This window comes from Halobellus sp. Atlit-38R (assembly GCF_003665925.1).
Taxonomy (GTDB): domain Archaea; phylum Halobacteriota; class Halobacteria; order Halobacteriales; family Haloferacaceae; genus Haloquadratum; species Haloquadratum inordinatus.
Window position 1 is genome coordinate 277,751 of record NZ_QXIJ01000004.1, and the last position, 56,118, is coordinate 333,868.

General features: G+C 67.2%; 52 protein-coding genes and 3 tRNA genes (1 of these 55 running past the window's edge). 29 read left to right on the forward strand and 26 right to left on the reverse strand.

Features of this window, described 5'->3' with window-relative positions:
• Together ptsP and D3D02_RS08110 are read left to right on the forward strand one after the other, a co-directional pair.
• A protein-coding gene (gene ptsP / locus D3D02_RS08105) for a phosphoenolpyruvate--protein phosphotransferase (protein WP_121569464.1) crosses the window boundary here: on the forward strand, positions 1-1,060 show its 3' portion. 641 nt of this gene lie to the left of the window's left edge; 1,060 of the gene's 1,701 nt are visible here — the last part of the coding sequence; its start codon lies beyond the left edge, outside the window; its stop codon occupies positions 1,058-1,060.
• Positions 1,057-1,539 carry a PTS fructose transporter subunit IIB gene (locus D3D02_RS08110; RefSeq protein WP_121569465.1) on the forward strand — a complete coding sequence of 161 codons (483 nt, stop codon included), beginning with the start codon at positions 1,057-1,059 and terminating at the stop codon, positions 1,537-1,539. Before ptsP ends, D3D02_RS08110 begins: the two co-directional genes overlap by 4 nt.
• A gap of 126 nt (positions 1,540-1,665) precedes the next feature.
• On the opposite strand, the gene D3D02_RS08115 is transcribed toward D3D02_RS08110, so the two are convergent.
• Positions 1,666-2,148 (reverse strand): hypothetical protein, encoded by a 483-nt coding sequence (locus D3D02_RS08115; RefSeq protein WP_121569466.1) that lies wholly within the window; start codon positions 2,146-2,148, stop codon positions 1,666-1,668.
• An 80-nt stretch (positions 2,149-2,228) separates the two neighbouring features.
• Here D3D02_RS08115 and D3D02_RS08120 point away from each other — a divergent pair, with 80 nt between their 5' ends.
• From D3D02_RS08120 to D3D02_RS20885, 6 genes are all read left to right on the forward strand, one after another.
• Positions 2,229-4,958, forward strand: coding sequence for an ABC transporter ATP-binding protein (locus D3D02_RS08120; RefSeq protein ID WP_121569467.1), 2,730 nt, complete (start codon positions 2,229-2,231; stop codon positions 4,956-4,958).
• A gap of 51 nt (positions 4,959-5,009) precedes the next feature.
• Positions 5,010-6,734 (forward strand): ABC transporter substrate-binding protein, encoded by a 1,725-nt coding sequence (locus tag D3D02_RS08125; protein ID WP_121569468.1) that lies wholly within the window; start codon positions 5,010-5,012, stop codon positions 6,732-6,734.
• 42 nt (positions 6,735-6,776) lie between these two features.
• The gene (locus D3D02_RS08130; RefSeq protein WP_121569469.1) at positions 6,777-7,790 is read left to right on the forward strand and encodes an ABC transporter permease; all 1,014 of its coding nucleotides are present in this window, start codon (positions 6,777-6,779) and stop codon (positions 7,788-7,790) included.
• A complete protein-coding gene (locus tag D3D02_RS08135) occupies positions 7,787-8,704 on the forward strand; it encodes an ABC transporter permease (RefSeq protein ID WP_121569470.1) in 918 nt (305 codons plus the stop codon). The genes D3D02_RS08130 and D3D02_RS08135 overlap by 4 nt, the downstream gene beginning before the upstream one ends.
• Positions 8,697-9,044: a hypothetical protein gene (locus D3D02_RS08140; RefSeq protein ID WP_121569471.1), complete on the forward strand. Its 348-nt coding sequence runs from the start codon at positions 8,697-8,699 to the stop codon at positions 9,042-9,044. Before D3D02_RS08135 ends, D3D02_RS08140 begins: the two co-directional genes overlap by 8 nt.
• A gap of 91 nt (positions 9,045-9,135) precedes the next feature.
• Positions 9,136-9,285 (forward strand): hypothetical protein, encoded by a 150-nt coding sequence (locus tag D3D02_RS20885; protein ID WP_199723034.1) that lies wholly within the window; start codon positions 9,136-9,138, stop codon positions 9,283-9,285.
• A 122-nt stretch (positions 9,286-9,407) separates the two neighbouring features.
• Here the strand turns inward: D3D02_RS20885 and D3D02_RS08145 are convergent, their stop codons facing one another.
• The 7 genes from D3D02_RS08145 to D3D02_RS08175 form a co-directional block, all read right to left on the reverse strand.
• Positions 9,408-9,647, reverse strand: a complete 240-nt coding sequence (locus D3D02_RS08145; RefSeq protein WP_121569472.1) for a helix-turn-helix domain-containing protein — start codon at positions 9,645-9,647, stop codon at positions 9,408-9,410.
• A gap of 219 nt (positions 9,648-9,866) precedes the next feature.
• Positions 9,867-9,960: transfer RNA gene (locus D3D02_RS08150), tRNA-Leu, on the reverse strand.
• Between the two features lie 79 nt (positions 9,961-10,039).
• Complete coding sequence (locus D3D02_RS08155) at positions 10,040-11,884, reverse strand: FAD-binding protein (RefSeq protein WP_121569473.1); 1,845 nt, start codon at positions 11,882-11,884, stop codon at positions 10,040-10,042.
• 69 nt (positions 11,885-11,953) lie between these two features.
• The gene (locus D3D02_RS08160) at positions 11,954-12,844 is read right to left on the reverse strand and encodes a succinate dehydrogenase/fumarate reductase iron-sulfur subunit (RefSeq protein WP_121569474.1); all 891 of its coding nucleotides are present in this window, start codon (positions 12,842-12,844) and stop codon (positions 11,954-11,956) included.
• 13 nt (positions 12,845-12,857) lie between these two features.
• A complete protein-coding gene (locus D3D02_RS08165; RefSeq protein ID WP_121569475.1) occupies positions 12,858-13,229 on the reverse strand; it encodes a succinate dehydrogenase in 372 nt (123 codons plus the stop codon).
• The gene (gene sdhC / locus D3D02_RS08170) at positions 13,229-13,624 is read right to left on the reverse strand and encodes a succinate dehydrogenase, cytochrome b556 subunit (protein ID WP_121569476.1); all 396 of its coding nucleotides are present in this window, start codon (positions 13,622-13,624) and stop codon (positions 13,229-13,231) included. The genes D3D02_RS08165 and sdhC overlap by 1 nt, the downstream gene beginning before the upstream one ends.
• A gap of 124 nt (positions 13,625-13,748) precedes the next feature.
• Positions 13,749-14,765: a succinylglutamate desuccinylase/aspartoacylase family protein gene (locus D3D02_RS08175; protein WP_121569477.1), complete on the reverse strand. Its 1,017-nt coding sequence runs from the start codon at positions 14,763-14,765 to the stop codon at positions 13,749-13,751.
• Positions 14,766-14,913: 148 nt separating this feature from the next.
• Between D3D02_RS08175 and D3D02_RS08180 the strand changes: the two genes are divergently transcribed.
• Positions 14,914-16,272 carry a RimK/LysX family protein gene (locus D3D02_RS08180; RefSeq protein WP_121569478.1) on the forward strand — a complete coding sequence of 453 codons (1,359 nt, stop codon included), beginning with the start codon at positions 14,914-14,916 and terminating at the stop codon, positions 16,270-16,272.
• A gap of 98 nt (positions 16,273-16,370) precedes the next feature.
• Entirely contained in the window at positions 16,371-17,675 is a 1,305-nt protein-coding gene (locus D3D02_RS08185; protein WP_121569540.1) for an acetamidase/formamidase family protein, read from the forward strand.
• Positions 17,676-17,736: 61 nt separating this feature from the next.
• Here D3D02_RS08185 and D3D02_RS08190 read toward each other — a convergent pair whose 3' ends face one another.
• The gene (locus tag D3D02_RS08190) at positions 17,737-17,997 is read right to left on the reverse strand and encodes a ubiquitin-like small modifier protein 1 (RefSeq protein ID WP_121569479.1); all 261 of its coding nucleotides are present in this window, start codon (positions 17,995-17,997) and stop codon (positions 17,737-17,739) included.
• A 104-nt stretch (positions 17,998-18,101) separates the two neighbouring features.
• On the opposite strand from D3D02_RS08190, the gene D3D02_RS08195 reads away from it, so the two are divergent.
• The 5 genes from D3D02_RS08195 to D3D02_RS08215 all read left to right on the forward strand — a co-directional run bounded on the left by D3D02_RS08195 (position 18,102) and on the right by D3D02_RS08215 (position 22,054).
• Complete coding sequence (locus tag D3D02_RS08195; protein ID WP_121569480.1) at positions 18,102-19,061, forward strand: CopG family transcriptional regulator; 960 nt, start codon at positions 18,102-18,104, stop codon at positions 19,059-19,061.
• 7 nt (positions 19,062-19,068) lie between these two features.
• Entirely contained in the window at positions 19,069-19,737 is a 669-nt protein-coding gene (locus D3D02_RS08200; RefSeq protein WP_121569481.1) for a hypothetical protein, read from the forward strand.
• Between the two features lie 64 nt (positions 19,738-19,801).
• Positions 19,802-20,986, forward strand: a complete 1,185-nt coding sequence (locus tag D3D02_RS08205; RefSeq protein ID WP_121569482.1) for a lycopene cyclase — start codon at positions 19,802-19,804, stop codon at positions 20,984-20,986.
• A gap of 89 nt (positions 20,987-21,075) precedes the next feature.
• Entirely contained in the window at positions 21,076-21,405 is a 330-nt protein-coding gene (locus D3D02_RS08210) for a transcription factor S (RefSeq protein WP_121569483.1), read from the forward strand.
• Positions 21,406-21,631: 226 nt separating this feature from the next.
• Positions 21,632-22,054 carry a hypothetical protein gene (locus tag D3D02_RS08215; protein ID WP_121569484.1) on the forward strand — a complete coding sequence of 141 codons (423 nt, stop codon included), beginning with the start codon at positions 21,632-21,634 and terminating at the stop codon, positions 22,052-22,054.
• Here the strand turns inward: D3D02_RS08215 and D3D02_RS08220 are convergent.
• Positions 22,033-22,740, reverse strand: a complete 708-nt coding sequence (locus D3D02_RS08220) for an alpha/beta hydrolase (protein WP_121569485.1) — start codon at positions 22,738-22,740, stop codon at positions 22,033-22,035. The two genes, D3D02_RS08215 and D3D02_RS08220, sit on opposite strands and share 22 nt — an antisense overlap.
• Before the next feature lie 58 nt (positions 22,741-22,798).
• Between D3D02_RS08220 and D3D02_RS08225 the strand changes: the two genes are divergently transcribed.
• The 3 genes from D3D02_RS08225 (at position 22,799) to D3D02_RS08235 (ending at position 26,629) form a co-directional block, all read left to right on the forward strand.
• Positions 22,799-23,629 carry a PspA/IM30 family protein gene (locus D3D02_RS08225; RefSeq protein ID WP_121569486.1) on the forward strand — a complete coding sequence of 277 codons (831 nt, stop codon included), beginning with the start codon at positions 22,799-22,801 and terminating at the stop codon, positions 23,627-23,629.
• Positions 23,630-23,887: 258 nt separating this feature from the next.
• Positions 23,888-24,952, forward strand: coding sequence for a hypothetical protein (locus D3D02_RS08230; protein ID WP_121569541.1), 1,065 nt, complete (start codon positions 23,888-23,890; stop codon positions 24,950-24,952).
• A gap of 87 nt (positions 24,953-25,039) precedes the next feature.
• Complete coding sequence (locus D3D02_RS08235) at positions 25,040-26,629, forward strand: hypothetical protein (protein WP_121569487.1); 1,590 nt, start codon at positions 25,040-25,042, stop codon at positions 26,627-26,629.
• 37 nt (positions 26,630-26,666) lie between these two features.
• On the opposite strand, the gene D3D02_RS08240 is transcribed toward D3D02_RS08235, so the two are convergent.
• The gene (locus D3D02_RS08240; RefSeq protein WP_233560606.1) at positions 26,667-27,110 is read right to left on the reverse strand and encodes a DUF5820 family protein; all 444 of its coding nucleotides are present in this window, start codon (positions 27,108-27,110) and stop codon (positions 26,667-26,669) included.
• Positions 27,111-27,233: 123 nt separating this feature from the next.
• Positions 27,234-27,365, reverse strand: coding sequence for a hypothetical protein (locus tag D3D02_RS21490; RefSeq protein WP_255410153.1), 132 nt, complete (start codon positions 27,363-27,365; stop codon positions 27,234-27,236).
• Between the two features lie 95 nt (positions 27,366-27,460).
• Here D3D02_RS21490 and D3D02_RS08245 point away from each other — a divergent pair, with 95 nt between their 5' ends.
• From D3D02_RS08245 to D3D02_RS08260, 4 genes are read left to right on the forward strand one after another with little or no spacing between them, the layout of a single operon-like run.
• Positions 27,461-29,530 carry a PrkA family serine protein kinase gene (locus tag D3D02_RS08245; protein WP_121569488.1) on the forward strand — a complete coding sequence of 690 codons (2,070 nt, stop codon included), beginning with the start codon at positions 27,461-27,463 and terminating at the stop codon, positions 29,528-29,530.
• Position 29,531: 1 nt separating this feature from the next.
• A complete protein-coding gene (locus D3D02_RS08250; protein WP_121569489.1) occupies positions 29,532-31,826 on the forward strand; it encodes a PrkA family serine protein kinase in 2,295 nt (764 codons plus the stop codon).
• Positions 31,817-33,166, forward strand: coding sequence for a DUF444 family protein (locus tag D3D02_RS08255; protein ID WP_121569490.1), 1,350 nt, complete (start codon positions 31,817-31,819; stop codon positions 33,164-33,166). Before D3D02_RS08250 ends, D3D02_RS08255 begins: the two co-directional genes overlap by 10 nt.
• A 43-nt stretch (positions 33,167-33,209) precedes the next feature.
• Positions 33,210-35,225: a SpoVR family protein gene (locus D3D02_RS08260; protein WP_121569491.1), complete on the forward strand. Its 2,016-nt coding sequence runs from the start codon at positions 33,210-33,212 to the stop codon at positions 35,223-35,225.
• Positions 35,226-35,267: 42 nt separating this feature from the next.
• Here the strand turns inward: D3D02_RS08260 and D3D02_RS08265 are convergent, their stop codons facing one another.
• The 3 genes from D3D02_RS08265 to D3D02_RS08275 are packed head-to-tail and all read right to left on the reverse strand — an operon-like array spanning position 35,268 to position 38,042.
• A complete protein-coding gene (locus tag D3D02_RS08265) occupies positions 35,268-35,546 on the reverse strand; it encodes a ubiquitin-like small modifier protein 1 (RefSeq protein ID WP_121569492.1) in 279 nt (92 codons plus the stop codon).
• A 31-nt stretch (positions 35,547-35,577) separates the two neighbouring features.
• Positions 35,578-36,798, reverse strand: coding sequence for a TrkA C-terminal domain-containing protein (locus D3D02_RS08270; protein ID WP_121569493.1), 1,221 nt, complete (start codon positions 36,796-36,798; stop codon positions 35,578-35,580).
• Entirely contained in the window at positions 36,798-38,042 is a 1,245-nt protein-coding gene (locus D3D02_RS08275; protein ID WP_121569494.1) for a potassium channel family protein, read from the reverse strand. Before D3D02_RS08275 ends, D3D02_RS08270 begins: the two co-directional genes overlap by 1 nt.
• A gap of 120 nt (positions 38,043-38,162) precedes the next feature.
• Here D3D02_RS08275 and D3D02_RS08280 point away from each other — a divergent pair, with 120 nt between their 5' ends.
• Entirely contained in the window at positions 38,163-39,419 is a 1,257-nt protein-coding gene (locus tag D3D02_RS08280) for an NAD-binding protein (RefSeq protein ID WP_121569495.1), read from the forward strand.
• 15 nt (positions 39,420-39,434) lie between these two features.
• Here D3D02_RS08280 and D3D02_RS08285 read toward each other — a convergent pair whose 3' ends face one another.
• From D3D02_RS08285 to D3D02_RS08310, 6 genes are all read right to left on the reverse strand, one after another.
• A complete protein-coding gene (locus D3D02_RS08285; protein WP_121569496.1) occupies positions 39,435-40,961 on the reverse strand; it encodes an HPP family protein in 1,527 nt (508 codons plus the stop codon).
• A 3-nt stretch (positions 40,962-40,964) separates the two neighbouring features.
• Positions 40,965-41,693: a nucleoside phosphorylase gene (locus D3D02_RS08290; RefSeq protein ID WP_121569543.1), complete on the reverse strand. Its 729-nt coding sequence runs from the start codon at positions 41,691-41,693 to the stop codon at positions 40,965-40,967.
• Positions 41,694-41,818: 125 nt separating this feature from the next.
• Positions 41,819-42,316, reverse strand: coding sequence for a hypothetical protein (locus tag D3D02_RS08295; RefSeq protein ID WP_121569544.1), 498 nt, complete (start codon positions 42,314-42,316; stop codon positions 41,819-41,821).
• Positions 42,317-42,487: 171 nt separating this feature from the next.
• Positions 42,488-43,351: a carbohydrate kinase family protein gene (locus D3D02_RS08300; RefSeq protein ID WP_121569497.1), complete on the reverse strand. Its 864-nt coding sequence runs from the start codon at positions 43,349-43,351 to the stop codon at positions 42,488-42,490.
• A gap of 100 nt (positions 43,352-43,451) precedes the next feature.
• Positions 43,452-44,273, reverse strand: a complete 822-nt coding sequence (locus D3D02_RS08305; RefSeq protein ID WP_121569498.1) for a DUF63 family protein — start codon at positions 44,271-44,273, stop codon at positions 43,452-43,454.
• Between the two features lie 93 nt (positions 44,274-44,366).
• Positions 44,367-44,915, reverse strand: coding sequence for a hypothetical protein (locus D3D02_RS08310; RefSeq protein WP_121569499.1), 549 nt, complete (start codon positions 44,913-44,915; stop codon positions 44,367-44,369).
• A 92-nt stretch (positions 44,916-45,007) separates the two neighbouring features.
• Between D3D02_RS08310 and gatD the strand changes: the two genes are divergently transcribed.
• From gatD to D3D02_RS08330, 4 genes are all read left to right on the forward strand, one after another.
• Positions 45,008-46,261, forward strand: a complete 1,254-nt coding sequence (gatD, locus tag D3D02_RS08315) for a Glu-tRNA(Gln) amidotransferase subunit GatD (RefSeq protein ID WP_121569500.1) — start codon at positions 45,008-45,010, stop codon at positions 46,259-46,261.
• 51 nt (positions 46,262-46,312) lie between these two features.
• Complete coding sequence (locus tag D3D02_RS08320) at positions 46,313-46,597, forward strand: DNA-binding protein (protein ID WP_121569501.1); 285 nt, start codon at positions 46,313-46,315, stop codon at positions 46,595-46,597.
• Positions 46,587-48,131, forward strand: a complete 1,545-nt coding sequence (locus D3D02_RS08325) for a hypothetical protein (protein WP_233560607.1) — start codon at positions 46,587-46,589, stop codon at positions 48,129-48,131. The genes D3D02_RS08320 and D3D02_RS08325 overlap by 11 nt, the downstream gene beginning before the upstream one ends.
• 80 nt (positions 48,132-48,211) lie before the next feature.
• Entirely contained in the window at positions 48,212-49,516 is a 1,305-nt protein-coding gene (locus tag D3D02_RS08330) for a 5'-deoxyadenosine deaminase (protein ID WP_121569546.1), read from the forward strand.
• Positions 49,517-49,550: 34 nt separating this feature from the next.
• On the opposite strand, the gene D3D02_RS08335 is transcribed toward D3D02_RS08330, so the two are convergent.
• From D3D02_RS08335 to D3D02_RS08355, 5 genes are all read right to left on the reverse strand, one after another.
• Positions 49,551-50,669 (reverse strand): site-specific DNA-methyltransferase, encoded by a 1,119-nt coding sequence (locus tag D3D02_RS08335; protein WP_121569502.1) that lies wholly within the window; start codon positions 50,667-50,669, stop codon positions 49,551-49,553.
• A 94-nt stretch (positions 50,670-50,763) separates the two neighbouring features.
• Entirely contained in the window at positions 50,764-52,143 is a 1,380-nt protein-coding gene (locus D3D02_RS08340) for an FAD-binding oxidoreductase (protein ID WP_121569503.1), read from the reverse strand.
• A 105-nt stretch (positions 52,144-52,248) separates the two neighbouring features.
• A tRNA-Glu gene (locus D3D02_RS08345) sits at positions 52,249-52,323 on the reverse strand.
• 190 nt (positions 52,324-52,513) lie between these two features.
• Positions 52,514-54,511 carry a 3-hydroxyacyl-CoA dehydrogenase/enoyl-CoA hydratase family protein gene (locus D3D02_RS08350; protein ID WP_121569504.1) on the reverse strand — a complete coding sequence of 666 codons (1,998 nt, stop codon included), beginning with the start codon at positions 54,509-54,511 and terminating at the stop codon, positions 52,514-52,516.
• An 87-nt stretch (positions 54,512-54,598) separates the two neighbouring features.
• Positions 54,599-55,162 carry a DNA-3-methyladenine glycosylase gene (locus tag D3D02_RS08355; protein WP_121569505.1) on the reverse strand — a complete coding sequence of 188 codons (564 nt, stop codon included), beginning with the start codon at positions 55,160-55,162 and terminating at the stop codon, positions 54,599-54,601.
• Positions 55,163-55,286: 124 nt separating this feature from the next.
• Between D3D02_RS08355 and D3D02_RS08360 the strand changes: the two genes are divergently transcribed.
• Together D3D02_RS08360 and D3D02_RS08365 are read left to right on the forward strand one after the other, a co-directional pair.
• On the forward strand, positions 55,287-55,925 hold the full coding sequence (locus tag D3D02_RS08360) for a GNAT family N-acetyltransferase (RefSeq protein WP_121569506.1): 639 nt from the start codon (positions 55,287-55,289) through the stop codon (positions 55,923-55,925).
• 14 nt (positions 55,926-55,939) lie between these two features.
• Positions 55,940-56,013, forward strand: a tRNA-Thr gene (locus D3D02_RS08365).
• Positions 56,014-56,118 lie beyond the last annotated feature (105 nt).

A 56,118-nucleotide genomic window follows, 5' to 3' on the forward strand; every position in this document is an offset into this window, starting at 1 on the left:
CGCGGACGGGGTCGACGTCGTCGTCGACGGCCGTGACGGCACCCTCCTGATCGACCCCGACGAGGAGACTCGCCGGACGACCGCGGGCGAGGAAGCCGTCGAGGTCCGCGGCGGTACTGTCGAGACGGCGGACGGAGCGCCCATCGAGGTCGCCGCGAACGTCGGCACGGAGGCAGACCTGGCCTCGGCGGCCGAGCGCGGCGCCGACGGGATCGGGCTGTTCCGAACGGAGTTCCTCTTTCTCGACCGGGAGTCGCCGCCGGGCGAAGACGAGCAATACGAGACGTACCGTGCGGCGCTGGAGACGTTCCCCGACGGACGCGTCGTCGTGCGGACGCTCGACGTCGGCGGCGACAAGCCCGTCGCGTACCTGGAACTGCCCGACGAGGAGAACCCGTTCCTCGGCGAGCGCGGTATCCGGCGGTCGCTCGGTCCCGACGCAGATCTCTTCGAGACGCAACTGCGCGCACTCCTGCGTGCGGCGGGCGCGGAGGCGGGCGGACAGCTGTCGGTGATGCTCCCGCTCGTCGCCACTGTCGACGAAGTTCGCGAGGCGCGCGAGACGATGGAGTCGGTCGCGGCCGACCTCGAATCCGAGGGCGTCGCCTACGCACTCCCGGAGTTCGGCGTGATGATCGAGACGCCCGCGACGGCGTTTCTCGCCGACGCACTCGTCGAGCACGTGGACTTCTTCAGCATCGGCACGAACGACCTCGTGCAGTACGTGATGGCCGCAGAGCGCGGCAACGACCGGGTGGCAGCGCTGGGCGATTACCGCCAGCCCGCGGTGCTCCGTGCGATCCAGACGACAGTCGCGGCGGCCCAGGGGACCGACGTCTGGGTCGGGATGTGCGGCGAGATGGCCGGCGACCCCGACGTGACGGAACTGCTCGTCGGCCTCGGGCTCGACGAACTGAGTATGAGCGCGGTCGCAGTGCCACAAGTCAAGCGAGCCGTGAGCGAGACGACAGTCTCTGAGGCGCGCGAACTCGCAGCGCGCGCGCTTGCGGCCAGCACGAAACGTGAAGTCGACTGTCTGCTAACGGAGACCACACGATGAACGTCGTCGCAGTCACGTCCTGTCCGACCGGGATCGCCCACTGTCAGATGGCGGCCGAGAGCCTCGAACGGACGGGCGAGCGGCTCGGCCACGAGATCAAAGTCGAGATCCAGGGCGCGGTTGGCACCCAGAACGAGCTCACAGCCGCAGCGATCGACGACGCGGACGCAGTCATCATCGCCGCCGACACGGCAGTCAGTCGCGACCGCTTCGAGGGCAAACCGCTCGTGGGGGCATCGGTGAAAGACGGCGTCAACGATCCCGAGGGCCTCTTCGAGCACGCGGTCGACCTCGCGGAGGCGGACGAGACCAGAACCATCGAAGTCGGTGGGGGCAGCGGGGGCGAGTCGGACGCGGGTGCCGGCGCGAACGGAGCGACGGCAGGTACAGCGAGCGACGCCACCGAGGGCGATTCGTGTCGCCGCAGTGACGACCCCGGGCAAGGTCTCTTGGCGCGGATCAAGAGGCTGTTCTCCTGATCCGGTCGCTGTTCGCCGGTACGGATACCGCCGCGTCGACTGTGCGCCGGTACGGATGCCGCTGTCCCGAGGTCACGACCCACCTGTGACAACGTCTCGTTTACGCCCCGTTCGTTCGCTATTCGATCAGCCGACGGGTTCCGGGAGGAACGGTTCGGGGTCGTCGTGGACGAACGTCACGGTGTCGTCGTTCAGCCGACGGCAGAAGAGCCGCATCGCCCCCGTCTCCCGGATCGACTCGACGGTGTCGGTAGCTCCCGGATCGTAGTAAGCGGGGACGAAGACGGCAGTCTCGGTTTCGGGGTCTCGCTCGGCGACGAGCAGATACATCAGTCCGTCGCCCGCAGCGCGGAACACCTCGACGTCACGGAACGATCTGCGTTCGACGAGGCGTTCGAGTTCCTCGAACTCGGGGCCAGGGAGGAGAACGTCGATGCCCGTCCGGCGCTCGGAGTCGACGAGGACCGAGTCACCGGGGTGGAGTTCGAGCGTCGTCCACCCGCGGTCCCGGTATTCGGCCGCGGTCGCCTCCATATCCTCGATCACTGCCGGCCAGCCTTCCTGTGCGTGTACGTTCGGAGGGGCGTCGTCTGCGGGCGGTTCGGTCATACGGGCACGCGTTCCGGTAGCGACATAAATCGTTCCCCGCTCCCCAAGATATTTCTCCTGGAAGTGCACTATGGGATAAAGTGACAAACCTCCTCTCGCTCTCGAACCTCCGGACCCAGTTCAGAACAGAACGGGGTGCGGTCAAAGCCGTCGACGGGATCGACCTCACGATCGAGGCCGGCGAGACCGTCGGCCTCGTCGGCGAGTCAGGGTCCGGCAAGAGCGTCACCGCCCTGTCCGCGATGGACCTCGTCGACGACCCGGGCGAGATCGTCGGCGGTCGCATTACCCTCCGCGATACGGCCCTGGCCACCAGGCTCCTCGCGGAGTTCGGCAACGCGTTCGTCCCGTATCCCTCCGAACTGATCGATGCGGTCGCGGCCATCAGTAGCGACCTCCGCGCCGGCACGCACGTCCGCGACACGTCGGCAGAACTCCGGGCGATAGCCGACGACCTCGACGGCGAATCGGACCCGGCCGACCTCGCGTCCGACCTCCGAACGGCCGCCGATCGGCTCGACGACCGGACTGCCGCCGAAGCCGTCGGTGACGAACTCGGCGCGGCGGTCGACGACGCCGCCGACGGGTTCGTCTACGTCGACGACGACGCCCGGGCCCGAATCCGCGACGGCGCGAACCCGAACGACGTCGAAATCTCAGATGGCGTCGTCGACGTGACGGCCGCCCCCGAGGCAGCCGTCCGGCGCATCCGCGGCGGCGAGATGGGGATGATCTTCCAGGACCCGATGACCTCGCTGAACCCGGCGATTCCCGTCGGCGAGCAGATCGCCGAGTCGCTACGACTCCACCGATACGGCGGCCAAAAGCGGGACTCCTGGCTCAACGGCATCCGCGAGATCCTCCCGAAGGTCGGGGGGCGTGACGGCGACAACGAGGTGATGGAGGAGGTCCTCAGAATGCTCCAGGCGGTCGGAATCCCGGAGGCGAAACAGCGACTGAACGACTATCCACACGAGTTCTCCGGCGGGATGCGCCAGCGGGTGCTCGTCGCGATCGCGCTCGCCTGCCGGCCGAACCTCCTCATCGCCGACGAACCCACGACCGCCCTCGACGTGACGATCCAGGCGCAGATCCTCGACCTCATCGACGACCTCCAGACGGACTTCGGGATGTCCGTCCTGATGATCACCCACGACCTCGGCGTCGTGGCCGAGACCTGCGACCGCGTCGCCGTGATGTACGCCGGCGAGATCGTCGAGGAGGGCCCCGTCGAGGAAATCTTCCACAATCCGAGCCATCCCTACACCTACACCCTGCTGGAGTCCGTCCCGACCGAGGAAAAAGAGCGGCTGACCCCGATCGAGGGGAACGTCCCCGACCTGATCGATATGCCCGAGGGCTGCCATTTCGCGCCTCGATGCCCGTGGGCCGAAGACCAGTGTCTCGAAGGCGAAATCCCCTATCTCCAGCACGGGCCGACCGACGTCGATCACCGATCGAAGTGTGTCCACGAGGCGTTCGACAAGGCGGCGTACGGAACGGAGGGCGTCGAGGCCGGGACTGGGCCGGACATCGGCGAGACGCTCGTCGAGGTGACGGGTATGCGCAAGTACTACGAACAGGAGGACAGTCCCCTCGATCGCGTGTTGGGGAGCGGCGGCCCGAGCGTCAAGGCAGTCGACGGCGTCGACCTGAACGTCCGCGAGCGGGAGACCCTCGGACTCGTCGGCGAATCCGGCTGCGGAAAGTCCACCGCGGGGCGGGCGATCCTCTACCTGGACCCGCCGACGGACGGCACCGTCGTGTTCGCGGGCGACGACCTCGGGACGCTCTCGAAGTCCGAACTTCGGAAGCGCCGGAAGGATATGCAGATGGTGTTCCAGGATCCGATGTCGAGTCTGGATCCGCGGATGACGGCGGGCCAGACGATTATGGAACCGCTGAAGATCCATGGCCTCGCCGAGGGTCGCCGCCGCGAGCGGGTGTTCGAGTTGATGGAGGCGGTCGGACTCGAACGCGGACAGTACGGACGGTACCCGCACGAACTCTCCGGCGGCCAGCGCCAGCGGGTCGGGATCGCGCGGGCGCTCGCCGTCGATCCCGACTTCATCGTCGCCGACGAGCCGGTGTCGGCCCTGGACGTCTCGGTCCAGGCGCAGATCATCAACCTCCTCGAAGACCTCCAAGAGGAGTTCGGGCTCACGTACCTGTTCATCGCCCACGACCTGAGCGTCGTCAGGCACATCTCCGACCGAGTGGCCGTGATGTACCTCGGCGAGATCGTCGAGGTGGCCGAGACGGACGACCTGTTCGAGACGCCGAAGCATCCCTACACAAGGGCGCTGTTGTCGGCGATTCCGGAACCGGACCCGCTCGCAGACACCGGCGATCGCACGATCCTCAAGGGGGACGTCCCCTCGCCGATCAACCCGCCCTCGAACTGTCGGTTCCGGACCCGCTGTCCGTCGATCATCCCGCCGGACGACTTAGATATCGAGCAGGAGCGGTACCGCGAGGTGATGTTCTACCGGCAGCGGCTCGAAGCCGGCGACGTCGACCTCGACGCCATCGAGTCGGAGGTCCGCATCGAGGCCGAAACGACCCCGACCGCCGTCGCAGACGGTGGTGAACACGCGGCCCTGTTCGAGTACTTCTTCGACGGTCCGCTCTCGGGTGAGGCCGAAGCGGCGGTCACTGAGTCCTTCGAGCACCTCGAGAACGACCGCTGGGAGCAGGCCGAAGCGACGCTCCGGGACACCTTCGAGAGTATTTGTGAACGAAAACACCCGAAACTCGGGGAGAGCGACCACCCGGCTGCCTGTCACTTGCACGACGAAGAACCGGAGTAATTTTCTGTTTTTCCGCCAGTATTATTTATCTAGCAACATATTCCCTGAGGTATGGCCTCAAACACCGAGGACTCCTCGAGACGGGAGTTCCTGAAGCGGGCCGGCGGCGCGACGGTCGCAACGGCGTCGATCACCACGCTCGCCGGGTGCGGCGGCGGGAACGACGACACCGAGACCGAAACGGACGCCGGTGGCGACACCGGCGACGGCGACACTGAAACAGAGGGTGACACCGGCGATGGCGAGGGTGAGGAAACGACCAGGCTCCGGTATGGCCGCGGTGCCCACTCGAGTACCCTGGATCCGCAAAACACCACGAGCGGCGAGGTCGCGAAGGTGACGAATCAGGCCTACGATGGGCTGATCAGTTTCCAGGTCGGCGAGGCGTCTCTCACCGAGGGGCTCGCAACCGACTGGTCGATGGACGGCGAATCGGTGACGCTCACGCTGCGTGAGGGAGTGACGTTCCACGACGGATCGGACTTCACCGCCGACGACTTCATCGCCACGTACCGCCGGTTCGTCGACGAGGACTACGAGTACTACTTCGAGGACGCCTCGGTGTACGGTCCGTTCACGCTGGGGAACTGGATCGAGAGCGTCGAAGCAGCGGGCGATTACGAACTCTCGATCACCCTGACCCAGACGTACGCGCCGTTCCTCCGCAACCTCGCGATGTTCGCGGCCGTCGTCATCTCCCAGGAGGCGATCGAAGGCGACACCAACCTCGGCGAAGAGATGGTCGGCACCGGACCGTTCCAGTTGGAGACGCTCGACGACGCCAACAACCGCATCCGCCTCACTGCCTTCGACGACTACTGGGGCGACGGTCCGAACGTCGACGAGGTACTGTTCCTGACCCGCGGGCAGAACTCCACGCGGGCGCAGGCGCTCGTCGAACAGGAACTCGACATCATCGACGGTCTCGACCCCGACAGTATGCAGATCATCGAGGGGTCCGACACCGCCGAGAACCGGACGGCGACCGGGATCAACATCGGGTATATGGCGTTCAACCTCTCGCGTGTCGAGGCGTTCCGCGACCGGCGCGTCCGCCGGGCGATCAGCTACGCGATCGACACGCAGGCGATCGTCGAGAACATCTACTCGGGGATCGCCACGCAGGCCGACCAGCCGATCCCACCCGCACTGTTCGGCCACAACGACGACATCAGCCCCTACGAACACGACCCCGAACAGGCCCAGAGCCTCCTCGACGAGGCCGGCTACGGCGACGGGTTCTCCTTTACGCTGACGACCTTCCAGAACCCCCGTGGCTACAACCCCGCACCGCTCCCGACCGCACAGACGATCAGAACGAACCTCGCGGAGATCGGTATCGAGATGTCGATCGACGACCGGCAGTTCTCGGATTACCTCACCTACACCAGTCAGGGGCGCCACGACGCGACGCTCGCGGGCTGGTACACCGACAACGCCGACCCGGACAACTTCTGTTACGTCCTCTTGCACCCGCAAGTCGAGGTGCCCGACGGACAGGACTGGGTCGCCTGGGACACCGAGGGCTACAACACCTCGAACAACGCCGCGTGGGCGAACACCGAGTATATGGACCTCGTCGAGCAGGCCCAGCGGACCACGAATCAGGACGAGCGAGCACAGTTGTACAGCGAGGCCGCACAACTCGCACACGACGAAGCCCCCTGGGTGTTCATCGACTACGCCGACGAGGTCCGCGGCGTCGCTAACGCCGTGAGCAACTACACCGTCGCTGCGATCGGCGGCCCATTCCTCGAAGTTGTCGAGGTCGAATAACGAGTACCGTCTCATTCAGTATCTCACTCACCGCGCCCCAGAATGGTCTCGAATCGATTCGTCCTGAAACGGCTGCTTCTCTTGTTCCCCGTGCTGTTCGGGGTCGCGACCGTCGTCTTCGCCATCCTTCATCTCTCGCCCGGCGATCCGGCCGTGGTCATCGCCGGCGACAGAGCGAGCCAGGAGTTCGTCGAGCAGATCCGCTCGGATCTCGGACTCGACGACCCGCTGTGGCAGCAGTACGTCCGATTCCTCGGCGACGTCGCGACGTTCGACTTCGGTCAGTCCTACCAGGTGAATCGCGGCACGCCGGTGAGCCAGATCCTCGTCGACCGGCTCCCGATCACGATCGAACTCGCGCTGCTCGGGCAGTTTGCGGGGCTCCTGTTCGGGCTCCCGCTGGGCATCCTCAGTGCCGTCAAGCAGGATACCTGGACCGATCACCTCACCCGTGTCGGCGCGCTCAGCGGGATCAGCGTGCCGATCTACTGGAGCGGCCCGCTTTTGATCCTGCTCTTCGCGCAGTTTCTCGGGATCTTGCCGACCAGCGGCCGGATCGGCTCGGAGTACTTCATCGAACCGGCCACGGGGTTGATCCTCGTCGACACGCTGTTAGCCGGGAACGTCCCGGCGTTCCAGTCTGCGGTCGTGCACCTGCTCCTGCCGGTGGTTGTGCTGGGTATCTACCAGATGGCCCTGCTCTCGCGGATGATGCGCTCGTCGATGGTCGAGGTGATCCGTCAGGACTACATACGGACTGCCCGGGCGAAGGGCCAAGGGTCGAAGATCACCGTGATGAAACACGGCCTCCGTAACGCGTTCATCCCCGTCATCACCGTCATCGGCATCCAGTTCGGCTCGCTCCTCGGCGGCGCCGTCCTCACCGAGACCGTCTTCGAGATCAACGGCATCGGCACGCTCCTGGTGGACGCGATCAGCCGCAGCGACTACCCCGTCGTGCAGGGAACCGTCTTGGTCTTCGCCGTGCTGTACACGCTGGTCAACCTGGCGGTCGACATCACGTACTCGGTCCTCGATCCCCGCATCGAACAATGAGCACAGAAACACAGACCGGAACCGTCGATCGAAGCATCGTCGAGCGCCTGCGCGCGAGTCCGTTCCTCTCGCAACTCTTCTCGAACCGGCTCGCAGTCACCGGGCTCGTCGTCATCGCCGTCGTCGTCGTGGTCGCGATCTACGCGCGGTTCACCTACGACCTCAGCAATCTGATGGCGACGCAGTTCGGCACCAACCCCTCGGAGGCCGCTCCCAGTATCGAGTACCCGTTCGGCACGGACGGACAGGCTCGTGACATCTTCCCGCGGGTGCTGTACGGCGCGTGGTACGCCGTCCTCTACGGAACCGTCACCGTCGCGGCCTCGACGTTCCTCGGCGTCGGCCTGGGCATCGTCGCGGCGTACTACGGCGACCTCACGGACAACGTCATTATGCGGACGATGGACGTCCTACTGTCGTTCCCGTCGCTCCTGCTGGCGCTCGCGCTCGTCACGATCTTCCCCGAGGAGTTGGGCCTGTGGCGTGCAGTCGGCGCGCTGACGCTCGTCTACACGCCCCGGTTCGCCCGCGTCGTCCGCGGCGCGGCCCTGAAAGTACTCGAAGACGAGTACACCGACGCGACGAAGGCGCTCGGCGCGACCGACCCGCGACTGCTCGTCCGGCACATTCTGCCGAACTGCCTCGCGCCGATCACCGTCCAGTCGACGCTCAACTACGGCCTCGCCATCATCGACATCGCCGCGCTCTCGTTCCTCGGCTTCGGCGCCAGTCCCGGCGAGCCGACCTGGGGGATGATGCTCTCGAACGGCGTCGAATTCGGGCTGTTCTCCGGGGCGTGGTGGTGGTCGTTCTTCCCCGGCCTGCTGCTCGCGCTGACGGTGCTCGGGTTCAACCTCCTCGGCGACGGGATGCGCGACGCGCTCGACCCGCGGATGCGGGAGACCGTTGACTGAGATCGACGTCCGACCGTTCGGTCGCGCGGTCACGCGGTGGGTTGGCGTCGGCGCGTTCGTCGGCGCTGTCGTCGCGGCTGCACTTCTCTCGGTTGCCGGGGCCAAAGCCGCGACCGACGCGTCCTTCGCACTCGGCACGCTGGTGCTCGGATTCGGGGTCGCGACGTGGGCCGGGACGGTCGGCTTCGGCGAGTCGATGACGGCGGTGCAGGATCACCTCGGCGGCGAGTCGGGGTGGAATCAGGGCGGGGCCCGACAGGCGTTCGCCGTGCTGACCTGGATCGGCGTCGGCTGGTCGGCCGCCGCCGTCGTGGCCTCGATCCTGCTCGTCGGCCTGTGAGCTGGCCTGTCGCCGTCGCTGACGAGTGAGACGTTGGGCACGACCGGACAGTGACCGGGCGCTTAAGTTTCCCCACGGCGTGGTCTCGGGTATGCCACAGGTGCACCTCGACGAGGAGACGGTCGCGCGATTGGACTCGCTCCGTCAGGAAGACGAAGACTACGACGAAATTGTCAGCGAGCTCATCAACATCTACGAAGCCGAGGAACTGACGCTGTTCCGTACCGGCGACGAAATCTGATCTCCGCCTCAGTGGGCTGTCGTCGCAGCCCCGACCCCACTCTCCGGGTTCTTTTTCGCGTTATTGCTGGCGGCAGCGCTCGTGATCGATCGGCGAGCAGCGACTACGGCAAGTTCGCGGATCTAACAGAGGCGGTAGCGCTCGGCGTCCTGGTCTATCAGGCCGCGTTCACACAGCGTCGAAAGAATACTGTACAGCGAAATCTTCTTCATCTCCAGACTGGATTCGAGTTCGGAAATCGTCGCTTCCCCATACGTCGACAGGAATAGATAGACGAGTTTCGCGCGCGGCGATTCGAGCTCGGACGGAATCGTCGGCGCTTCGAGCCCTGCTGTCGGTCGTGTGTGCATCGTGCCCTGCATCGTTGTTGTCTACTCCTTGGATTCGACGATAATAAAACCCATCCACGACGATTGTCGAACAGCCTCGATTCGAGAAATAGCGCTAGAGCGCCTCTCAGACTCGTTTTGTGAAATGTGGGCGAATGTTCATTTCTTTTTCGCCGCCGATCGTCGCCGTTTTTTTCGACTGGTGACGATATCGGCGCGGCCGAGTGGCCAGGTCGCGTCTCGGTACAGAAGTGGAAGGGGCGGGAGTCGAACCACGCGAAGCCGTAAGCCGGCGCGACCGTCTGACGGTCACTGCCGGATTGCTCTACCACTGAGCCACCCTTCCGATCGAAACGTACGCGACGCTGTCGTATATGGATGACGGCACCTTCGTCCGAGCAGAAAAAACGGCGGTGGAACGCCGTTCAGTAGCTCCGGATCTTCGGCTCGTAGCGCTTCTCGTCGCCTTCCAGCAGCACCGGCTTGTACCACAGTTCCGGCGACCCGTCGTTCCACGAGAGCATCGTATGCTTCAGCCAGTTCTCGTCGTCGCGCTCCTGGTACTCCTTCCGCCAGTGCGCACCACGGAACTCGTCGCGCGCCAGCGCACCGAGCGTGATAGCTTCGGCGATGTCGATGATGTTGCGGGTCTCGATAGTGTGCAGCAGGTCGGTGTTGAACGTCCGCGATTGGTCCGCGACGCCGACGTTCTGGTACGCTTCGCGGGCGTCACGGATGTCGCGGAGCGCCTGCTTGAGGCCGTCCTCCTCTCGGAAGACGTTGACGTGCTGGGTCATCGACTCCTGGACGTCCGAACGGATCTCCGAGTGGTTGCGGCCGTCGTTCTCCAGGAGCGCGTCGACGCGCCGGTCCGTGCGCTCGGTCGCGCGCGCGACGAGTTCGTCAGGCGAGAGACCAGAGCCCTCGGCGGCCGCACCGCCGTCCGCGACGGCGTCGGCGCCGGAGATACCAGCCTCGCCGGGAGCGACTGGCGTCTCGACGTCGCCGGACTCCCACTCACCGCGCTTGCCGGTGGTGATCTCGGCCTCGCCGAGATCGCGACCCGCGGCGTGGTGACCCGCGCGCGCGCCGAAGACGATGAGTTCCGGCAGCGCGTTCCCGCCCAGACGGTTCGAGCCGTGGACGGACGCACACGCGCACTCGCCGGCGGCGTAGAGCCCCCCGATACACGTCTCTCCGTTCTCGTCGGTCTCGATGCCGCCCATCGCGTAGTGTTGGCCGGGCTTGACTGGCATCGGTTCTTCGAGCGCGTCGACGCCCTCGAAGTCCTTGGCCAAGTGGAGAATGTTCTCGAGGCGGTCGGTGATACGCTCCTCGCCGAGGTGGCGCATATCGAGGTGGACGTACTCGTCCTCGATGCCGCGTCCCTCGTTCACTTCGCTCAGTTCGGCGCGAGCGACGACGTCGCGTGAGGCGAGTTCGCCGTCGTTGCTGGCGTACCCGTACTCGAACATGAAGCGCTCGCCCTCGGAGTTGTAGAGGATCCCACCCTCGCCGCGAACCCCCTCGGAGATGAGCACGCCCGTGCTGGGCAGGCTCGTCGGGTGGAACTGGATGAACTCCATGTCCTCGATCGGGACGCCGGCGCGATAGGCCATCGCGACGCCGTCGCCGGTGTTCGCGACGGCGTTGGTGGTGTGATCGAAGACCTGGCCGAGGCCGCCGGTCGCGAGGATGACGCCGTCGCGGGCACGGAAGCCCTCGATGTTTCCGGACTGGATGTCGTAGCCGACGACGCCGTGGCAGGTCCGGTCTTCGGGGTCGTCCTCGTCGCTGACGGCCAGATCGAGGACGTACCACTCGTCGTAGACCTCGATGCCGCGCTTGACGAGCTGTTCGTACATCGTGTGCAGGAGCTGATGTCCCGTCTCCGCGCCGGCGTAGGTCGTCCGCGGGAACGAGAGGCCGCCGAACGGACGCTGAGAGACGCGACCGTCTTCCTCTCGGGAGAAGGCCATCCCCCAGTGTTCGAGTTGGATGACCTCCTCGGGACTGTCCTGTGCAAGGGTCTCGATGGCCGGCGCGTCGCCGAGGTAGTCCGACCCCTTCATCGTGTCGTAGGCGTGGTCCTCCCAGGAGTCGGCCTCGCGGAGCGCCGCGTTGATGCCGCCCTCGGCGGCCCCGGTGTGGCTCCGAACCGGGTGCAGTTTCGAGACGATGGCCACGTCGGCCCCTTCTTCCTGTGCCGCGATGGCCGCGCGAAGGCCCGCGCCTCCCGCGCCCACCACGATGACGTCGTGTTCGTGCATAATGTATGATTGCTGAATTGCGTTGGTCTCGTGTTCGTCGCGTGAATTGCGGTTACGTACTCCTCAGGTCTACCAGAACTTGAGGTTGTTCTTGACCGCTTCGCGCTTGAGTTCCTGGATGTGCTCGGTCAGCGGGATGTCCTTCGGACAGACCTCCGTACAGGAGAACTGGGTCTGACACCGCCAGACGCCGTGTTCCTGTTCGAGGATTTCGAGCCGCTGTTGCTTCATATCCTCGCCCTCGCGCTCGTCCATCGTGAAGCGATACGCCTTGTTGAGCGCTGCCGGGCCGAGATACTGGTTGTCGCCCGCGGCGATGTTACACGAGGACATACACGCGCCACACCAGATACAGCGCGTGGACATCTTCACCTTCTCGCGGTTCTCACGCGTCTGGCGCTGCTCTTCGAGTTCGCCCTCCGGAAGCTCGTTCGTCTGGAAGTACGGCTCGACGGCCTCCATCTGGTCGTAGAAGTGCTCCATATCCACGACGAGGTCCTTGACGACCTCGGCGTGCGGGAGCGGTTCGATGCGGACCGGCTCTTCGAGGTCCGAGAGCTGCGTCTTACAGCAGAGTCGCTGGGAACCGTTGACGAACATCGCGTCCGAGCCACAGATCGCCTGTCGGCAGGAGTGCCGGAACGTGAGGCTCGAATCGTACGTGTCGCGCGCGTACATCAGCGCGTCGAGGACGGTCATCCCCTTGTGGTAGGGGACGTGGAAGTCGTCGAAGCGCGGCTCTTTCTTGCCCGCGATCTCGGGATCGTAGCGGAACACCTTCAGATGGTAGGTGTCCTCTTCCTCGAGCGCTTTCTCGGCCTCTTCGGCCTGGCGCTGGCGCTCTTTCTCTTCGGCGCGCTGTCGCTTCTTCTCCAGCCGGCGTTCCTGTGCTGCAGACGTCGGTTCGGCCTCGGCGGCGGACGATTCTTCTTCGACCTGTTCGGGAAGTTGCGTGCTCATTGTACTGTGACGCTTAGAGTGGGACGCCTCCGGCCCACGCGAGTGCGGTTCGGACGCCCTGCACGATCACGACGGCGCTCGCGACGCCGAGGACCAGTTTCGCGGCGGTCTTGCGGGTCCCGGTGAGGCCCTGATTGATGAGGGCGTTGTAGACGCCGTTGACGCCGTGGAACGTCGCCGTCAGGAGGAACAAGATCATGAGCGAGAAGTACGTCAGCTCCTGCATCCGCCCCTGCGACATCGCGAAGGTGACTTCGTCGGCGTGGTGGACGAAGTGCAGGAGGAAGAAGTGGAACGCGAGGACGACCACGAGGAACGCGGCCGTGATGCGCTGCCAGAGCCACCGGCGTCCACCGGCCTGGAACGAGGAGTAGCGCTCGGCCATCAGCCGAACACCCCCGCGAGGAACGTCGGAACGCTCGCGACGACGATCGCACCCGTCAGGAGCAGCGACGCGTAGAAGCTCTTGTCCTGAGATTCCAGGCCAACGCCGAGGTCGACGAACAGTAGCCGGAGACCGTTGAGGATGTGGAAGACGGCCACTGCGAGCAATCCGACCTCCAGGATGCGGACGACCAACAATCCCTCGAGCGTCTGGATCGTCGTCGTGTACGCATCCGGGCTCTGCAGTGCCGTCGAGAGGACGGCGATGTGGGTAAATAGGTACCCCACGAGCACCCAACCCGTGAACTTGTGGAACACCCAGGCCCACATTCCCGCTGAGAACTCCCGCCAGCGGCCGAAGTCCTCGATGAGGCCCCGATTGTAAGACTGACTCATACTCTTGTGAGATTCAGGACGGACCCACTATAGAACTTACGTGTACGGGTCGAGAGCCATTCGCTGGAACTATTTGCCAACGCGTGTTCAGCGGCGAAATTGGCGGGTCGAGACCGCCTCGAAGCTACCGCGAACCGGCCGACTGCTCCCGTTCGACGACCCGGCGAACGTCTTCGTCGAGTTCGACGAGGTGACAGAGCGGATTGCCGGGATAGACCACGGGGTTCTCCAGCACGCCGACGAGCAGGCCGGTGAAGGGGGCTTCGACAGCGATGTTGTCACTCTTGAACGGATCGGTGAGCGTGCAGATGCGTTCGCCCTCGTGGACAAGCGAGCCGCGCTCGTAGTGCATATCGACGATGCCACCGGCGTCGGCGCGGATCCACGTCTTCTCGCTCGCGCTGTCGATGACAGTGCGCCAGCCGGGCCAGCGGACCGAGCCGGCCTCCCGGAGTTCGTACTCGGCAAAGACGCTCTTGACGCCCGCGAGCGCGTCGTCGATGAGCCCGCGCTGGAACCGGTGGGCTTCGCCCATCTCGATCGTGACGGTCGGAATACCGACCCGCGTCGCTTCGGTTCGGAGGACGCCGTCACTCCCCTCGGAGTCGATGATCACGTTCGTGCCGAAGGACCGGGCCAGTCGGGCGACGTCGTCGTCGGACATATCGGCTCTGACGTGGAGCATATTCGTCCGCCCGCGCGTAGAGGTGTGGAAGTCGAGCCCGAAGTCACAGGGCGCGACGAAGTTGTCGAAGATGCGCGCGGCCATCCGCTTCGCGCTCGTCGAGTCCTCGTGGCCGGGGAACGATCGGTTCAGGTCGCGGTCGTAGATGGGGAGATAGCGCTGCTGAGCGAGGAACGCAGGGACGTTCAGCACCGGGAGACAGACGAGCGTCCCGGCGAGATCCGAGAGGTCCCACTCGTGAGCGACCTCACGGACGACCTCGATACCGTTGAGCTCGTCGCCGTGCGCGGCCGCAGACAGGAACACGGTCGGCCCCTCTCGCTCGCCGTTGATGATAGTGACCGGAATGCGGACCGGGTCCCCGAGATACGTCTCGCTGATCCCGTAGCGGAGGTTCTGCCGCTCTCCTGGATCGACCTTCCCGCCGTTGTACGTGAAGGTCCCGTCGGTGCTCATACTCGCCGTGGACGGGCCGGGGGGATAAACGCTCGCACCGACTCCCGTGCTCGCACCCGCGCTGACCCCGAAGTGTGAAACGGTCACACCAGCCGTTCTGAGTGCTGGATCGGCACCTCTTTGATTGTGTGGTTGAGTACGGAACAGTATGTCTTCCGACGGAGAGCAAGTTCGCGTAGGCGTCCTCTCGTTACACAACAGCAAGGAGACGAAGGCTATCCTCAACGCCGTCGACGATCTCGGCCACGAGGGTATCTGGTTACGCCGTGAGAACTCCGCGATCTCCATCGAAAACGGCGACGTCGCGATCGAACCGGAGGTCGACGTCGTCGCCAACCGTCTGCTGCTCTCGAACACCGAAGAACCGGCCGAACTGCTCGGCCTCGCGACGACGTTCGAGCGGATCCGTCCGATGCTGAACGAACCGGCATCGGTGCTCACCGCGATCCACAAGTTCGCAACTGCCGCGACGCTCGCGAACTGGAACATCAAGGTCCCCGACGCCCTGCTCGCACTCTCTAACGACCGCCTGAACAAGGGTCGCGACCGCTTCGGGGAGGTCGGCGTCTACAAGTCCGCCATCGGAACCCACGGCGGCGGCACCTGGAAGGTCGATCTCACCGAACCCGTGAACCCCAAGGTCGGCAACCGCCAGGCGTTCCTGCAGGACCTCATCGACCGTGACGAGACGCAACACCGCGACCTTCGCGTCTACATCGTCGACGACGAAGTCGTCGGCGCGATGTACCGCTACGCGCCGGAGGGCGAGTGGCGAACGAACGTCGCGCTCGGCGGCGACGTCGTCGACGCGACCGACGATATGCCACAGGAAGCGCGCGAGACGGCGTTGTACGCCGCCGAAGTAATGGAACTTGACTACGTCGGCGTCGACCTCATCGAAGGTGACGACGGCTGGTTCGTCCTCGAAGTCAACCCGACCGCCGGGTTCAAGGGCCTGCACAAAGCGACCGGCCGCAGTCCCGCGCCGTACATCGCGAAACTCGCGATCGAGCGCGTCGGCGGCGAAGTCGACGACGAGCGCGTCGAGGAACTGTCGGCGACGCTCGACGATTCCCGGCCCGCCGGGATGCCGCGCGTCAGTTCGGGCCCGGTCGGCGACCGACCGACGATCGGCTACATCGAGGAGGTCGTCGTCTCCGGTACCAGCGGGTCGACGCAGGCGAAAGCCAAGTCCGACACCGGCGCGACGCGGACGAGCATCGACACCTCGCTGGCCGCCGAGATCGGTGCCGGGCCGATCAAGAGTATGACGCGCGTGAAGTCCGGCTCGCTGAAGTCCGGTAAGGCACGCCCGGTCGTCGACCTCGTCATCGGGATCGGCGGCACCCAACACACCGTCACGGCGAGCATCGAGGACCGCTCGCATATGGATTACCCGCTGCTTCTCGGCCGCGACATCCTCCAGCACTACCAGGTCGACGTCACGCGCCGGACTGACGAACCCGGCCGTGACGACGAGGAGCGCGAAGAGGAGTACCTGGAGTAGACCTGCCCGTTTTCACCGGCTCTTAGCCACTATATCTCGCGTTCTGTCCGTTCGGCACCAACGCTTAATAGATTCTCTCACGATCGTTTACAATGTATATGTCTCAACAGGTAGTCACCGAACTCGAGGTCGACGAGTACACGCTCGGGTTGGTCGGTCCCGACCAGGAGTGGGCCGGGACGGTCGCCGACGGCGGTACGGTCCGGACGCACACGCCGCCGGCCTGCTGGGGACCGATGATCACACCGAAGTTTCGCGGCGGTCACGAGGTCACGAAGCCGATCGCCGTCGACGGTGCGGAGGTCGGCGACGCGGTCGCGATCCACATCAAGAACATCGAAGTGACGAGCGTCGCCACGAGCACCGGATCGATGGCGGAACGCGAGGACGCCTTCGGCGACGACCCCTTCGTGGACCACCGCTGTCCGGAGTGCGGAGCCGAGTGGCCCGAGAGCGTCGTCGAGGGGACCGGCGAGGACGCCATCAGGTGTGCCGAGTGCGGTGCGAACGCCTCCTCGTTCGCGTTCGAGTACGGCATCACGGCCGTCTTCGACGACGACTACGAGGTCGGCCTGACCGTCGACGAGGCGGCCGCCCACGACCTCGCCGAGCGCGCCGCGGAGGCGAGCGCGCTGCCGGAGAACTCACGACAACATCCGATTCTGCTGTACGAACCCTCGGAGATGCCGGGGACGCTCGGACATCTCCGGCCGTTCCTCGGCAACATCGGGACGACGCCGCCGGTCGAACTGCCGGACTCGCACAACGCCGGCGACTTCGGCCAGTTCCTCATCGGTGCCAGCCACGAGTGGGGCCTCGAAGACGAATCGGAACTGGACGCCCGAACGGACGGACATATGGACATCAACGCGGTCCGCGAGGGTGCGGTCCTCATCTGTCCGGTGAAAGTCGACGGCGGCGGCATCTACGTCGGCGATATGCACGCCAATCAGGGCGACGGCGAACTCGCACTCCACACGACGGACGTCAGCGGCCACACCGAGTTCGAGGTCGAGGTCATCAAAGGTCTCGACATCGGCGGACCGCTCCTGCTGCCCAACGAGGAGGACCTCCCGCACATCAGCAAACCGTACAGCGAATCGGACATCGAGCGTGGCCGCGAACTCGGCGCGCAGTACGGCGTCGACGTCGAAACCGATATGGGGCCGATTCAGGTGATCGGATCCGGGGCGACGGTCAACGACGCCACAGAGAACGCCTTCGACCGCGCCGGCGACCTGCTGGGGATGAGCGAGGGCGAGGTCCGGACCCGCTGCACGTTCACCGGCGGCGTCGAAATCGGTCGGCTCCCCGGCGTCGTCCAGCTGACGATGCTCGCGCCGATGGATACGCTCGCGGACCGCGGACTCAGCCACCTCGTGCGCGAACAGTACGGGTTGTGAGCCGCGAGCGCCGACGGACGGTGAGTCGCACGTAGACGGTGGCCGGCGACCGCGCGGACGCTCACCCGCCCTGAACTGCCGGGTGCACAGCGAGCGACGCGTCGGCCGGGCACGGATCGTCTAAGTCCGCCGGGTCGCCGTCGACCGAGATGCGAACGCTCGGGGCGACCCGGCCGTCGTTCCGATACATCTGGGCTTTCGCCCGCGGATACGCGGCGACCAGCGCCTCGATCGCGTCTCGAACCGTTCCACCCTCGAATTCGATCTGTACGTGCTTGTCGCCGGTCGCGCTCCGCAGCGGTCCGTACACCGTGACGTCCATACGCTGCTTTCGTCGCCCCGGAAGTTGGATGCTTCTGTGGGTCCAGCGAATATTCTGTGGGACCAAGGGAATACTTAAGATACGGACTCCAAAGGGTGCGGTAGATGGGGAGCGAGGGCGTCGACGGGCTACCGGAAGAACTCGACTCGTGGGTGGCCGACAGAGCCGCGGCCACAGATACCTCGCGAGCGGATGTCCTCCGTCGGCTCCTCGCGGCCCACCGTCTGCTCGACGAGCATCCGGAAGCTCTCGAGGACCCTGAATCGATCGACGTCGCCGAACTACTCGGGAGCGCGCCGGACTCCGCCGACGATACTGCGGTTTCAGCGGAGGTCGACGCTCTCACGGCCGACGTCGCCGAGATGGTCGCGCGGATCAACGCGCTGGAGGACGACCTCGACGAAAAGATCACCGACGTCCGCGAGCGCGTCATCCAGGTCAAGCGCGAAACCGACGCCAAAGCGCCCGAGGACCACGATCACCCCGACATCGAACGTCGGCTCCGTCAGGGCTTCGAGAACTACGAGGAGATCTTGGAGTACCTCACCGAGACGACCGACGACCAGGACGCGAAACTGGATACCGTCGCCAGCGCCATCGTCGACCTCAGAGGGCGCATCGCGACCCTCGAACGGGACTCGAACGAGCGCGCTGCGGCGGCCGACCTCCGTCGGGAGGCGAACCGACAGGGCGTCGCCGAGGCCGTCTGTGAGTCCTGCGGTGGGTCGGTCCACCTCGGCCTGCTCGACGGCCCGTTCTGCCCGCACTGTGAATCGACGTTCGACGGCGTCGAGCCGAAGCGCGGATTCTTCGGCTCACACCGGCTCACGGTGGGCCAGCGGCCGGCATTGGAGGCACCGACCGAATCCGGGAGCGCCGCCGCCGAACGCGATGGTCTCTTCGACGACGAAAGTCGGGGCGCAGAAGATACGTCTGGTGCGCGCGCGGATGGGTCCACGACTCACGATACCGCAGGAGAAGACCAAGAGAAGAGTACCGCAGCAGAGGACGTCTCCGAGGGCGACACGGATCGAACTGCGAACACAGCGCAGGTAAACGAGTGATCGAGAAGTGACCGACGAAGATACAGACGCTGACGCCGATCGCTCAGCGGACCCTGGGACGTCGCCAGAGCGGGATGCGGCTGAGGCGACCGACATCGACTGGGTCGACGACGACGAACTCTCTGCGGGAGCAGCGGACGAGCGGGACGCGACTCCCGAACCGGAAACCAGCCCCGAGGAGGAACGGGCTCCGCTGTCGGATCTAGCGCGTCGGGTGTCCGAGCGCCGTGATGCACGGGATCCCGAGACCGCGTCGACGACGCAGAGTGACAGCGTCCGCGGCAGCGATGCGAGCAAGCCGAACGCCGAGGGCGACGCCACAGGCGAGGACCACGGGACAGGTCGCGGCGAGAGCGTTGACGCGGACGACCTCTTCGAGGAGATGTCCGTCGGCGATATCGAAGCGGAGACGCTCTGGTCGTCGCTCGAAAGCGACGACTCAGCCGATCAGGTCGGGCTCGGCGAGACCGCCAGCAGCGTCTCCGAAGCAGGCACGACGACGCGGACGTCGTCGCGGGCCACGGAACACGTCGTCTCGAAGACGAAGTACTGCCAGAAGTGTCCGTACCTGACGGAACCGCCGGAGCTGGCCTGCGCTCACGACGGAACGGAGATCGTCGCTGTCGTCGACGCCGATCACTTCCGGGTGCGGGAGTGTCCGATGGTCGACGAGTGAGCCCGTCCGCGAGCGATCGAGAATCCTGCCGAACGCTTTTGCGTATATAGACAAATGGTACCATATGGCGTTCGCTCGCCAGGGGAGCGAGGAGCGAACCGACCTCGGCGCGCTCCTCTCGCAGGTCCACCCGGTGTTTATGTTGCCGCCGCTCGCCGCGAGTGGGTTCGGTGCCGTCCTCGCCGGGTCGGCGACGCCCGCACCGCTCGTCCTCCACGCGCTCGCCACGTTCTTCGCTGTCTACACGGCGCACGTCAAAGACGGCTACGTGGACTTCTACCGTCGCGGCGAGGACGACGACCACCCGATGAGCGAAGCGGGCTGTCGACGGGCGCTCGCCTGCGCGACGCTCGGGTTCGGCATCGTCACCGCGCTGCTCGGCACGCGCGTCGGCGTCGTCGCCGCCGTCGTCACGGTCCCGATGTGGCTGCTGGGATTCTTCCACGCCCCGCAGTTCGACACGAACCCGGTGACGACGACGCTCGGGTACCCACTCGGCATCGCGCTCGCCATCGTCGGCGGGCACTACGCCCAGGCAGGGCAGTTCGGCGCTGAACCGCTCGGATTCGCGCTCGTCTTTCTCACGACGCTCGCCGGTGTGAAGATCGTCGACGACTCGACGGATTACCAGTACGACCGCTCCATCGGCAAGCGGACGGTCGCCGTCGCGCTCGGTCTCGAACGCGCGCGACGGTTGGCGTACGCGCTGCTGTATCTCGGCTTCGTGTTCGTCGTCCTGTTCGCCGTCGGCGGGCCGTTCCCGGCGTCCGCACCGCTGGCTGCCGTCGCCTTCGGAATCGTCGCGCTCGTCGCGACCCGGGCAGACGCGACGGTGGCGACTATGCTGCTCGTCCGCGGCGCGTACGTCTTCCTCGCATTCTTGGTCGTCGCCGTCTGGTACCGCCCGCTCGCGGCCGTTCCGCTCCCGGACATCGGCCTGCTCGGCCCGTACACCTACCTCGCGACCGAAATCGCCTTCGGCACCCTCGCGCTCGCTCTCCTGGTGTACGCCGACGCCCTCCGCCGCGCCGCGGTGACGATCCTTGCTCTCTATCCCCTCGCGTACGTCTGGGACTGGTACACGCTCGAAATCGGGGTGTTCGCGATTCCGCTGCGGACCGGCGTCGAACTCCTTGGTATTCCGGTCGAAGAACACCTGTTTATGCTCGTCGTCCCGGCGCTCGTGATCGGGATTCACGAGACAGTGAACGGCAGGGGGCGCGCCGCCGCGGCCGACGAGCGGGAGTGAGGCCCCGGTGGCCCCTGGCGTACGCGGCGGACACTCCTGACGACATTTTCCCGAGAGACACTTGTGTCCGGGACCGGTACGAGGGGTAAATGCAGTTCTGCGACGAGTGCGGTTCGATGATGGTCTCTCGGGACGGCGCGATGGTATGCACCAACGAGGACTGCGGCGCGCAGGCCGAACAGGACGAGGAGTTGGCCGAGCAGTTCGTCTCGACGGAGGCCCAGACCGACGACGACGTGATCGAAACCACCGAAGACGCGAACTTCGAGGGCAAGCCGACAGCCACCGACGTAGTCTGCGACGAGTGCGGCAATCAAGAGGCGTGGTACACGATCAAACAGACCGGCTCGGCCGACGAACCGCCGACGCGATTCTTCAAGTGTACCGAGTGCGGCCACCGGTGGCGGGGGTACAACTAACCCACCTTTTTTCACCGGGGCCTCGCGCCGCCTGTGGCGGCGCTCGACCCCGGCCAAAAAACCTGGAGGGAAAAAAGCCGCGAGGCTCGCGTTCGCTCGCCTCGCGGTACTACTCGTAGGTACCGCCTCCGCCACAGCCCCGCATCCGCCACAGCCCCGCATCCGCACTGCTCCCGCCTCTGCGCGGCACGGTACACTATTACCAATGGCCACCGAACGGCGAGATATGTCCCTCCACCAACGCTTCCGCGACCGACTCCGCCCGTGGCACCTCCTCGACCTCGCCGCGTTCCTGTTCGGCGCCGGGTGGTCGCTCTGGCGCAACAGTGCCGGATTCGAGACCACGCCCCCGTTATTCGCGCTCGTCACGGCCATCGTCTCCGGCCTCCTCGCGGTCGTCGTCCTCCGGTTCACCCTCGGCAACCTCTGGGGCTACGCCGTCGAGTACGCCAACGCGGGCGGCCAGTGGAGCGACCTCGCGTTTCTCGTCCCGGTCGGGAGCGGCCTCGCGGGCGTCGTGGTCACGTACGCGGTCACGACGGATCTCGGCGCAGCCGCGTGGGCCGGCTTCTGGACGTTCGCGGTCGTCGCCGGCGTCGTCGCAGTCGCCGTCTCCTTCGCCGCGGGCTACCGCGGGACGTCCGCCTGAAGCGCCGGCTCGAAGAAATCCGCGACGGCTGTTGCGACTTTTCCGGCCTGCCCGATGAAGAAGTGATCCGCGGCGAACTCGACAATCGAGTGACCGCGCGTGCGTGCGGCGTCGACGACTGTCCCGACGTCGACGACGTCGTCGCGCGTGCCGTACAGCACTTGTACGCCGATCCGCTCCGGGATCTTCGGGAGACCCGCGACGACGTCGATACCGCCGATGCTGCCGTCGTCCGGTGTATCGGGACCCGCTCGTGTCGCACCGAGCCGCGCATCCGGCGCGAGGGCGGCGACCGCGACGACGTCAGCACCGTGGGCGGCAGCAGAGAGAGCGACCGACGCGCCGAAACTGAAGCCGAACAGCGCGACGCGATCGTACCGCTCGTTCGCCCACGCGACGGCGTTCAGCGCGTCGGTTCGTTCGCCCCGGCCGCCGTCCCAGGGGCCGTAGTCGAACCGCAGACAGTCGATCCCGCGCTCTCGGAGTTCGTCGCTCACCGCCCGGAGGCGCTGGTCGCCGCGGTGGCCGCCGTGTTGGGGGTGTGGCGGGCACGCGACGACGCACGCGTCGGCCGCAGTCGCCGCGTCGTCGGTCCCGGTGTCCGCGGCGGCGCCATCAGAATCTGCAGCGACGCCGAGCGTCCCGCGAGCGTCGCGGCCGCCGGGCAGCAGAATCGTCTCGCTCATCGAACGTGCGGCGTTCGGCACGTGAGGTTTTAACTCCAGCGTGCCCAACGTGGGACGTATGGGAATCCTCTCACGCGCGTCCTACGTCGTCCGCTCGAAGCTCAACGCCCTCCTCAACCGCGCAGAGGATCCGACGGAAACGCTCGATTACTCCTACGAGCAGATGCGTGACGAACTGCAGGACGTAAAGCAAGGCATCGCCGACCTGACGACCCAGAAGAAGCGCCTGGAGATTCAAAAGCGCCGGCTCGAAGAGAACGTCGAAAAGCACAACGACCAGGCCCGCGAGGCCGTCCGACAGGGCCGCGACGACCTCGCTCGGCAGGCCCTAGAGAAGAAGCAGGCGAAGATGTCCCAGATCGAAGAACTGGAGGGACAGATCGCAGAGCTCCAGTCGACTCAGGACGACCTCGTCGAGAAGAAGAACGAACTCCAGGGCAGAATCGAGGAGTTCCGCACGAAGAAGGAGACGATGAAAGCCCGCTACGAGGCCGCCGAAGCGTCCTCGCGCGTCTCGGAGGCGATGACGGGCGTCGGCGACGAGATGGCCGACGTCTCCCGGGCGATCGAGCGCGCCGAGGAACGCACCGACGAGATGGAGGCCCGTTCGGAGGCGATGGACGAACTCGTCGACACCGGCGCGTTCGACGAGGCGATGTCGGACAAAGACAGCATCGACCGACAGCTCGAAAGCGGTCGCACCGGCGCCGAGGTCGACTCGGAACTGGAGACGCTAAAAGCCGAGATGGGCGGGGCCGACGAGGGGGAGACGGAAGCCGCCGACGCCGAGGCCGAAGCAGACGTGGGCGAGGAGAGCGCCCCGGACGTCGACGTCTCCGACGCCGAGGTCGAAGCCGAACTGGAAGAGCTGAAAGACGACGAGAACTGACCCTCGCGAGCCGAGCACGCCGCTGCGTCGCGGACGTCGGCGCGAGCACGGTTCCCCACGCGGCCGGGACGTTGGACGCCACTGTCGCTGCGGCCTTCGAGAATACCGATGATGGGCAAAGAGACGTCGGCCGACGACGGGACGGCGAGTGAGGACGCGACGACCGACAGGTCGGCCGTCGAGGAACCGCCCGCTGGCCAGACACCGGCCAACGAAGCCGCAGAGAGCCAGGAGTCGGCCGACGAGCCGAGCGACACGATGCGCCGCCGCGGCACGGAGAACCGGCTGAAGCTCTGGCTCCTGCTGGAGGCGAACCGGTGGGTCGTCGCCGCGGTCGTCCTGGCTGGCTTCGTTCTCGGGACGCTCCTCGTCGCCGCCGTCGTCCCCGACCGGGTCGTCCTCTCGGTCGGCGACCCGGTCGAAACGCTCTTTCAGGGGCTCGTGACCGCGACGATCACCGGCGTCACGCTCGTCGTCTCGATCAACTCGCTCGTGCTCTCACAGGAACTGGGGACGCTGGGCGACCAGCGCGACCGGATGGAGGGCGCGATGTCGTTCCGCCGCGACATCGAGGACGAACTGGGCGTCGAGATCGCGCCGGCGACACCCGCAGGGTTCCTCCGGGTACTCGTCGACGGCGTCGAACGGCGTGGCGCTCGACTCTCGAAGGCCGCAGCGGCCGTCGCCTCCGAGCGGGTCGAAACCGAGCGGACGCGAGCCTTCGCCGACGACGTCCGCGGCCACGCCTCGTCAGTCAGCAGCGACCTCGCGGACCGTCAGTTCGGTACGTTCGGCGTCCTCTCGGCGGCGCTGAACTTCAATTACTCCTGGAAGATCCACGAGGCGCGACGACTGCGCGAGTCGCTTCCGGAGGCCGACGAGACTGCGGACGCCGAGTCGATACGGGAGCTGCGCGACGCGCTCGATTCGGTCGTGGCTGCGCTGACGCTGTTCGGTCCCGCCAGAGAGCACGTCAAAACGCTGTACTTCCAGTGGGAACTGGTCGACCTCTCGCGGGCGATGCTCTACAGCGCGGTTCCGGCACTGCTGGTGGCGACGAACACGCTGCTGTTTCACGGTACGCTCGGATCGGTGTCGGGGGCGACGCTCGGTATCGCCCACTACGTCTGGATCGTCGCGCTCGCGGCCTCGATCGCGCTCGCGCCGTTCGCGATCCTCCTGTCGTTCGTCCTCCGGATCGGCACGATCGCGAAGCGGACGCTCTCGATCGGTCCGTTCATCCTGCGTACGACCGGCAGCGACGAGGTCGGCGGTGGACGCGGCGGTAGTGGACGCGGCGGTAGTGGACGCGACAGCGAGTGAGTGGCCCCGAGCCAGTCCAGTGCAGCGCACCGTGCGGGACGCGCACAGCCGACAGTATCAGTACCCGTCGGCCGCGACACGTACGCAATGACCGAGACGACCGACGCCGTCCGCGCGGCGCTCGATCCAGACCGACGCGCGGCCTTCGAGCGCCGCGTCGACCGGGAAGCCGAATCACTGCGGAACGACGTCGCCGCGGGCGCTTTCGACGCGCCCGACTTCGCCGTCGGACTCGAACTCGAGGGCTACGTCGTCGACGCCGACGGCCGACTCGCGGCCGCCCCCGAGAGCCTCTTCGAGATCGACGGCTGTAGCCGGGAGCTCGGCGTCCACAACGCCGAGATGCACACTGCGCCGGACGTCGTCTCCGACGCGGGACTCCGCCGGCAGTACGACGAACTGCGAGGAATCTACGACGACGTCCAGCGCCACCTCGGCGAGTCGGACCGCCGCTTCGTCCTCGATGCGATGTGGACTGTGCCGCCCGAGTCGGGCACGCGCCAGTATCTCAGCGCGGGGACGGAGACCGACGGGATCTTTCTCGCCGACAATATGCGCCCCGTTCCCCGGTACGTCGCCCTCGATCAGAAAATCCGCGCGGCGAACGGGGGACGAACCGAACTCGGGCTGCCCGGCTACGACGACGCCCGCTCGATGCTCGTCGAGTCGCTGGCGACGTCGATGCAGCCACACCTCCAGCTCCCGGACCCGACGGACATTCCGCGCTACCTGAACGTCGCCACGCGGACGATGGGGCCGATTCTCTCGCTGACGGCCAACTCGCCGTTCCTCCCAGCCGATATATACGATGACGAGCCACTCTCAGGTGTCGATGAGGTCTTCGCGCAGACGCCGCACGAACTCCGGATTCCGATCTTCGAGCGCTCCGTCGACGACGGAACGAACAAGTGCCGCGTCCCGCGCGACGCGGCGAGTATCGGTGAACTGATCGACCGAATCGCCGAGGATCCGACGCTCGTCGCGCCGCCGGATCTGGGTGGAGACAGCAACGAAGCCGGCGACGGGGACGAAACGCGGGACGACAGTGGGGGAAAAGGAGACCCCGGCAGCGAGCGCTACCCCGCGTTCGGAGCGAAACGCGGCACGTACTGGCGCTGGGTCCGCCCGGTCTTCGGGGGCGAGATCCCGCGCGGCGCGGACGGCGGACCGATCCCGGGGGCGAGCGAGGAGTCGGTGCGGATCGAGTATCGGCCGCTTCCGACGCAGCCGACGCTCAGAGACACCGTCGGCGTGCAGGCGCTCGTCGCCGGCGTGCTCCGCGGCGTCGACGTCGCGGACCACCCGCTCGCGACGCTCTCGTGGGAGGACGCGCGAGCGTCGTTCTACGCCGCGGTCGACGATGGCCCGGACGCGGACGTACGGTGGGTGACGCAGGACGGCGAGCAGACGGGAGAAACCGAAGCTATCTACGACGACCTGTTCGGGCTCGCGCGTCGCGGCCTCGACGCGCTCGGCGTCGGCGCGGACGCGACCGAGTGGGCACTCGGACCGATCGAGGCGCGGCGCGATGCGGCGCACACTTCTCCGAGCGCGTGGAAGCGAGCGAGGGTCCGCGAAGCGGTCGACGACGGGGCGTCGCTGCCGGCGGCGATCAGCGAGATGCAGGGCGAGTACGTCGAACGTGTCGCGGGCGGAGCGCCGTTCGCGCAGTGGTAGGGACCAGTTTGTGGCGTGGTAGTCTGACCGAATACGCTCACTCGCCGGCGCCGACGACCTCGTCGAGGCGCTCGAAGTAGGTCTCACGCGGGATCTGATACGCCGCGCGGTAGTCGACGTCGCCGTCGGCGAAGCGACGAGCGAGGTCGTTCGCACCGGCGAGGGCGGCCTCGCGGCTGTCGTACGACTCGGCTACCGCCTCGATCTCCGGTTCGAGCGTGAGGACGACGTGCCAGGTCGTCGTCGGAATCTGGGAAGCACCGGGACGGCGGGCCCGCGACCCGTTCGAGATCATAATCGTCGGGAGACACGCCGCGGGGAGGTCGTTCTGTTCGTTGAACACGTCCGGCCGAAACACCAGAATACGGCGGCCCTGGGGCTCGTCGTTCCAGAGGGTCCAACCGGATGGGGGTCTCTCGGGGGCGTCGTCTGCCGCGCCGTCGCGTTCGTCGTCTCTCGCCGGTCGCGGGCGGTCCTCCATACTCCGGCTTCGAGTTCCTAGATACATATATCGTCGCGTTGTGGCCGGACAGTTCCCGGGTATTGCCCCCCAAATCGAGGGAAGGCTTATGTGTGTCGATCACTCACACACTCTCAGTCTCGGTCAATCGGATCGAGCGACCGCCTGTACGCGCACCGCCCGCTGAATCCCGACGTTCTGTCGCCCTGTCGCCGCCTGGTCGCTGTCGCCCGATGACGTCTCGCCGCGCGCGTGCTGATTGGTATGTGTACTCATATCATACTTGCCACGAGCGCGCCATCGCGTCCGTGCGCGTCTACCCTCGCCACGCGCCAGGGAGACGCGGCGTCGCTCCCCGGGACGGACAAACAATGAACGGTGACAGAGAAACCCTCGAATCCCTGAGTCGGCAATACAAGGACTCGGTTCCCTCGGACCTTCGCGAAGCGAAGCGCTTCGAGTGGTACCTCGACGCGGTGTACGAAGACCCGCGTATCGCCAGAAACGCCCACCAGCGCGTGGCCGATATGTTCGACCACTACGGCACCGACTACGACGAGGACGCCGGCGTCGTCGAGTATCGGATGGCCGCCGAAGACCCGCTCCACGACGGTGAAAACACCTTCTACGGACGGGAGGTCCACGAGTCGATTCACGAGTTCGTGAACAAGGTGAAATCCGGTGCGCGCGGACTCGGTCCCGAGAAGCGGATCAAACTCCTCCTCGGCCCAGTCGGCTCCGGGAAATCGCACTTCGACTGGATGGTCCGCCGCTACTTCGAGGATTACACCGCGACGGACGCGGGGCGGATGTACACCTTCCGGTGGACGAACCTCTGCGACGTCATCCGCGATCAGGACCCCGAGGACGATGTCGTCACCTCCCCGATGAATCAGGACCCGCTGGTCCTCCTCCCACAGGAGCAGCGCGACGAGGTCCTCGCACGCCTCAACGAGCGACTGGACGCGCCCTACACGATCCGGAACGACCAGACGCTCGACCCCGCCTCGGAGTTCTATCTCGACTCGCTGCTTGCGTCCTACGACGACGACCTCCAGGCCGTCTTGGAGAATCACGTCGAGATCGTCCGCCTCGTCGCCTCCGAGAACAAGCGGCAGTGCGTCGAGACGTTCGAGCCGAAGGACAAGAAGAACCAAGACGAGACCGAACTCACCGGCGACGTCAACTACTCGAAACTCGCCGTCTACGGCGAGTCGGACCCGCGCGCGTTCGACTACTCCGGGGCGTTCTGTAACGCCAACCGCGGGCTCTTCTCCGGCGAAGAGCTGCTGAAGCTCCAGCGGGAGTTCCTCTATGACTTCCTGCACGCCTCCCAGGAGCAGACGATCAAGCCGAAGAACAACCCCCGGATCGACATCGACCAGGTGATCGTCGGGCGGACGAACATGCCCGAATACAGAGAGAAGAAGGGCGACGAGAAGATGGAGGCGTTCAACGACCGGACCAAGCGGATCGACTTCCCGTACGTGTTGGAGTACGACGAGGAGGCCGAAATCTACCGCAAGATGCTCCGGAACGCCGACGTCCCGGATATGCACATCGAACCGCACGCCTTAGAGATGGCGGGGCTGTTCGGCGTGCTCACCCGGATCACCGAATCCGACGGCAACGTGTCGCTCGTGCAGAAGGCGAAGGCGTACAACGGCGAAATCGACGACGGCGACGACGTCGACGTCCGAAAGCTCCGCGAGAGCGGCGAGGAGAAAGCCGACATCGGCGAGGGGATGGACGGCGTCTCCGCGCGGTTCATCGGCGACGAGATCGCCGAGGCGATTATGGACTCGACCCACCGCGACCGGTCGTACCTCTCGCCGCTGTCGGTGTTCTCGCACTTCGAGGCCAACTTGGAGAACCACGGATCGATTCCCGAGGACAACCTCGATCGCTACTACCGCTACCTCGAACTCGTCCGCGAGGAGTACAAGGCGCGCGCCATCGAGGACGTGCGGCACGCGCTCGCGTACGACCTCGAAGAGATCCAGCGGCAGGGCGAGAAATATATGGATCACGTGATGGCGTACATCGACGACGCCACCGTCGAAGACGAGCTCACCGGGCGCGAACAGGACCCCGACGAGACGTTCCTCCGCTCGGTCGAGGAGAAGCTCGAGATCCCCGAAGACCGGAAGGACGACTTCCGCCAGGAGGTCTCGAACTGGGTCTCACGCCGTGCCCGCGACGGAACGTCCTTCGACCCGCAGGACAACGACCGACTCCGCCGCGCGCTGGAACGCAAGCTCTGGGAAGACAAGAAACACAACATCAACTTCTCGGCGCTGGTCAGCGCGAACGAACTCGACGACGACGAGCGCAGCGCGTGGATCGACGCCCTGATCGACCAGGGCTACTCCCCGGAGGGAGCCCGCGAAGTGCTCGAGTTCGCCGGCGCGGAGGTGGCAAAGAGCGAACTGGAAGAGTAAGATGACCGCCCACAACCCAAACCCCGCGAAGGACTACGTCGAGACCGCAGACGACCACCTCCGCGGTACCTACGAGGAGCCGATGAGCCTGGAGGCGTACGTCGATGCCGCGTTCGAGCGACCGTCGATCGCCGCACACGCCTCGAAGTACCTGCTGGACGCGATCGAGTCGATGGGAACGCGGACGGTTCTCGAAGAGGGGGAGACCCGCGAGCGCTACCGCTTCTTCGACGACCCCGCGAACGACGGCGAACACGCCGTCCTCGGCAACACCGAGGTCTTGAACCGCTTCGTCGACGACCTCCGGACGATCGCCGCCGACCGGGGGAAAAGCGAGAAGATCCTCTGGTTCGACGGCCCGACGGCGACCGGGAAGTCCGAGCTCAAGCGCTGTCTCATCAACGGCCTGCGCGCGTACTCGAAGACTGACGCCGGCCGGCGCTACACCGTCGAGTGGAACGTCGCCGCCGCCAGCGACACCCGCGGTCTCTCGTACGGCGGCGAGTCGACCGCGCCCGAACAGGAGTCCGACTGGTACGAGAGCCCGGTGCAGTCGCACCCGCTGTCTGTCTTCCCGTCGGCGGTCCGCAGCGACCTCCTGGCGGAACTGAACCGCCAGTCCGGCGATCACGTCCCCATCGCCGTCGACGAGGGACTCGACCCGTTCTGCCGGGAGGCCTACGAGTTCTTAGAGGAGAAGTACCGCCGCAACGGGCGCCGAGAGTTGTTCTCGGCGGTGACCGACCCCTCGCACCTGCGCGTGAAGAACTACGTCGTCGACGTCGGCCGCGGGATCGGCGTCCTCCACTCCGAGGACGACGGCTCGCCCAAAGAGCGCCTCGTCGGGTCGTGGATGCCGGGGATGCTCCGCGAACTCGACTCCCGCGGGCGGAAGAACCCTCAGGCGTTCAGCTACGACGGCGTGCTCTCGCAGGGCAACGGCCTCCTCACGATCGTCGAGGACGCCGCCCAGCACGCAGACTTGCTCCAGAAGCTCCTGAACGTCCCCGACGAGGGGCACGTGAAGCTGGATAAGGGGATCGGGATGGACGTCGACACCCAGCTCGTCATCATCTCGAATCCCGACCTCGACGCGGAACTCGACAAGTACGCCGACCGGAACGGTCGCGACCCGCTGAAGGCGCTCAAGCGCCGACTCGACAAACACGAGTTCCGCTACCTGACGAACGTCTCGCTGGAGGCGGAGTTGATCCGCCGGGAACTCACCGACGAAACGGCCGTCTGGGACGTCGAAGACGAAGACGCACTCCGCGAGCGCGTCCGCGCGCCGCTCGTCGTCGACGTGCAGAACGCGTCGGGGTCGGTGCGGGCCAGAGAACTCGCGCCGCACGCTGTGGAGGCGGCCGCGATGTACAGCGTGCTCACCCGACTCGACAGCGAGGACGTCCCCGCCGGCTACGACCTCGTCGACAAGGCGCTGCTCTTCGACTTCGGCTACGTTCAGGAGGGCGACGACCGAACCCGCGTCGACGAGTTCGACTTCGACGGCGACGGCGAGGGGATCCACGGCGTCCCCGTCACGTTCACCCGGGACGTCATCGCGGACCTGCTGCACGAGGAGACCGACCGCTGGCACACCGACCTCGCCGTCGAGCACGTGGTCCTGCCCGAGGACGTACTCGACGCGATGGCTGCTGGCCTCCACGACGCCCCCGTCTTCTCCCGCTCTGAGCGCGCGGAGTACGAGGACCGCGTGACGCTGGCGAAGGAGTACGTTCTCGACAGACAGGAGTCAGACGTGCTCGCTGCGTTGCTCGCGGACCGCTCGGTCGAACGCGAGACGGTCGCGGAGTACGTCGAGCACGTCTACGCGTGGGACGGCGACGAGCAGATCGAGACCGAGCGCGGACCGGTCGACCCCGACCCGCTGTTGATGAAGCTCTTCGAGACCGAACAGCTCGGTCGGTTCGACGACGACGACTACCTCGGAAACCGCCCGACCGACTCCGTCGAGGAGTTCCGCCGCGAGAAGATCATCACCGCGCTGAACCGCTACGCGTGGGAGAACCGCGACGCTGGGTTCACCGTCGACGACGTCGACCTCTCGGAGATCCCGGTGATCCGCTCGGTGCTCGACACCTACGACTGGGACGACGTCAAGCGGCTCTACGAGGACTTCGACCCCGCGCAGTGGGACGACCCGCCGGAGAACACGGAGACGGCGCGGCTGAAAGCACAGACGATCGACGAACTGACGGCCCGCGGCTACACGCCGGCGTCGGCCGAACTGACGAGCCGCGCAGTGATGCGGGAGGTGCGCCACCGATGGGACTGAGAGAAGACCTCGAACGATTCCGCGAAGTGGGCGAAGAGCGCCGCGAAGACCTCGAATCGTTCATTCGGTACGGGGATCTCAGCGGCTCGAACTCCGACGAGATCGAGATCCCGATCAAGGTCGTCGACTTACCGGAGTTCAAGTACGACCAACTCGACCGCGGCGGCGTCGGCCAGGGACAGGGCGGCACCCCGGACGTCGGCCAGCCCGTCGGCCAGCCACAGCCGCAACCCGGCGACGGGGACGGCGACGGCGACGAGGACGGCGAACCCGGCGAGGAGGGCGGCGAGCACGGCTACTACGAGATGGACCCCGAGGAGTTCGCCGAGGAACTCGACGAGGAGCTCGGTCTCGACCTCGAACCCAAAGGGAAGGAAGTGATCGAGGAGATCGAGGGCGACTTCACCGACGTCACCCGCACCGGCCCCAACAGCACGCTCGACTTCGAACGGCTGTTCAAACAGGGACTCAAGCGGAAGCTCGCGACCGACTTCGACGAGGAGTTCGTCCGCGAGGCGATGCGAGTCGCGGGCGAGACCCCCGAGTCGGTCTACCGCTGGTGCCGGGAGGAGAACATTCTCGTCTCGCTCCCGTGGATCGAGTCCGAGTGGGACGACATACCGGACGACGAGCGGGGCCGCTGGGACTCCTTCGAGGAGATGACCGACAACGTCGAGCGCAGCACGGCCGTCCAGCGCATCCGACGGCGCGGGCTCCGCGAGATCCCGTTCCGCCGGGACGACGAGCGCTACCGGCATCCCGAGATCGAGGAGAAAAAGCAGAAGAACGTCGTCGTCGTCAACATCCGCGACGTCTCGGGGTCGATGCGCGAGACGAAGCGCGAACTCGTCGAGCGGACGTTCACGCCGCTGGATTGGTATCTCCAGGGGAAGTACGACAACGCCGAGTTCGTCTACATCGCCCACGACGCCGACGCCTGGGAGGTCGACCGCGAGGAGTTCTTCGGCATCCGCTCGGGCGGCGGCACGCGCATCTCCAGCGCGTACGACCTGGCGAAGCAGATCCTCGAAGAGCAGTACCCCTGGGCGGAGTGGAACCGCTACGTCTTCGCCGCCGGCGACTCCGAGAACTCCTCGAACGACACGACAGAGCGGGTGATCCCGCTGATGCGGGACATCCCGGCGAACCGCCACGCGTACGTGGAGACCCAGCCCGGCGGCACCGCAATCAACGCGACGCACGCCGAGGAGGTCGATCGCGCCTTCGCGGACGCCGGCGACGTCGTCGTTGCATCCGTCGGTTCGCCCGAGGACGTCACCGACGCGATCTACGAGATCCTGCAGCCGGCGTCGGCGAAAGCCAAGGCGGAGACCTCGTGACGATGCGCGCGGACACCACCCACCCAACCACACAACACACACTATGACCACCAGATTGCGACGCTTCAGACGGGCGGCACGCGAGGAGGCCGAGCGGCTCGAAGAGCCGGTTCGGGAGGCCGCCGCGCTCGCCCGCAAGCTCGGACTCGACCCCTACCCGGTGAACTACTGGGTGGTCGACTACGACGAGATGAATCAGCTCATCGCCTACGGCGGGTTCCAGCGGCGGTATCCGCACTGGCGCTGGGGGATGACCTACGACCGCCAGCAGAAACAAGACCAGTTCGGGATGGGCAAGGCCTTCGAGATCGTCAACAACGACGACCCGAGCCACGCCTTCCTGCAGGAGTCGAACACGCTGGCCGACCAGAAGGCGGTCATCACCCACGTCGAGGCCCACGCGGACTTCTTCCGCAACAACGAGTGGTTCAGCCGGTTCTCCGGCGACAACGATCTCGACGCCGCGGCGATGCTCGAACGGCACGCCGAGACCATCCAGCGGTACGTCGACGACCCCGATGTCGACCGCGAGACGGTCGAGCGCTTCGTCGACGCCGTCACGTGCTTAGAGGATACGATCGACCAACACCGACCCCTGAGCGCCGATCCCGATACCGGCCGGACCCAGCCCGAGGACCTCCGGGAGCGACTCGACGGGATGGACCTCTCTGCGGCGGTCAGAGAGGCGGTCTTCGACGACGAGTGGCTCGACGACCTCGCGGAGGCGGAAGCCGCCGCGGCCGACCTCGATCACCCGCGCTCGGACGTGCTCGGCTTCCTCCGCGAGCACGCGACGGTCTACGACGAGGAGGCGGGCGAAGCCGTCGAGATGGAGTCCTGGCAGAAGGACGTCCTCGACTTGCTCCGCCGGGAGGCGTACTACTTCGCCCCCCAGAAGATGACGAAGACGATGAACGAGGGGTGGGCCGCCTTCTGGGAGTCGCTGATGATGGGCGAGGAGCGCTTCGCCGGCGAAGACGAGTTCCTCACCTACGCCGATCACCAATCGCGGGTGTTGGGTTCGCCGGGGATGAACCCCTACAAACTCGGGAAGGAACTGTGGGAGTACGTCGAGAACACGACCAACCGACGCGAGGTGGCGGACAAGCTGCTCCGCGTCGAGGGGGTTACCTGGCGGAACTTCCACGACGCCGTCGACTTCGAGCGAGTGCAGTCGCTGCTCGAACCGCCGGCGGCGATCGACACGGTCCGAAGCGACACTCTCGACGACCTCGCGGCGCTGCCCGAAAACGACCCGCGCGTCGACTGGGAGGCGCTGGACCGGGCGCTGTCGGATCCGGACGCCGTCGACGTCGACCGTTACCCGTGGAAGGTTCTCACCTACGAGGGGCTCGCCGAGCGACACTTCTCGCTCCTGAAGCCGCAGTACCGCGGCTTCCTGCGTCGCATCCGCCGCTCGGAGCTCGAACAGCTCTCCAGATATATGTTCGACGACGAGAAGTACGCGAGCGTCGAGGAAGCCATCGACGACGTCGACAAGACGGCCGGCTGGGACCGGATGCGGGAGGTCCGCCGGAGCCACAACGACGTGACGTTCGTCGACGCGTTCCTCTCGCCGGAGTTCGTCGAGGAGAACCACTACTTCACCTACGAGTACACCCGCGCGACGGGGGACTTCCGGGTGGCGTCGACGGACCACGCCGACGTGAAAAAGAAGCTGCTCCTGCAGTTCACCAACTTCGGGAAGCCGACGATCGCCGTCTTCGACGACAACTTCGAGAACCGTGGCGAACTGCTTCTCGGGCACCGCTACAACGGCATTACGCTCGACATCGGCGAAGCACGCGACGTACTCGAACGCATCCACGAGCTGTGGGGGCGCCCGGTGAATCTGATGACGATCCGCAAGGAGTTCGACGAACACGAAGTCGAAGTCGCTCGGCGGCGGAACCGCGAGCCCGAACCGACCGAAGCCGGCGTTCGCATCCGCTACGACGGCGGTTCGTTCGACGAGTTCGAACTCGACCCCGAGCTAGAAGAGCGGATTCAGGCGTCCGACGTCGACTACGACACCAAGCCCGAGGAGTGGCTGTCGTAGTCGCCGCGCCGTTTTTCGTCGGCTATCGGCGATCGCCGCCCGTCAGCGCGCTGACCCGCCGGTCACGGGCGGGAACATCGCGAGTTCGTCGCCGTCGGCTACCGGGGCCGAGAGGTCCGCCGGCGAGCCGTTTTGCATCAGATTCACGTCGTCCGCGAGGCCCTCGCCGTCGAGAATCCGGTCGCCGAGTCCCTCACAGTCAGCCAAGAGCGCGTCGAGTGCGTCGCCGATCGTCGACTCAGCCGCGACAGAGACGGCGTGGTCGCGTCCGCCCGCCACCTCGGCGAGGTCGGCGAACAGTCGCCAGTTGACCGTGTGCATACCTCCACTCGCGCGCCGGGCGAGTTGAGCGTTACGCCGTCGCGAGCGCCGCCACGCCGCGCAGCCGTTCCGGGCGGGCGACCAGATAGAGCGCGTCGCCGGCGGCGAGCGTGCGGCTCCGCGCCGGAATCGGCTCGATCGCTCCACGCGTGGGGCGCACGGCCGCGACAGTGGCGTCGACGTCGCCGACCGTCGCCCCGTCGAGGTCGCTCCCGGCGCCGACGGTGACGACGTCCATCGTCTCGTCGGCCGCGCGTAGCAGCGAGGTGAACTCCCGCTCTGCGCCGGGGTCACTGGGGAGCGTGAGCAGTCGATAGGACGCCGCGGGATCGAGGTTTTCGGCGTCCGCCTCGTCGACGATGACGGTGGCGACGTCGTTGGTCACCGCCCGGAGTTCGCCGCTCGCGACGCGCGCTGTGGTCCCGCTCGTGCCCTCTATTGCTCCCTCACCGGCCTCGGTCCGCCGCCACAACTGGACGGCGTCGCCCGCCGACGCGCCCGCCCCGGGATCCGCTCGGACCGCGACGGCGGCAAATCCGGGGGCGAGCGTCGTTCCGAGCCCCGCGACGCGCCGGCCCACTCCGAGCCGCGTGACGGTGCCGTCGGCGTCGAGTTCGAGGTCGACGTAGCCCACGCCGTAGTCCTCTTTGATGCGCGCGACGACCCGGTCGCGGAGGGCGTCACCGCGGAGATTGCGGGGGACGAGCAGCGTCTTCCCGGCGAGCGCGTCCTTCGTCGCCGCCGGGACCGGCTCGTAGCCCTCGATGTCCTCGACGTCGGATTCGACTTCCGGGAGTTCGACGGCGCGGACGCGCCCGACGTTGCTCACGAGCCAGCTGACCTCGGTGTCGAGTTCGCGGGCGCCGACGACGGCGAACGCGCTCGTGGTGAGCCGATCGCCGACCGCGCGTCCGGCAGGCGAGACGACGATTGCCGCGCCGAGCGCCGCCGCGTTGACGAGGACGACCATCGGGTCGAACACCGCCGCCGGATCGGATCCGACGGCCTGCTGAAAGAGGCCAACGGCGTTGAGATACAGCGCGACGCCGGACGCCCCCGTGAGCGTCGCCAGCCACGCCGGGATCTCCTCGCGCGTGTACCAGCGATAGACGACCGCGGCAGCGGCAGCGAGTATCCCAGCGACTGCGGCGAGCCCGAGCACCCGAGTGAGCGCGCCGATCACCGACGGGTCCGCCGGGATGCGACCCCCGAGTTGGAGGGGCGCTGTGAGCGCGACGCCGACTGCGGACATTACGACGCCACCTCCGCGAACCCATCGAGCTCCGATGTGCTCCCGACGACGACGAGGTCGTCGCCGGCGGTGATCGACTGCGTCCCGCGCGGGGCGATGGTCCACGAGCCGCCGTGTCTGACCGCCAGCACCGCCACGCCGTAGGTGTCCCGGACCGACGCCTCACCGAGCGTCGTGTCGGCCAGTTCGCTCCGATCGCTGACCGTGACGCGCCGGAATCGCTTGCCCGTCCGGCGCAGGAGCCCGACGAGTTCGAATTCCCGGCGGCTCCCCCGTGAACGGACGGCGAGGCGGACGTCGTTCGCTCCGAGCAGTGCGGTCGCCGTCTGCCGATCGGCCGCGAGCGTGACCCGGGCCTGGCCGCCGACGGCCGTGGGTAGCGACGGTGGCTCCGGCGGGAGATCCGCGTCGCCGCCGTCGGTTGCCGCCTCGTCAGTCGTGTCGGTCTCGGTATCCCCGGACGGAGTCGGGGGCGTTCCCTCGCCGACGACACCGAGGAGTCGCGCGTCGAGCCGCTCGCCGTCGGCCAGAACGGTCACCTCGTCGCCGCGCGCCGCGCCCGTCGGGATCAGCGCGTCGACCGAGACGGCCCGCTCCCCGGGATCGAGGTGCTTCGAGAGCCCGCTCGTCGGCGGCGCGGCCGCGACCGTCGCCCGGCCGCGCTCGTCGAGCGTCACAGCCACTTCGACGAGATCGTACTCGGTCCGAAGCGCGGCTTCGACGCGCGATTCCAGTTCGACGAGCGGGAGGTCGGCCGGAAACGTCCACGTCTCCGCGCGGATCGACTCCTGGAGCGCCGCGGGGAGCGGCGGATACCCCTCGACGTCGCCGACGTCGCCGACGACGCTGATTCGGACCTGCCCGCGACCGCCGACGAGTTCGACCACGTCGGTCGAGAGCGTCCGCTTCGTGAGTTCCCGAAGGTTGAGCCGCTTCGGGAGCGCTGCCCCCATCTTATCGCCCTGTGCGTGGGCGTACAGCGTCCCCATCAGCACGACGAGCAGGGCGATCGTGAGTCGCAACTGGTTCGCCGATCCGGTGAGCGAGGGGTCCGCGAGCGCGAGGAGACCACCGTTGAGTCCCGCGATCGCGACGCCGAGGCCGACGACCGCCAGCCCCGGGATCGTAATTCCGGTGAAGTACTTGAACCCGAACCCGAGCAGCCACGCGATGAGCGCGGGAACGAGTCCGGTCAACACGCCGAGGTAGAGTCCGTAGAGGACCTCGACAGGGAGCGACGCCATCGACGGCACCTCTCGGCCCGACGATTTACAGTTGTCGCTGCATCGCCTTCCGGAAGCCGTGAAGCGGTCGCGCAAGGAAAATGACGAGACTATTAACCCAGAGACGACGGAGAGAGAGATATGGCGCTCTCGCGGGACTGGATCGGCGCACGCGCGTCAGTCGTACTGACGTTCTTCGTCGGTGTCCTGGCCGTCGTGACCGGCATCGCCAACATCGGCGTCGGCGGCACGGCGGACTTTCAGCTGTTCGGCGTTGTCGTCCCGGGCGTCGTTCGCCAGATCACCGCCTTCACGGGGACCCTGACCGGGTTCCTGCTCCTCGTGAGCGCGTTCGGGCTTCGGCGACGCCTCCGCGCGGCGTGGTATGCGACGCTACTCCTGTTTCCGATCACGGCCGCTCAGGGGGTACTGCAGTCCTCGGAGCTGTCGCTACCGCTCGTGGCCCTCTCGGTGCTGGCGCTGCTCGTCGTCGGAGTGAACTTCCGCGCGTTCGACCGCGAACTGTCGCTGTCGACGACGCAGATCGCGGCGCTGGCGGCGCTCGCCGGCGCACAGGGCTACGGGACCGTCGGGGCGTACGCCTTACAGGAGGAGTTCAACGGCGTGAGCACGCTCCTCGACGCGTTCTACTTCTCGCTCGTCACCGGCAGCACCGTCGGTTACGGCGACATCACGCCGCGCTCGGCGGTCGGCGAACTATTCGCGCTGTCGGTGTTGCTCGTGACGGTCTCGTCGTTCGCGGTCGTCCTCGGTGTCGTCTTCACCCCACTCATCGAAGCGCAGTTCTCGAAAGCACTCGGACGTATGACAGAAGAACAACTCGACGTACTGGAGAACCACGTCCTCGTTCTCGGTTTCGGGGACCTGACGGAACCGATTCTCGAAGAACTCACCTCGAAGGCCGACGTGCTCGTCGTCGTCCCCGACGAGGAGCGCGCCCGGCGGCTCTCGGACCGCGGCTACACCGTCCTCACTGAGGATCCGAGCGACGAGGAGGCCCAGCAACGCGGGAAGGTCGAGGTCGCACAGGCCGTCGTCGCGGCGACGAACAACGACGCCGAGGACGCGCTCGCGATCCTGACCGCGCGCCAGCTCAATCCCGAGGTGACGATCGTCGCGGCCGCGACGCAGCGCGAGAACGTGAACAAGCTGAAGCGCGCCGGTGCCGACACCGTCATCAGTCCGGCGACGCTGGGCGCGCACTTCCTCGCGGAGTCCGCGCTCGGCGGCCACGGGGCCGAAGCGCTCGAAGAACGCCTGCTGGGTGCCGGGGGCGACGAAGACTTAGAGGCTGCCGCCGCAGCCGTCAGTGAAGCCGCTGATGGGGATGACGAGAACGACAGCGAACGCAGCGACGACGCCGAGCCCGATCGCTGAACGCGGCGAGCCGAGCTAGCTGCGCCCTCTGTCGAAGACGGCGACGTCGCAGTCGAGGTGTTGGACGCGCTCGAACGTCGGCGGAGAGACGAACCGCGAGGCCGGCGATCGCTCGCCGCTGGAGCCGATGACGAGGAGGTCGTAGTTGTCGGCGTTGGCGGCGATGAACTCGTCGACGGGCGAGCGAGCGACGCGCGTCTCGATGTTCCCCTCGACGGTCTCGACGAGGCGGTCGAGCCGGCGTTCCGCCGGGCGGCGCTCCACCTCGCCCCCGATGCAGGTGGTGACGCTCACGGTCCCGCGCTGTCCGGTGAGGCGGGTCGCGAAATCGACCATCCCGTGAGCGACGTCGCCCGGGCGGGCCACGAGGACGAGCACGCGGTGCCAGCGGCGACGATCGGAGACCGACCGGAACGCCACCGCGTCGAGGTTACTGTCGAAGATGCCTCTGACGTAGCCCGAGAGCGTGCCGCGATCCTCCTCGTAGGGCGTCACCACGAGGTCGCAGTTTGCGTTCCGCGCCGCCTCGACCGTCGCCGGAACTGGATCGCCGGCGACGACGACGACCTCGCAGGGGACGCCGACGCGCGTGCGGATGACGTCGGCACACCGTTCGAGCCGCTGGACGGACTCGTTCGCCACGGGCGCGTCGGTGTCGTCGCCGCGTTCTCCGGTCGTCTCCGCCGCTGTCGTTGCGGTCGCATCGTCGCCTCCGGCTACGGAGGCGGCCGATTCCGTGCCAGCGTCGTCGTCCGTATCTTCAACTTCGGCAGCCGCAGCTTCCGCGGCCTCGGCTTCCGCCGTCGAGAGCACGTCGAAGAGGACGACCTTACCAGCCTCGTGGGCGGCCGCGAGCCGGGCGCCGAAGAGCGCGGTCCGCTCGGCCGTCTCGCCCCGCATCGGGACGAGCACGTGGTCGTCGCCGTGGACGGTCTCGTACAGGTACTGCGCGCGCTTCTCGTAGAACTCCTCGCGCCAGACGACGAACGCAGTCGCGACGACCGTCGCGGCCAGAAAGATACTGGCGACGTAGGTCACCGGTTCCACGTCGCCGGTCACGAGCGCGAGGAGCGCCGTCGAGAACGCCGAGGGGGCCTCGATGCGCGCCGCCCAGGTGACGAGACCGGTGAGAAAGATCGCGAGCGCCGCGCTCTCGGGGTGGACGATCCCCGTTTCGATGGGGCCGTACGCCCACGTCGTCGCCGTGTACGCCGCGAGGCCGCAGAGCGCGCCGACGGTGAGGCTCGCGACGAACCGGAGCGGATCGGCGTACTGGCCCTCGGGATCCGAAACGAGCGTGTAAGTCCCCGAAGCGAGCGGCGGGAAGAGCAGGAACGAGAGCGTCTGGACCTGATTGGAGAGGTACGTGACGAGCCCGATGACGACCGGGATGAAGAGGACGATCGAGAGGTGTAACAGATTGCCCGTGTTCTGGACCCAGCGGCGGAGTTCAGACGCCTCTCGCCGCTCGATCCGTCGGAGGCGGTTCCGCGCCGCGGCGAGCGCTTCGAGCGCCGCGTCGAGGAGACGCCGTCCGAACATCGCCTACGCGAGATCGACGACGGCGTTCAGCGTGAGCGAGATGGCCCGCTCGACGTTGTTCTTCGCCTTCTCGGGCAGTTCGGCGTCGGAGTCGGCGCCTTTCTGTGTCCCCTCGACGAGGTTGCCGTCGACGGTGCAGATCGCGCCGGCGGCCATCCCCTTTCGGCGCGCGATCGAGAACACCGCGGCCGCCTCCATCTCGACGGCGAGGAGGTTCGCGTCCTCCCAGGCGTCGACGTAGGCGTCGGTCTCGTTGTAGAACGCGTCGTCGGAGACGATCGGCCCGACGTGTACGTCTTCGTCGTTCGCCTCGGCGGAGTCGACGAGCGCCGAGAGCACGTCGTAGTCGGGGACGGCCGGGATGACGGCGTCCTCGTAGCGCTTCGAGGTCCCCTCCTCTTTCGCTGCGCCGGTCGCGACGACCATATCCCCGATCTCGATCCCGGACTGGAGCGCGCCCGTCGTCCCGACGCGGATCACCGTCTCAACGCCGACGCGGGAGAGTTCTTCGACGGCGATCGCCGCCGAGGGGCAGCCGATACCCGTCGAGCAGATCGTCAGCGGCACGCCCTCGTAGGTGGCGTTCACGACCTTGTACTCGCGGTTTTCGGCGACCGTCTCGGCGTCCTCGCACTGACTCGCGATCCGGTCGACCCGACCGGGATCACCAGGAATGAGCGCGGTGTCGTGAACGTCGCCCGATTCGACGAGGAGGTGCGGCTGTTTCGCCATATCCGATTGCTCGCGGGAGACGGTGAAAAACGACGCGGTCACCAGCCGATCGCGCGGAGACGGAACGCCTCAAGCGTCCGTGTCGTCGCCGCGGGCGCTCGGCGGAACGCCATCGGCCCTCGCGTCTAGAGGAGCGTCGTCAACGCTGGCGTCGCGACCGCGACGACGGCGGCGAAGACGAACGTCGACCGCAGCCACTGGCCCCGGACTGCCGTCGAGCGCTCCTCGTATATCCGGCGGCCGGCACGCGGAAGGACGACGTGCGCGAAAAAGCCGTAGACGAACGCGGAGACGCCGACCGTGGCGGCCAGATGCGGGAGTAGATCCACGCCGCCGATCCTGAGCAGTCCGGGAATGGTGATCGAGACCACCAGATACAGCAGCGCGTACAGCACGCCCGCGAGGGCGCCGGTGGCGTGGTGCACTGCGACCGCCTCCGAGAGCGAGACCGTCTCGGGCGCGACCCGACGGACGACGGCGGCAGCGACGTACGCGGGCGTGAATCCGTCTTCCTGCTTCGACATCGGGAGGTCCATCACCACGGCGGCCAAGAGGCCACAGAGCGCGCAGGCGACGACGAAGTACGCTGCGCCGCCATCGATGATCCCAGCCGTGTCCGCCACGAGTGAAACGGATCCGATACGCTCGGCTACGACCGGGATCGCGTTCCCGAGTGCGGCGGCAGCGACGAGCACGGACGTCACAATCGATCACACCTCCCGCGTCCGGTGGCAAAAACACCCTTGTTTCGGGTCACCGATGGCGGTCCGAACTCCCACTGCAGAGACCCGGCGTCACTCCCCGAGGAACGCCCGGACGTCGTCCCACGTCAGCGACGTCCGCGCGCCGGGGGCTTTCGACGCGAGCGCGCCGCAGGCGTTCGCGACCGCGAGCGCGCGCTGATCGTCGGCGCCCTCGACGCGCGCGGCGAGGAATCCCGCCGCGAAGGCGTCGCCCGCGCCGGTCGTGTCGACGACGTCGATGGGGTAGCCCGGGTGCGCCTCGCGCCGCTCGCCGTCCCGTATCTCGGCCCCCTCTGGGCCGTGCTTGAGGACGAGCGTCTGCTCGGTGAGATCGAACGCATCGAGCGCGAGCGCGGCCTCGCGGTCGTTCAAGAAGAGGTAATCGACCGACGTGATCGCCGGGCCGTACCCCCGGTCGTCGATTCGGCGGCCGGGGTCGAAGCTGACCGGAACGCCGTGTTCGGCCGCGCGCTCGGCCAGACGGGTCGCCGTCTCGGGCCGCTGACTCGTCATATGGAGGTGGTCGGCCCCGTCGAGCGCCGCGTCGGGGAGGTCGTCGGCCGAGAAGGCCTCGTTGGCACCGGGACAGCCGAGCACCATCACCTCACCCGAGGGCTCGACGACGATGTACTTCGTCGACGTCTCCAGTTCCTCGCTGGTGACGACGTGGGAGACGTCGACGCCGTTGTCCGCCAGTTCCGCCCGCGCCGTTCGCCCGTGTTCGTCGTCCCCGACGCTGCCGAGGAGCGACGAGTCGACGTCGAGGTCCGCGAGGCCGTTGGCGACGTTCGCGGCGCTGCCGCCGCCGCCGCAGCGTCGCGAGTCGACGGCCACCTCGCCGTCAGGGTCGGGCAGCGCGTCGACGCGGAGGGTCACGTCCCAGTTCAGGTGCCCGGCGCAGATGACGCGTGACATTTCTCGGGGAGACGCCCCCGGTTCACAAAAGCGCTCGGGCGTGGCTCGCGGGCGCGCGCGACCAGGGTATCAGACAGCGTCGTCCTGCGGTGGAGCGCAGTTACGCCGGCGCGCTGATGGTAAAGAGCAGGATGTTGTGCACCGCCGGCCCGAGGCCGACGGCACCGACGAAGCCGAGGAGCAGCTGCGACTGCGTCGGGTCCTCCTCCATCAGGTCCGCGAAGAGCCACACGAGAAGCGAGACGATCGCGATCTTGACGAGGACGAACAGCCACCCCGCACCCAGCACCGGTTCGGTCGGCAGCCCGGCGGCGAACTCGATGATGATTCGCGAGAGCGGCGTCCGCTCGCCGAAGCCGAGCACGTCGATGCCGACGGCGGTCGAAACCCCATCGAGGACGTGCGCGAAGACCGCGAACGCACCGACCGAGCCCGTCGCCCGGACATCGGGAACGGCGCGGGTGAGCAGGAGCCAGGTCACGGCCGCGACGACGCCCGCGACGACGAGGCCAGCCAGCGGGACGGTCGGCGAGAGCGTGCCCGCGGCCGCGCCGACCGCGAAAACGCCCGCGACGGACGCGAGCGCGAGTACGCCGCCGACCAGCGCGAGCGCACGGGCGACCGTCCCGCTGTCGAGGAGCGCGTCCGCCGCGACCCACGCCCCGACGCCGACGATGGCGACGGTGACGTAGACGGCTGGCGTTCCGGCGAGCGGGCGGACCGGAGACGGGAGCGAGTTCTCGACGTAGAGGACGTGCAGCGCCGAGCCGAGTACCATCCACGGCACGAACGCCAGAATGCGACCGGGCGTGACCGCGGGGCGGCGTCGGGAGGCCGCGCCAGCGACGGCGCCCGCGGCCACGACGAGGAGTACGAGATACGGCAGCGGCGGTAGGCTGAACCCCTCCGGAAGTATCGCCATACTCGCGAGTCCGGAGCCGGCGGCAAAACGCTACCGAAGCGAAGTGAACCTTCCCGTCACGGAGTGCGTGTCGGACAGTTCCCGGGCCGTCCCTCAAACATCCCGGGTGAGCCCGTCGCGGAGGTCGCGACCGAAGTAATGACCCGCGAGCGAGGCCAGGAGTCCGGCGCCGACCCCGACGCCGGCGATGGCGACGCCGTAATCCGCGAGAATCCGCACGGCGACGGGCGCGAAGACGCTGGTGAGCGTCCCGAGAACGAACGCGAGTCCCGCCGCGATTGCCCCGGCGAGGCCGACCTCCAGATAGCGCCGCCGCGAGCCGACGGCCCCGACCGCGAAGGCGACGACGAACAGCCCGAGGAACTGGCCGACCGACCCCACGAGCGGGATCGAGCCGCCGGCGACGACGCCGACCACCGAGAGCGCGAGGACGACGAGGAACGAGCGGATCGAGAACGGCGAGCGAAGCGACCCGGGGGCCGACGGAAGTACGCGCCGGAGCCGTCCGCCACGCGCGCTCGCGTCGTCTGCTGATCTGCCGGCCGCGTCACGCGGACGCGCGTTATCACTCTCGGCTCCGTCGTCGTCGAGCAGCGACGCGGGGTCGACCGTCCGTTCTTCCTGTTCCTCTGAGCGCTGCATACACGACCATCGTTGCGACGGGTCGTGACTCTTGTGCCACTCGCTCGCCGCGAACGAATGGATTCAAGTCCGCGCCCCGGGTATCCGGGGGTATGAACCCGGGAGACCGCGTCCGCGTCGAACGCGCGGGCGTCACGAACGAGGGCGTCTTGATGCCCTCCTCGACGTCGGAGCACCTCGTCGTCAAACTCGCCGGCGGGTACAACGTCGGTATCACGCGCGAGGACGCCGACGTGGACGTCCTCGAATCCGACGTCTACGACGTCGAGTCCGCACAGACGGAGTCCGGCCCCTCCGAGATCGATTTCGACGACGACCTGCCGACGATCTCGCTCATCTCGACGGGCGGGACGATCGCCTCGACGGTCGACTACCGCACCGGCGCCGTCACGGCGCAGTTCGACGCCGAAGACGTGCTTCGGGCCGTGCCGGACCTCGCCGGCCGCGCCAACTACCGCGGGCGGGTCGTCACGAACATCCTCTCGGAGAATATGACGCCGGGCGTCTGGCAGGAACTCGCCGAGGCCGTCGTCGAGGAGATCCGCGCCGGCGCGGACGGCGTCGTCGTGATGCACGGCACCGACACGATGCAGTTCTCCGCGTCCGCGCTGTCGTATATGCTCGATACGCCCGTCCCGATCGTCTTCACGGGCAGTCAGCGCTCGGCGGACCGTCCCTCCTCGGACAACGTGATGAACGCCGTCAGCGCCGTCGAGGCCGCCAAAGCCGACGCTGCGGAGGTACTCGTCTGTATGCACGCCTCCACGTCGGACGACGTCTGTGCGCTCCACCGCGGCACGCGCGTCCGCAAGAACCACACCTCCCGGCGCGACGCCTTCGAGACCGTCGGCGCCGAACCGCTCGGCGAAGTCGACTACGACGCCGAGGAAGTCACGTTCCGCCGCGAGTACGCCGAGCGCGGCGAGACGGACCTGGAGACGCATCTAGACCTCGAAGAGAACGTCGACCTCCTGAAGTTCACCCCCGGGATGGACGTCGACCGCTACGCCGAGATGCTTCGGGACGCCGATCTCGACGGCCTCGTCGTCGAGGGCACCGGCCTCGGACACGTCCACACGGATCTCATCCCCGTGCTCGAATCGCTGGTCGACGACGGCGTCGTCGTCGCGATGACGAGCCAGTGTCTGGAAGGTCGCGTCTGCGATCGCGTGTACGACACCGGCCGCGACTTGCTCGATGCGGGCGTCGTCGAAGCCGGCGACACTCTCCCCGGGACGGCGAAGGTGAAACTGATGTGGGCGCTGGCGAACGTCGACGACCCCGCGGCGGCGATGCAGCGCCCGGTCGCCGGCGAACTCCAGGAGCGGTCGGTTCCCTGGACCTGAAACAGAGCGACAGACACACACCGACGCCCGCGATACGGTCAAGTAACGACGATGAGCGATCACACGAGCGCGGCCCCTGCCGGGTCCGCTGACACTCGGGACGCACCCGAGTACGTCTGCGACGTCTGCGGCCGCGCGTTCTACACTGACGACTTGCTCGTACTGCACCGCGGCGTCCGCCACCCGAGCGTGCTCGGCGAGGCCGACCGCGACGCCTACCGCGACGCCTACGCGGCCGAAGAGCGCGCGATCCGCTCGTTCCGCATCCGCGCGCTCGGCATCCTGGTGTTGCTGTACTTCGGCTTTCTCTTCCTCTACGTGTTCTATGCGTCCTGAAAACCCATCGCAGTCCGATCACGACGAGGACGCCGTGAACGACCTCGCGGAGACAGCACCCGGACGTCTCGGGGGTGCCATCGGCCCGCGAAGCGCCCGCATCGGCGCGTTCGCGCTCGCGCTGGTCGGCGTGCTGCTCTTCGCGCGCGGCGTCGCCGCGAGCAACGCGGCCGTCGGACTCTCTGAGGCCTCCAGCGAGGGGCTCTCGATCCCGCGCTGGCTCTACGTCGCGACCGGCGGCGCTGCGATCGGCGCGTCGGCGCTCCTGGCGGGCTTCGTGACCGACCGGGGCTTCGTGAATCGCGTCCACGAGTGGCGGCACGAACTCGGCGCACGCGGCCGGCTCCGAGGCGTCGGGATGGCGGTCGGCAGCCTGCTCGGTGCGCTCCTGATTGCGCTGATCGTCTACCGTGGTATCACCGGTCCGCAGGTGTCGACCATCAACTTCGCGGTCGTCGTCGTCTTCGCGGGCGGTCGCGCCGGCCTGACGATGGCGGCGTACGCGATCGGAAACCCGTGGCCGGCGCTGAACCCGTTCCGCGCCGTCACCTCGCGGTTGCCGACCGGCGTCGTCGACTACCCCGAGCGGCTGGGTCGGTGGCCCGCCGTCGCCGGGATTCTCCTTCTCATCTGGGTCGAGACGACGACGGGCGTCACGAACAAGCCGAGCCTGCTCGCGGCCGCCGTCGCCGGATACGCCGTCGTCGCCCTCGCTGGCGCGGTGCTCGTCGGCAGCGGCGCGTGGTTCCGGAACGCCGATCCGGTGTCGGCGTTCTTCCGGTTCTACGGCCGCGTCGCACCGCTCGCGTGGGAAGACGGGCGCCTTCGGCTGTCGCTGCCGGCGATGCGGCTCGTCGAGGACTGGGCCGACGAGTCCCGCAGGGACGGTGGCGACGGCCAGACGGTCGACATCGACGACACCCGCCTCGTCCGCGGCCTCGACGACGTCGCAATCGCCGTGGCGCTGGTCTGGGAGCTCACGTTCAGCGGGTTCGTCACGACCGAGCAGGGCGCCGCTGTGATCCGGGCCGTCGTCGGCGTCGGCCTCCCGCCGATCCTCGTCTACGCGGTGCTCTTCGTCGGCGGCTTCGCGGTCTTCTACGGTGCGTTCCTCGGGGCTGCCCGCGTCGCCGTGCGCCGCATCCTGACCACGCGCACGCCCCGCGAACTCGTCGTCGCCTTCGCGCCGTCGCTTTTGGTCATCGCGGCGGGCTATCACCTCGCGCACTACTTCGCGTTCTTCCTCTCGCTCTTGCCGTCGCTGTCCGCCGCGCTCGCCGACCCGCTGTCGGCACCGGCGAATCCCGTGGTGTTCACGCTCCCGGCGTGGGTGTCGGCGCTGAACATCGTCTTCGTGCTCGGCGGGCACCTGGTCGCGATCTGGGTCGCGCACTCGACGGCGTATCAGCTCTTTCCCAGCCGGCTCCAGGCGATCCGCAGCCAGTACCCGTTCGTCTTCGTGATGATCGGCTACACCGCGGTGAGCCTGTGGCTCATCTCGCTGCCGTCGACGACGCCCGCGTTCCTCGGGTGAGCGGCGGGGGTCCCGTCTCGTTTTCGACCGGCCACGACGAGCGCAAAGCACTTGTCGCCGCGTCCACTGAGAGCGGTGGGATGCTCCTCGCAGGAACTGTCGTCGCCGACCCGGAGACCGTCTACGATGCGGGCGCGGTCATCGTCGCCGAGGACCGAATCGCCGCCGTCGGACCGCGCGCCGACCTCGAAGACGCCTATCCCGACCACCCCGTTCGTGAGTTCGACCTGCTCGCACCGGGGCTCGTCGGCGGGCACGTCCACTCCGTCCAGAGCGTTGGCCGCGGCATCGCCGACGACACCGCCCTCCTGGATTGGCTCTTCGAGCACGTCCTCCCGATGGAGGCGTCGCTCGGACGCGAGGAGATGCGAACGGCGGCCGAGCTGGGCTACCTCGAACTGCTCGAAAGCGGGACGACGACCGCGATCGACCACCTCTCAGTCAACCACGCCGAGGCGGCGTTCGAGGCGGCGATCGATCTCGGAATCCGCGGCCGACTGGGAAAGGTCCTGATGGACAAGCGCGCCCCCGAGGGACTGGCCGAAGACACCGAGACGGCGCTGGAATCGACAGAGCGTCTCGTCCAGGCCTATCACGGCGCGGCCGACGGCCGGATCCGGTACGCCGTCACGCCTCGTTTCGCCGTGAGTTGTACGGAAGCGTGCCTCCGGGGCGCGCGCGAGATCGCCGACCGCTACGACGGCGTCCGGATTCACACGCACGCCAGCGAGAACCGCGACGAGATCGAGACCGTCGAGGACGACACGGGAATGCGGAACATCGAGTGGCTCGACGAAGTCGGCCTGACCGGCGAGGACGTCGTTCTCGCCCACTGCGTCCACACGAACGAACGGGAGCGCGAGATACTCGCAGAGACGGGGACGCACGTCACGTACTGCCCGTCGTCGAATATGAAACTCGCCTCCGGCATCGCGCCGATCCCGGACTATCTCGACCGCGGCATCGACGTCGCGCTCGGCAACGACGGGCCACCCTGTAACAACACGCTCGACCCGTTCACCGAGATGCGGCAGGCGAGCCTCCTCCAGAAGGTCGACACGCTCGATCCGGAAGTCACACCCGCACAGGTCGTCTTCGAGATGGCGACCCTCGGCGGCGCGCGCGCTGCGGGGTTCGAGCGGGTCGGAGCGCTGCGCGAGGGGTGGAACGCGGACGTGATCGCGATCGACACGGACGTGACGCGCGCGACGCCGCTGTACGATCCGCTCTCGCATCTGGTCTTCTCCGCGCACGGCGACGACGTGTCGTTCACGATGGTCGACGGCGAGGTCGTCTACGACGCCGACTTCGGCGGCCTCCAGACCGGCGACGCCGACGACATTCGTCGGCGCGCGCGGGACGTCGCGGCCGCGTTGCGCGGGTGAGGCGCGGCGAGCCACGACGAGTCGCGCGCCGCGCTCAGATCTGCTCGTGCCGCACCCGATAGCCGTCGTCGGTCTCGCTCACCGCGTCGATCACGCGGAATTTGATTTCGCGCTCCTGCCGCGTTCGCACGGGGAAGTCGTAGTGTTCCGCCTCGTACTCGAACACCGTGCCCTCGGCGCGCTGTGCCTCGACGAACGCCCGGTGGGCGGCGAGACGGTCTTCGACGACTCGACGCGACCGATCGCGGACCTGGCCGACGCGCTCGTCGAGTTCCGAAAGGACGTCGGCGTCGAGTTCGTATCCGATCGAATTGCGCCCGGCGACCATCGCCGCCAGCGTCGTCGTTCCCGTCCCGAGGAACGGATCGAGGACGGTGTCGCCGTACAGCGAGTACATACAGACGAGTCGGTACGGGATCTCGAAGGGGTACGCCGCGGTTCGGTCGCGCTCGCCCGCCGCCCGGTCTGCGTCGGAGGCGCGGGGCGCTTCCACGTCGCCGTCGCTGCCACCCAGACGGGCGGACGCGGCGTCTCTATCCTCGTTGCGGGCCTGGCGTGCGCCGCGGACGTCGGTCCAGACGTCCGAGAACCATCGGTTGCGCTCCTCCCAGAAGTACGCCGACTCGTAGCGCCGCGTCTCGCCCGGTTCGAACGAGCGGCCCGAGGTGCCGTTTCGGAACAGGAGGACGTACTCGTGTTCGAGGGTGACGTAGGCGTTCGGCGGCACCATTCCGCTGCCCATAAACTTCGCCGCGCTGTTCGTCGGCTTCCGCCAGAGCACCTCCGGAAGCGGGTCGAACCCGAGCGAGTCGAAGGCCTCGATCACGCGGGCGTGATTCTGGTAGACGCGAAAGTGATCGCCGAGGCTTCGCGTCGCGTCGCCGACGATGATCGCGGCGACGCCGCCCGGCGTGAGCACGCGCTGTAGCTCGCTCCAGACCTCGTCGAGGAGCGCGTGCATCGCCGCGAACGCCCGTTCGCCGTCGGTGTCGTCGAGCGCCGCCGCCACGGCGTCGGACTGGGCGGCGAACTGCTCGTCCCACATCTCGATCATCGGGTACGGCGGCGAGGTGACGACGAGGTCGACGGCGTCGTCGTCGACGGCCGCCATCTCGCTCGCGTCGCCGACGTGGATGCGATGGGCGGAGTCCACACCGGCAGGTGTTACCGAACGGATATAGATACTGGGGTGGCTCACCCAGGATGTCGAGCTAACTGTTGACCGGACATCCGCCGTCGCGACCGCCTCACTCGAAAATCTTCCCAGGGTTGAGAATCCCGTTCGGGTCGACGGTATCCTTGATCGAGCGCATCGTCTCGATCGCGGTCGCGTCGTATTCCATTTGCAGATACGATCGCTTGCCGACGCCAATCCCGTGCTCGCCGGTGCAGGTACCACCGAGAGCGATTGCCTCGTCGATGATCCGTCTGGACGCCTCGTGGGCGCGTTCGACCGCCTCGGGGTCGTCGCGGTCGCAGAGGACGGCGTAGTGGGTGTTGCCGTCGCCCGCGTGGCCGAACGCTGGAATGGGGAAGTCGTACTCCGCGCGGATCTCGCCGATGAACTCGACGATCGCGGGGTACGAGCCGATCGGGACGGTGACGTCGCCAATGACTTCGAGGTCGAGGTCTGGGTCCCACTCTTTGAGCGCGTGGCCGATTTCTCGACGTGCACGCCACAGTTCGGCCATCTCCTCGTCGTCGGCGCTGTGCTCGATCCGCGTGACTTCTCGGGCCCGGAACGCCGCCTCCAACGCGTCGAGCTCGGCGTCGACGGACCGGCCGTGCACCTCGAAGAAGACCATCGGCGTCGCCGGGAGGTCCGAGCCGGTGTAGGCGTTGGCGATTTCGGCCGTCAGCGGGTCGACGAGTTCGATCGTGGCGACGTCGACGCCCGAGGTCACGACGTCGGTGATCGCCGCCGTGGCGTCTTCGAGCGTGGGAAAGACGGCTCGCCCACCGACCGTTTCCGGCGGCACCGCGGCGAGGTCGAGCGTCGCGCGCGTGACCACGCCGAGGGTCCCCTCGCTCCCGACGAACAGATCTACGAGGTTGTACCCCGCAGAAGTCTTCCGCGCTTTGCTCCCAACCTCAGTCACGGAGCCGTCAGGGCAGACGACTTCGAGCTGTAGCACCCAGTCGCCGACCTCGCCGTACTTGACGGTCCGAATGCCGCTGGCGTCGGTGGCGATCATCCCGCCGATCGTCGAAAACGCCGCCGACTGGGGGAACGCCGGAAAGAACAGGCCCTCCTCGGCGACGAGGTCGTTCAGGTCGTCGCCGACGACGCCGGGTTCGACGTCGACCTGCATATCTCGCGGCCGCAGGTCTCTGACGGCGTCCATCCGCGTCATCGCGAGCGTGATGCCGCCCTGGGTGGGCACCGCGTTGCGCTGCATCCCCGACCCGGCGGCGTAGGGGGTCACCGGAACGCCTCGCTCGTTGGCGGCGGCGAGGACGGCCGAAACGTCGGCCGTCGTCTCCGGCCAGACGACCGCGTCGGGCGCGCGCTCGGCGTCGGGTGGGGTTCCGAAGTCCGCCGCGAACTCGTCGCGCGCCGCTGGCTCGAAGGAGATCTGATCGGCCGCCAGCGGCAGATCAGAGAGGAATCCGCAGTCGTCGGTCATAGGGAGGCATCACCCACTCGAAGTAAATGTCTGTCGTCGACGTGTGCCGACTGCGGACGCCGCCGACGGGTCCTGTCGCTCTGTGGTTTGCAGCAGTTCGAGAAGTGCTCGGTCAGGGATTTGAACCCTGGTCCTCGGCTCGAAAGGCCAAGATGATTGGCCGGACTACACCAACCGAGCCTGCATTCCTACGTGGCAGACTGAATAGTTTAAGCATTCCGTTACAGACCCGGTACGGCACTGTTTCGCGTACCCGCGATGCCGCCAGATCACAGGGGCGGGTGTCGCGCCACCAGGTGTGGACGGTCACACCAGCCGGGGTGGATACTCACGCCAGCCCGGGCGGATGCTCACGCCCGCCGCGGTGGCGTCACTTCCCCTCGAACTCGGGCTCTTCGTCGCTCATAAACGCCGCCATCCCGGTCATCATATCCTCGGTGTCGAAGACGAGGCCGAACGACTGCGCCTCGACGTCGAGGCCGGCGTCGACGTCGTCCCAGCCGCGGTGCATCGCCCGCTTGGTGTAGCGCTGGGCGATCGGCGGACCACGAGCGAGTCGCTTAGCCAACTCGAAGGCGCGCTCGTCGAACTCGTCGTTCGGCGTCACCTCGTTGACGAAGCCGTAGTCTGCCATCGTCTCGGCGTCGTAGCGGTCGGCCGTGAAGATGATCTCCTTCGCGCGACCCATCCCGACGATGCGCGGCAGGCGGACGGTTCCGCCCCACCCGGGGAGGATGCCGAGGTCGTGTTCGGGCTGGCCGAACTCCGAGCGCTCGGAGGCGATGCGGAGGTCCGCCCCCATCGCGAGTTCCATCCCGCCGCCGAGACAGTGCCCGTCGATGCCGGCGACCACCGGGAGTTCGCAGGATTCGAGCCGACCCGCCGCCTCCTGTCCGCGACGCGAAAGTTCGGCCACGCGGTTGACGTCGCCGACGCCGCCGGCCATCGCCTGGATGTCCGCGCCGGCGGAGAACGCCCGGTCCCCCGTGCCGGTGAGGAGAACGGCCCGCACGTCGTCGTCCTCCTCGAAGCGATCGATGGCGTCGCGGAGTTCCACGAGCAGGTCGTCGGTGACAGTGTTCATCCGGTGCGGCCGATCGAGCATCACGTGACCGACGCGCTCGTCGATCTCGACGGTGATGTCCTCGTAGTCGTAGCCGCCGTCTTCGTCGTCCGGCTCGGCTTTCCCCCCGCCGGCCGCGTCGTGGAAGCCCTCGCCGGACGCCGCGAGTTCACGCAGGTACGGTTCGGCTTCGTAGCGTTCCTCACCCGTCTCCTCGTGGAGGTCGTCGAGCGTCGCGAGCAGGTCTTCGGGACCGGCTTCGTCGACCATCTTCGCGGGGCCGTCGGACCAGCGCCCGCCGAGTTTGACCGCCGTGTCGATCGCGTCGGGGTCGGCGACGTCGTCGGCGACGAGGGCGGCTACCTCGTTCGCGATCATCGCCAGCAGTCGATCGGCGACATCGTCGCGGATCTGATCGGAGGGGACCTGCGCACCCGCGCCGTCCTCGTAGTCGTAGAAGCCCGCGCCGGTCTTCTTGCCGAGGTCTCCGGCGTCGACTTTCGATTCGAGCATCGGGCAGGGACGGTAGGCGTCGCCGAGTTGCTCGTGGAGGTATTCGAGGACGTGGTAGCCGACGTCGACCCCGACCTGGTCTGAGAGTTCGAAGCTCCCCATCGGGAGGCCGAGACCGTACTTCGTCGTCGAGTCGACTTCTTCGATCGTCGCGTCGCCGGATTCGACGATCCACGCCGCCTCGTTCATCAGCGGGACGAGCACCCGGTTGACGATGAATCCCGGACTGTCTTTGCGGACGCGGACCGGCGTCTTGCCCATCTCGACGGCGAGATCCGAAACCAGATCGAGCGTCTCCTCGGCCGTCTCTGCCCCCGAGATGACTTCGACGAGTTCCATCCGAACGGGTGGGTTGAAAAAGTGCATCCCGCAGAACTGCTCGGGGCGCTCGGTCACGTCCGCCAACGCCGTGATCGAGAGACTGGAAGTGTTCGTCGCGAAGATCGTTCGATCCGGTGCCGCCGCCTCCAGGTCCTCGTAGACCTCCCGCTTGATCGCCATCTTCTCGGGGACCGCCTCGACGACGACGTCGGCGTCGGCGGCCGCCTCCGCGAGGTCGACGTGCGTCGAGATCCGATCGAGCGTCGCGTCGGCGTCCGAGCGCTCGATCTGGCCCTGTTCGACGAGTTTGCCGAGCGACCACTCGATCTGGTCGTAGCCGTTCTGGACGAACTCCGCTTCGATGTCGCGGAGGCGGACCTCGAAGCCCGCGAGGGCGGCCACCTCGGCGATTCCGTGGCCCATACTGCCCGCGCCGAGAACCGTGATAGTGTTGACGTCGTCGATCTCCATACTCCGTTCGTGGGCGGCTCTGTGTTTCAACGTTTCCTTCACTCGGAAAACAAACTTGAGAGACGTTTACTTTTCCCCGCGAGACCGTCAGTCGACGGCACGCCAGAGATACCGACTCGCGTAACTCCGATAGGGTCGCCACCGCTCGGCGTGCTCGCGCATCCCCGCCCGGTCCGCCTCGTCGTAGCCGTAGAGGTGCGCCATTCCCTTTCGGACGCCGAGGTCCTCGACCGGGAACACGTCGGGGCGACCGAGCACGAAGACCAGGTACATCTTCGCGGTCCAGACGCCGACCCCGCGGATGTCGGTCAGCGCCTCGATGACCGCCTCGTCGCTTTCGTCTGCGAGTCCCGCCCGCGTCAGGTCGCGCTCCTGGAACGCTTCGGCGACGTTACGGACGTATTCGACCTTCTGTCCGGAGAGGCCGGCGTCGCGGAGGGTAGATTCGTCCGCGGCGAGGATTCCTGCAGGCGACACGTCGACGCGCTCGAACAGTCGTTCGCGGATCGCCGCCGCGGAGTCGACCGAGAGCTGTTGGTTCACGATCGCGACCAATAGCCGTTCGAACTCGTCGTCGGCCGTCCCGATCGACAGATCGCCGTGCGCTTCGACCAGCGGCCCCAGTTGCGGATCGTTCCGTAGCGGTTCCATCGGACGCCTGTGGGACCGCCGGAGAAAAAGGTGCGTCGCTCGGCGGAGCCTCGACGAAAGGCCCTCGTCGCGCCTCCAGTCGGCGAGACCGACGATATATCCGTCCGTCCGCCGAACGCCCGGTATGGCCGATTCGGACGACGAGGCGGACGTAGATCCGGGGCCGGACGCGGAAGAGGGTGACCCGGCAGACGACGACGGCCACGCCTCCCCGACCCAGATCTGCCGCCCCGAGGTGGCCGACGTGGACGCGCTGGTCGACCTGTGGCTCGCACTCGCGTCCGACCAGCGCGCCTACGACTCGCACATCCTGCCGGAGGCGAACCGGGACGTCGTCCGCGACACGCTCGCGCGACACGTCGTCACGGGCGGAATCCGAGTCGCCAAACGCGGCGACGACGTCGTCGGGTTCGTCACGTTCAGCCTCGAACACGGCTCCTACGAACAGGATGCGACGCGAGGCGTCGTCCGCAACGTCTACGTCCGACCCGAGTACCGGAACCGAGGCGTCGGGAGCGATCTGATGGCCGCGGCCGAAACCGCGTTGCACGCCGGCGGCGCGACAGTCGTCGCGCTCGAAGCGATGGCAGCCAACGACCGAGCCCGCGCGTTCTACCGCGAGCGGGGGTACGTCCCCCACCGGATCCAGTTCGAGAAACCCCTCGACGCGGAGTCTGCAGCCGGGACCGCGGAGGGTGGCGACTCCGAGGCGTCTCCCGAATCGGCGTCCATCGAAAACGACACACACTCAAAGGAGGACTGAGTAGGTCGACCTGCGCCAGGGGAGCATGGGCGGTTCATGCACTCGACTTGTAATCGAGACTTCGTGGGTTCAAATCCCACCCCTGGCTCTCTCTTTGGTTCCGATGTCGATCCGATTCACGCTGCGTGCTCCCCTGTCGTCGAGTCTCGTCGCTTCCGCTCACCGTCGAACCGCGTCGCGGTCGGCTTCTCGG

Excerpts from the sequence above, each read along its gene's own strand:
- D3D02_RS08350 (WP_121569504.1), bottom strand. The coding sequence starts at position 54,511 with ATGGAGATCGACGACGTCAACACTATCACGGTTCTCGGCGCGGGCAGT.
- D3D02_RS08130 (WP_121569469.1), top strand. The coding sequence starts at position 6,777 with ATGGTCTCGAATCGATTCGTCCTGAAACGGCTGCTTCTCTTGTTCCCC.
- D3D02_RS08255 (WP_121569490.1), top strand. The coding sequence starts at position 31,817 with ATGGGACTGAGAGAAGACCTCGAACGATTCCGCGAAGTGGGCGAAGAG.
- sdhC (WP_121569476.1), bottom strand. The coding sequence starts at position 13,624 with ATGAGTCAGTCTTACAATCGGGGCCTCATCGAGGACTTCGGCCGCTGG.
- D3D02_RS08360 (WP_121569506.1), top strand. The coding sequence starts at position 55,287 with ATGGCCGATTCGGACGACGAGGCGGACGTAGATCCGGGGCCGGACGCG.
- D3D02_RS08185 (WP_121569540.1), top strand. The coding sequence starts at position 16,371 with ATGTCTCAACAGGTAGTCACCGAACTCGAGGTCGACGAGTACACGCTC.
- D3D02_RS08330 (WP_121569546.1), top strand. The coding sequence starts at position 48,212 with ATGCTCCTCGCAGGAACTGTCGTCGCCGACCCGGAGACCGTCTACGAT.
- D3D02_RS20885 (WP_199723034.1), top strand. The coding sequence starts at position 9,136 with ATGCCACAGGTGCACCTCGACGAGGAGACGGTCGCGCGATTGGACTCG.
- D3D02_RS08125 (WP_121569468.1), top strand. The coding sequence starts at position 5,010 with ATGGCCTCAAACACCGAGGACTCCTCGAGACGGGAGTTCCTGAAGCGG.
- D3D02_RS08155 (WP_121569473.1), bottom strand. The coding sequence starts at position 11,884 with ATGCACGAACACGACGTCATCGTGGTGGGCGCGGGAGGCGCGGGCCTT.
- D3D02_RS08195 (WP_121569480.1), top strand. The coding sequence starts at position 18,102 with ATGGGGAGCGAGGGCGTCGACGGGCTACCGGAAGAACTCGACTCGTGG.
- D3D02_RS21490 (WP_255410153.1), bottom strand. The coding sequence starts at position 27,365 with ATGAGTACACATACCAATCAGCACGCGCGCGGCGAGACGTCATCGGGC.
- D3D02_RS08165 (WP_121569475.1), bottom strand. The coding sequence starts at position 13,229 with ATGGCCGAGCGCTACTCCTCGTTCCAGGCCGGTGGACGCCGGTGGCTC.
- D3D02_RS08190 (WP_121569479.1), bottom strand. The coding sequence starts at position 17,997 with ATGGACGTCACGGTGTACGGACCGCTGCGGAGCGCGACCGGCGACAAG.
- D3D02_RS08325 (WP_233560607.1), top strand. The coding sequence starts at position 46,587 with ATGCGTCCTGAAAACCCATCGCAGTCCGATCACGACGAGGACGCCGTG.
- D3D02_RS08160 (WP_121569474.1), bottom strand. The coding sequence starts at position 12,844 with ATGAGCACGCAACTTCCCGAACAGGTCGAAGAAGAATCGTCCGCCGCC.
- D3D02_RS08355 (WP_121569505.1), bottom strand. The coding sequence starts at position 55,162 with ATGGAACCGCTACGGAACGATCCGCAACTGGGGCCGCTGGTCGAAGCG.
- D3D02_RS08230 (WP_121569541.1), top strand. The coding sequence starts at position 23,888 with ATGCGCCGCCGCGGCACGGAGAACCGGCTGAAGCTCTGGCTCCTGCTG.
- D3D02_RS08270 (WP_121569493.1), bottom strand. The coding sequence starts at position 36,798 with ATGTCCGCAGTCGGCGTCGCGCTCACAGCGCCCCTCCAACTCGGGGGT.
- D3D02_RS08310 (WP_121569499.1), bottom strand. The coding sequence starts at position 44,915 with ATGCAGCGCTCAGAGGAACAGGAAGAACGGACGGTCGACCCCGCGTCG.
- D3D02_RS08275 (WP_121569494.1), bottom strand. The coding sequence starts at position 38,042 with ATGGCGTCGCTCCCTGTCGAGGTCCTCTACGGACTCTACCTCGGCGTG.
- D3D02_RS08305 (WP_121569498.1), bottom strand. The coding sequence starts at position 44,273 with ATGGCGATACTTCCGGAGGGGTTCAGCCTACCGCCGCTGCCGTATCTC.
- D3D02_RS08180 (WP_121569478.1), top strand. The coding sequence starts at position 14,914 with ATGTCTTCCGACGGAGAGCAAGTTCGCGTAGGCGTCCTCTCGTTACAC.
- D3D02_RS08265 (WP_121569492.1), bottom strand. The coding sequence starts at position 35,546 with ATGCACACGGTCAACTGGCGACTGTTCGCCGACCTCGCCGAGGTGGCG.
- D3D02_RS08250 (WP_121569489.1), top strand. The coding sequence starts at position 29,532 with ATGACCGCCCACAACCCAAACCCCGCGAAGGACTACGTCGAGACCGCA.
- D3D02_RS08205 (WP_121569482.1), top strand. The coding sequence starts at position 19,802 with ATGGCGTTCGCTCGCCAGGGGAGCGAGGAGCGAACCGACCTCGGCGCG.
- D3D02_RS08175 (WP_121569477.1), bottom strand. The coding sequence starts at position 14,765 with ATGAGCACCGACGGGACCTTCACGTACAACGGCGGGAAGGTCGATCCA.
- D3D02_RS08245 (WP_121569488.1), top strand. The coding sequence starts at position 27,461 with ATGAACGGTGACAGAGAAACCCTCGAATCCCTGAGTCGGCAATACAAG.
- D3D02_RS08220 (WP_121569485.1), bottom strand. The coding sequence starts at position 22,740 with ATGAGCGAGACGATTCTGCTGCCCGGCGGCCGCGACGCTCGCGGGACG.
- D3D02_RS08210 (WP_121569483.1), top strand. The coding sequence starts at position 21,076 with ATGCAGTTCTGCGACGAGTGCGGTTCGATGATGGTCTCTCGGGACGGC.
- D3D02_RS08145 (WP_121569472.1), bottom strand. The coding sequence starts at position 9,647 with ATGCAGGGCACGATGCACACACGACCGACAGCAGGGCTCGAAGCGCCG.
- D3D02_RS08290 (WP_121569543.1), bottom strand. The coding sequence starts at position 41,693 with ATGGCGAAACAGCCGCACCTCCTCGTCGAATCGGGCGACGTTCACGAC.
- gatD (WP_121569500.1), top strand. The coding sequence starts at position 45,008 with ATGAACCCGGGAGACCGCGTCCGCGTCGAACGCGCGGGCGTCACGAAC.
- D3D02_RS08340 (WP_121569503.1), bottom strand. The coding sequence starts at position 52,143 with ATGACCGACGACTGCGGATTCCTCTCTGATCTGCCGCTGGCGGCCGAT.
- D3D02_RS08135 (WP_121569470.1), top strand. The coding sequence starts at position 7,787 with ATGAGCACAGAAACACAGACCGGAACCGTCGATCGAAGCATCGTCGAG.
- D3D02_RS08115 (WP_121569466.1), bottom strand. The coding sequence starts at position 2,148 with ATGACCGAACCGCCCGCAGACGACGCCCCTCCGAACGTACACGCACAG.
- D3D02_RS08285 (WP_121569496.1), bottom strand. The coding sequence starts at position 40,961 with ATGTTCGGACGGCGTCTCCTCGACGCGGCGCTCGAAGCGCTCGCCGCG.
- D3D02_RS08215 (WP_121569484.1), top strand. The coding sequence starts at position 21,632 with ATGTCCCTCCACCAACGCTTCCGCGACCGACTCCGCCCGTGGCACCTC.
- D3D02_RS08240 (WP_233560606.1), bottom strand. The coding sequence starts at position 27,110 with ATGGAGGACCGCCCGCGACCGGCGAGAGACGACGAACGCGACGGCGCG.
- D3D02_RS08225 (WP_121569486.1), top strand. The coding sequence starts at position 22,799 with ATGGGAATCCTCTCACGCGCGTCCTACGTCGTCCGCTCGAAGCTCAAC.
- D3D02_RS08260 (WP_121569491.1), top strand. The coding sequence starts at position 33,210 with ATGACCACCAGATTGCGACGCTTCAGACGGGCGGCACGCGAGGAGGCC.
- D3D02_RS08110 (WP_121569465.1), top strand. The coding sequence starts at position 1,057 with ATGAACGTCGTCGCAGTCACGTCCTGTCCGACCGGGATCGCCCACTGT.
- D3D02_RS08320 (WP_121569501.1), top strand. The coding sequence starts at position 46,313 with ATGAGCGATCACACGAGCGCGGCCCCTGCCGGGTCCGCTGACACTCGG.
- D3D02_RS08300 (WP_121569497.1), bottom strand. The coding sequence starts at position 43,351 with ATGTCACGCGTCATCTGCGCCGGGCACCTGAACTGGGACGTGACCCTC.
- D3D02_RS08280 (WP_121569495.1), top strand. The coding sequence starts at position 38,163 with ATGGCGCTCTCGCGGGACTGGATCGGCGCACGCGCGTCAGTCGTACTG.
- D3D02_RS08235 (WP_121569487.1), top strand. The coding sequence starts at position 25,040 with ATGACCGAGACGACCGACGCCGTCCGCGCGGCGCTCGATCCAGACCGA.